The organism is Nitrospira sp. KM1, from assembly GCF_011405515.1.
Taxonomy (GTDB): Bacteria; Nitrospirota; Nitrospiria; order Nitrospirales; family Nitrospiraceae; genus Nitrospira_C.
On the sequence record NZ_AP022671.1, the window covers coordinates 1152034 to 1209704 of the forward strand.

A 57671-nucleotide genomic window follows, 5' to 3' on the forward strand; every position below is an offset into this window, starting at 1 on the left:
CCACACATCCAAACGAAAGAATTCCCCCGATTGGAACGGTTCGATGTGGAATTCGACCTCCCGGAATGCATCCTCCCGGAATTCCCTCCTCCCATTTTTCTCACGACCCATCCCGAACTGGGAGACGTATCTCAAGGAGAAGTGTTGACTGCTGATAACTTTGACCGTTTATTCAGAGGCCTGATCACACCGGCCCAACTGGATGGTTTGCGAATGCTCGTCACTCAGTTTCCGCAAGAAGAGTTCAACGCGACTTCCGACAGGAAGTCTGCCAAACCGAGCCTTGGCGTCAGTTGCTTGGATTGTCATGTGAATTTCCATACCACCGGTCAATTTCATTTGAACCCTGACACCAGACCGCAGCTGGATCGTTTGAGGTTGGATACGACCAGCCTTCGAGGCATGTTCAATCAACAAATTCACGGATCGAAACGTTCAATCCGTTCAGTTGAGGATTTTACGGAATTCGAGCAGCGCACTGCCTATTTCAACGGCGACCCTATTCGGGCCATGAAAAAAGGCATGAACATCATTGATCGTGTTCCAGTTGCGCATATGGGTCAAATACAGAACATGATCGATTTTCCTCCAGCCCCGCATCTCGATCCGATGACGGGACGTCTCGATCGGACCAAAGCGAATTCAAAAGAAATTCAGGGAGAGGATCTCTTTTTTGGGAAAGCCAAATGCGTCGCTTGTCACCTGCCGCCGGCCTATACGGACCATCAGATGCATGACTTTCATTTGGAGCGTTTCGGCGCCACCGCTGATGGACCGATTAAGACCTTCGTGCTCCGTGGCATCAAAGATTCACCGCCATATTTTCATGACGGACGACTTCCGACGCTTGAAGATACCGTTGAATTTTTTAATGTCGTGGGGAATCTCCGCCTGAACAAGGAAGAAAAGTCGGCACTGGTTGCGTTCATGCGGGCATTATAGACAGAGTCCTATTCTTATCCGCGGCCCCGGGCGCTGTTCCATACAGGCACTGGCGGCAGTCGATCCGGGTGGTTCGTCATGTGCTGGCAGATCCCACACCGCATTTATGGGCTGTCTATGCCGGTCGTCTGTTGAGCAACTTCACTGTCATGTGCATTTGGTTTCATATTCAAGAAGGAGGACATCGTCATGGATCATGATCAGGGACATTCGCTCGGTATTCTATTGGCATTTCTCAGTGGAGCGGCTCTCGGGTCGGTCGCCGCCCTGCTGCTCGCGCCGCAGTCCGGAGAAGACTCGCGCGAACAATTGACGGACTATGCGCGACGCATGGGAGATGATGTCGAAAGTGCCTCAGGACGGGCCCGCGAAACTTTTACAGATATGGTCAACCAGGGAAAAGAAACCCTACAGGAAACCGGCCAGAAACTGCGTGAAGGGTCTAAGGCATCCGCCACGTGAGCAGGCAACAGTTCCCCTCCTTCCCCAGTCGTGAGGCGATGACATGGATGCGTACGAAGCGGAATTCCATCTGACGTCCGAAGGACAAGTGATCGGATTGCCCCTATACAACACGCAGTTTATGAATTGAGATTTCCACTCCTACTCGCAACTGCTGGAGGCGTCAGCGTTCACCTGCGTCGAATGAGCATTGAGGATTCGGCGTGACAGTCATCAGGGCAAAGTCTGTTGACTATCTTACCTTAGAGGAGGCTCGATCATGTCAGACCAAGATTCTTCGGGAAGAGTCATGATGGCTTTTTTATGTGGGGCATTACTCGGCACGGTTGCCGCCATACTTCTTGCTCCGCAATCTGGAAGTGAATCGCGCGATCGGCTGCGAGGCTATGCGAAGCGGACGGAGGATGATTTGAGGAGCTATGCCGGCCGAGCGGGTGATGCGCTCGAAGAGATCGTCTCGGAAGGAAAAGAATTCGTCGATGCGAAGAAGTCAGTCTTGCGGGAAGCATTTGAAGCGGGGCGCGATGCCATGAAAGAGGAACGAGAGAAGTGGCGAGGTTAGACAATATCGTTCTATACGTACCCTAGCTCAATACACGATCAGACACAGTCAGCCGCGCGGGCCGGAAGAATGCAGTACGGGTATCGGTGGTTCTTCCGGCCATGGCTCTGGCACCTCACACGGAATTAAGCGATTTGACCAGGGGTTGGCCGTGCACTAGGATGGCAGGGTGAGACAACCCCAAAAATTTTCCGAGAGAACCGGCCGACCGGGCTGGATCTATGCGGGTCTTGTCGTCGGCCTGCTTCTGCTTGCGGCGCTCGTCGGCATCTTTTTCATTGATGAACCGCTACGGATCTACCTCGAAGAACGCGCCAATGCAGGACTCCCCGGATATCACGTCACCATCGGCGGACTCGAATTGCATCCGCTGGCGGTGTCGGCCGAACTGCGCGATGTCACTCTGCGGAGGCACGACTCCTCGCAAGCACCTCAGGTGGTGATTCCCCACATCACAACGACCTTACAGCTATCATCGATCTTCTCGGCCATGATGATCGGCGACATTCAAATCGACTCGCCGGTCGTCTCCGTATCCCAACAACAGATTGAACGGCTCCTCAACAAGGACCGAGAACTCGTCAAGGCTCACGTCGCAGCTTTTCAGAATCGCGCCAGACAGGCGATGCCGTTTCAAACTTCCCTCTCGATACGGAACGGGCACATCAACATCTATGGGACGGGAGCCACGGAACCGCTTCACCTTCAGTCGCTTTCGGTGACCGCAGCCAATCTCACAAACCGTCAGGAAGGCGGAGCCTCGCACCCCGTGACCTGGCAGGCAACTGCTGGCCTCAACGACCAGACAGGGCTGGAGTTCGACGGACAGGCGGACGTGTTTGCCTCTCCGCTTCCAAAAGTCGATTCCACCATCACGGCGCATCGGTTGCGGCTCACCGAGTTGATGCCGGTTATGCAACGATACAACGTCCAAATCCGAAGCGGAGAACTCGACTTGAGTGGAACGTTGTCGCAATCAGGTGAATGGACGACGGTCACGCTCGACACGCTGGCCGTCCAACAAGCCGCGATCGACGTGGTTCGTCCTCAGGGAGGCTGGCAGCCTGTCCAGAAGACCCCGTCCAGTAATGACAAATCCAAACCGGCCTCGCGCAATCCGTACCTCCGCATCACTGTAGAGCACGGACAGCTCTCGGACAGTGAATTTGGCTTTATCGATAAGGCGACCTCCAGGGAGTACCGCGTGTTCCTCTCCGATACGAATGTGCAATTGGAGCACGTCAGCAACCGCCAGGAGGACGGAACCGCAACGGTGGAGCTCAATGGAAAGTTCATGGGACACGGCCCAACGGTCATCCGAGGAGCCATTCGGCCAGGACAATCTGCTCCTGATTTCGATTTGAATGTGAGGATTATTCGAACAAAGGTCGTCAGTCTGAATAACGTCTTGCAGGCCTACGGCCATCTCGATGTGACCGACGGCACGTTTGCGTTTTTCAGTGAACTGTCAGTCAGAGGAGACAAGATCACTGGCTACGTCAAACCGTTCTTCAAGGATGTGGAAATATACGATCCTCAGCAGGACAAGGAGAAGGCGCTGGCCCAACGAGCCTATGAAGCGACGGTAGGCGGCATTGTCGACTTATTGAAAAGCGACTCACGGAAGGAAGTGGCAACCAAGACCACTGTATCCGGATCGATCCAAGACGCCCGTATCGATATCCCACATATCATCGGAAAGCTCATTCAAAACGCGTTTTTCAACGCGGTGCTGCCAGGTCTCGAAAAACACAAAGCCTGACCGTAACGGATTTCACTTCCACACCGTGCGATTTTGAGTGTCTGCCTCTATCTTTCGCTACCCCTTCCACTTCCAATTCCGGATTTCCGGCATGTCCTCCCCATAGGTGGCGATGTATTGTTTATGCTCGATCAGTTTGTTGCGAATCGACTGTTTGACATAGTCAGCTCGCGACCCTTGGAGGGCGGCCCGATGAATCACGTCGGCGACCAAGTGGAAGCGGTCAAGGTCGTTCAACACCGTCATGTCGAACGGTGTAGTCGTCGTCCCTTCCTCCTTGTAGCCTCTCACATGCAAATTGTGGTGATTGGCGCGCCGGTACGTCAGCCGGTGGATCAGCATGGGGTAGCCATGGAACGCGAAGATGATCGGCTTGTTGGTCGTGAATAACGAGTTGAAATCCGGATCGCTCAGCCCGTTCGGATGCTCACTGGTCGGCTGCAGCTTCATGAGATCCACCACGTTCACCACCCGGACTCTCAGATCAGGAAAATACTCGCGCAACAACGATACGGCCGCCAGCGTTTCCAGTGTCGGCACATCCCCGCAGCAGGCCATGACCACATCCGGCTCACCATCTTGGTCGTTGCTCGCCCACTTCCAAATCCCGACACCGCTGATGCAATGCTTGATCGCCGCATCCATATCCAGCCACTGCGGAGCGGGCTGCTTGCCGGCCACGATGACGTTGACATGCTGGCGGCTGCGCAGGCAATGGTCCGTGACCGACAGGAGGGTATTGGCATCCGGCGGGAGATATACACGAATGACCTCGGCCTTCTTATTGACGACGTGATCGATAAATCCAGGATCCTGATGACTGAAACCGTTGTGATCCTGTCTCCACACGTGGGAGGTCAGGAGATAATTCAGCGACGCAATAGGACGTCTCCAGTCCAGATGATTGGTGACCTTCAACCACTTCGCATGCTGATTGAACATGGAGTCCGCGATATGGATGAACGCTTCATAGCAATTGAAAAATCCGTGACGTCCTGTGAGCAGATAGCCTTCAAGCCATCCCTGGCACATGTGTTCACTGAGGACCTCCATCACACGGCCTGCAGCCGACACGTGATCGTCGGTCTTCAGCACTTCCGCCGTGGAACAACGCTCGTCCACCTCGAACACGGCCGTCCAGCGATTGGAAGCGGTCTCATCCGGACCGAAAATTCTGAACTTGCGCGCATTCATCTTCAGAACGTCTCGGATGAACCGGCCCTGTACCCTGGTCGCTTCGGCTTCCATCGATCCCGGCTTCGGAATTGAAACCGCATAGTCTCGGAAATCCGGCAGCCGGAGTTCCTTCAAGAGCAACCCGCCATTCGCATGAGGATTGGCGCTCATGCGCCTGGTTCCGACCGGCGCCAGTTCCGCCAGTTCGGCTATCAGTCTGCCCGATGTATCGAACAACTGTTGAGGTCTGTAGGATTTCATCCATCGTTCAAGGATACGAACATGCGACGTTTTTTCCATGTCACCCATCGGCACTTGATGCGCGCGAAAGGTGCCTTCGATCTTCTTCCCGTCGACTTCTTTCGGCCCCGTCCAGCCCTTGGGTGAGCGGAGGATAATCATGGGCCAGCGAGGACGTTGAGAAAATCCTTTGGTACGAGCGGTGGTCTGAATCGTCCGGATATCGGCTGTCGCGTCGTCCAGCGCAGCGGCCATGGCGCGATGCATCGGCATCGGGTCATCGCCTTCAACGAATATCGGCCGGTAGCCGTACCCGTTGAACAGCGCTGTCAATTCATCCTTCGGAACACGGGCAAGCACGGTCGGACCGGCGATCTTGTATCCGTTCAAATGCAGAATCGGCAGAACGGCGCCGTCGCGGACCGGATTGAGAAACTTATTGGAATGCCAACTCGCAGCCAGGGGGCCGGTCTCCGCCTCTCCATCCCCAACGACGGCGGCCACGATCAAATCAGGGTTGTCGAACACAGCGCCGAATGCATGGACAAGGGCATAGCCGAGTTCTCCCCCTTCGTGAATTGAGCCGGGCGTTTCCGGCGCCACATGGCTTGGTATGCCGCCGGGAAACGAAAATTGCTTGAAGAGCTTCTTCATCCCTTCTTCGTCCTGAGAGACATGCGGATACACTTCACTGTACGTCCCTTCCAGGTAGGTGTTTGCGACAACACCCGGACCACCGTGTCCGGGACCGGCGATATACATCATGTTGAGGTCCTGAGCTTTGATGACTCGGTTTAGATGGACGTAAATAAAATTGAGTCCGGGCGTGGTACCCCAATGGCCCAGCAGCCGAGGTTTGATGTGCGCGCGCGTGAGACGCTTCTTCAACAGGGGGTTGTCGAGCAGGTAGATCTGACCGACTGAAAGATAATTCGCGGCCCGCCAATAGGCGTCCATTCTGTCGAGCAAGCCGGCGCTCATGCGTCCATCATTCTTCTTTTTTGGTTTCATAGGTCTTCTTCGCTCCTGATTATGATCCGATCATTGCCCATACGGTCCTGGCGATCTCCTGTTCTTCATCAGTTGGAATGACCATGATGGTCACCCGGCACCCGTCTCGCGAAATCATGCGGGCGTTCGCTTCATTTCGGGCAGCATCGATCTCCACGCCCAGAAATCCGAGTCCCGCACAGATGCGGGCTCGAATAACCGGCGAATGCTCCCCGATGCCGGCGCTAAAAACCAGCGTATCAAGTCCTCCCAACGCGGCGGCCAAAGCGCCGATCCACTTTCTTGCCTGATAACAAAAGACCTCGACAGCCTCCGCCGCTCTGGAGTCGAGGGATTCGCGCTCGAGCAGATCACGCAGGTCAGAGCTGTATTCCGACATTCCCAATAACCCGGACTCCTTATTGACCATCGCGTGAAAGCGCTCCGCGTCCATGCGTTCCGTGCGGGCCAGATAGGCAACCAGGCCGGGATCCAAATCACCTGATCGTCTGCTCATGGGCAGTCCGGAGGTCGGCGTAAATCCCATCGTCGTTTCAACGCTCTGTCCCTTCGAGACGGCGGCCATACTCGCCCCGTTTCCCAGATGAGCGAGAATGACCCGGCCTTCGCCTTTGTCCGGCGCGATCCTGGTCAACTCGTTCATCAAAAACGCGTAGGACAACCCGTGAAACCCGTAGCGCTGGACGCCCATTTCGGCATACCGTCGGGGAATCGGGAGAATCTGGGCGATGCGCGGCATCGTACGATGGAAAGCCGTATCGAAACAGGCTACTTGAGGAGCCGAAGGAAAGCGTCGTCCGAATTCTTCTATCAGGTCGATTTCAACCGGAAGGTGCTCGGGGTCGTATGGGCCGATCCGACGCAGCTCAGTCAGCATGTCCATTGTCACGCGTGCATGGGTTCGATACGCCGGCCCACCATGGACGACTCGATGACCAACGGCAACAATGTCACCCAGATTGCCTTTGTCCTTAAGACTGTCCATAAGCGGCTCGACGCAGGCGCCGTGTGTCGGAGCATTGACGGCACGCTTTTCATTTTTCCCCGTGGTCCGGTCAGTCATGATCATGGTGCTGCCGGTGGTTCCAATCCTTTCGATCGATGCAGTTGCGAGACATTTGAGCTGTGACCCGCCCACATAAAGAGACGATTTGAGACTCGATGATCCGCCGTTCATGGTGAGAATCAAGGGTTCTTTCGTGTCCATGGTTAAGCTAAACCACCTGACATCGACTGTGCACTGACATCAAGTTCTGAACTTCAGACAGCATACCTCGATCGACATGTAACATCTTCAGTCGATAGATCACTCACGCTTTTCTTTGCACCATGAGCCACTATGGCAAAAACTCATGGGTATTCATAGTCACATTCCTCACAATCTTGCGGCGACATTTCCACTCAAAGGGCAGGCCTCCTGTCAGTCACTTCGACCATGGCAAGGCCTGCTCCACAGAGCACAGCGATCGATAATTGGTGCGAAGGATGGAGACCAGCGAAGCGTTCTTGTGTCGAGCCTAGATCCACTTGACGCGCTGACACAACCACATGGTCGGTCTGGTACGGGAGGCTAGGCAAATCGGGCTTTCGCACGTAGGACCCGTTGGCAGCCCTGCTCGACTCTATCGGCGAGAATGGGATTCGCGAGTGCATCTTCCGTAAGATATTGCGCATGAGTCAATGCTTCTTCATCTTCAGGCATCAAGTTGTTTCCAATGCACAGCAGATCAAGCCCTGCCCGCAGTCCCAATTCGACAGCCTCTCGGGTTGAGTATTTCTTCTGCAGTCCCTGCATCTGAAGATCATCTGAAATGAGTAATGCGTCGGGGATGCGTTGACGAAGCTTTCCTATCGCTATTGACGACATGGAAACGGGTCTATCTGCCTCCCACTGATGGACTATGCCGTGGCTCACCACAACACTGTCGCCCACCAGCGAGTGTCCCAAATCGTAAAAGAGACGCAGTTGCTCATCAGTGATCGTGCAGGAAACGTCCGTGAGATCGTGATGGCTGTTTTGAATTGCACCGCCGAGTCCTGGAAAATGCTTCAGGCTCAATCCGATTCCCGCATCGTGCGCGACATCATTGAGGATGCGGACATTCGCACGAACAGCATCCGGATCATTAGAATAGGACCGGCCGATTGCACCGATATCGGGGTTCATCGGGTTCAAGTTCAGGTCGATCACGGGAGCCAGATTGTAATGAAATCCAAGACGGCGTAGTTCGCAAAAACTGTCGGCGGCGAGGCGGCGCTTATCCGAGTCCGACAACTCGTTGAATACTTGCTGACTGGGCAGAGGAGCGAATCCTCGCGCCGACTTCAATCGGCAGACTCTTCCACCTTCCTGATCGACGAACACCAGAGGACGGGAAGGCAATGCCGTAATGTCAGCACAGAGTGCTCGTACCTGATCCGGAGAATCGATATTGTTCTGATACGTCCTAGTCTGGCAGTTGAAATCGAAGAGGATGACACCGCCCAGGCCATAACTGGCGGCAAAGGTTCTGAGCCAATCAGGGATATCGAGTCCCCGGAATCCAAGCAGGAAACATTGTCCGACGTCGATACGAACCATGAAATCCCCCCGGAGCTCGGATCTGCCTAGCACCAGCGGCCGAACAATAAAAAATATCTAGAAGCCGGTCAAATGGAGAAAGAAGGTCTTCAGATAAGTGGAACGGCCTCTATTATACCCATTTACGGATGTGGCTGCCGGAGGAAGAAGCAGGATATTCGTTGTTTGGCAGCATGAGTATACCTGACCAGATCGTCGCACCTTAGTGCGCAAGACCAGCACGGGCTGCCGTCAGCGGGCCGTCGAGATGTGTAGCCAGAAACTTTTCCATTTCATTAAACACTCTGATACGATCCTCCGCACGGCTCAGGTGATGGTCTCCATCAGGAAATTCCACATACCGAAAATTTGTATTGCCGGCCTTCTTCAAAGCGACCGCCATTTCACGTGATTGCTCAACCAATACGACGCGATCTTCCGCGCCATGCATCATTAAGAGCGGCGTCCGAATCTTCTCCACATGATTGATAGGAGAGGTGGCGTTTAAGCGGGCGCGGTCGGACCATGCCGATCCCAGTTGCCGTTCCCATCCTATTCTATAGTTTACGTTATGTATGTTCTGCTGCAGCAAAAACTGGAGATCGGATACGCCCGCAAAACTCACGGCACACCTGTAGGCGTCCGGTGTTTTGGCAATACCCATCAGCGCGGCGTATCCGCCATAACTTCCTCCTACGATGCATATTCGATTCGGATCCGCCAGACCCCGAGCAACGACCTGTTGCACGCTATCCGTCAGATCGTCCTGCATTTCAAGACCCCACCGCTTGAATCCCGCTTCCATAAATTCGCGTCCGTACCCGCTCGATCCCCTGAAATTGACCTGCAAAACGGACCAACCTCGACTGACGAAAAACTGCGTCCAGTAATCAAAGCTCCGATCATCTCTGTAGACCGGTCCGCCGTGAGGAAAGAGTATGAGCGGCCGACGCACGTTCCGGCCGGGTGGCTTGGTGAAGTACCCATGCAGAATCGTTCCATCCCTGGCTTTGACGGTGAGAGGAGCCGGCTCGGCCAGTACTTTCGGATTCAAGTCCGGGTAGGCGTCTGCAATCCAAATCAGTCGATTACTGGGTTCGTCCAGAAGATACCATTGCCGCGGCTGCGTGGCGTGTTCGGAGGTAACCAGATGGCGCAAGCCATCGTGACTGCTGCTATAGATAATATTGGCCCGTCCCGGAAGGGCCACATTCACTCTGGCGTGCAACGTTTCCACATCAGCGCTCCAATACGTGTTCTTCGATGTATCGGCGTCATACTGCAGACCGACCGCGCGTTTCAACCAGGGAGCATAGATGAGACTTCCATTCACGTCGTAAACAGCATGAGAAGCCAAGAGGGCCGGCGGTGATTCGAGATTGGACAGATCCATTCTGTAGACAGCAGATCGTCCGTCAAGATCCTGTTTGACATACAGTATGTTCGGATCTTCATCGAATCCCAACGGCGCCAATCCGGCTTCTCGTTCGACGTCGAATTTGCGCAGGGTTTGCCATGAATCTCTTCCCGGTATCTTGACGAGATAATGAATCGTCGTGCCCTCCACGGCCACTCCCAAGCGGACAACACCCTGACGGTCGGCAACCCAGGTGCGAATTCCATAGATGTTTCGTTCGACCAACTCCCGTTCACCGGTATACACGTCGAGTTTGTAGACATCCGGATAGGTGGGAGTCTTAAAATCCAAGGCGATCAGGATGGAACGTGAATCACCTGGTATTCTCCCGATCATTCCATCTTGAAGCTGCGGCAGATGATCGGGCTGGCCACGCAACGGATCCACCTCCGGCGTGACCAGGTCGGTCTTGAGATTCGAGCCATCGCGATTGATGGCGAAAAGACGGGTCTGCACCCATTTATGGTGAACAGCCGTATCACGCCTGACGTCCGCCACCATGACGCTGACCAGCAACCGTTCATCATCGAACCATTCAAACCATCGGACTGAGAACGTTTTGTTCTCGCTTTCCAGAATTCTTTTGAGATTCTTGCCATCGTGGGTGGACGTCACGACATAGGTCTTGGTTCCAATGTTTTGTATTGAAGCCAGATGGGTCCCCGAGGGAGACAACTTCATGGATTGAATTAATGGGAGCGAGGCAAAGGACTTGATGGGAAGACGGCCAGATATCGAGTTTCCTGTTTCGAGCGGCAACGGTTCCGAAATAATCTGCTCGTAGGAAGAACAGCCTTCCAAGAGAGAACCGAGCATGAGGACGCGGATGATCAGTATGAATAGCGGATGTGAAATAGTATGTGTAGCACTTGGGTTCAGCGGTCGCTTGAAACGCCGCCCGAGAGACGATTCTAAGCACATCGCACCCCCACGCATAAGTTGATCGCGAGCGGTCGCTTCACGATATGGAAAGGATTCCAAACGTGATTGATCTTACATCGAAGGGAGAGATTGTCCAGCAATAGTCGGAAGGCGCCCAAAATAGTGAAGTGCGATCGCTACACTTGCAGACACGTTGAGAGATTCCATACTGGAACGTATGGGGATGGAGAATCGCACTACGGCCGCTCTCCTCGTATGCTCGCTCACGCCTTGCCCTTCATTTCCGAAGACGAGGATGAGACGATCCGGAATCGAATGAATGCTCTCGATTTCCACGGCTTCGCGCAAAGACGCATCCGACGCATAGACCGCGCACCCTTTGGAGGATAAGCCGGCCACGTCCGGTCTAATGAACATCGGAAGGCACAGCAAGGCTCCGCCGGTCGCCCGAACAACTTTGGGATTGAACCGATCAACCGAGTCCGAGGTCAGCCACAGTGCAGTGGAATTCAGCGCGGCGGCCGTCCGAATAATCGCTCCAAGATTCAGAGGATCCTGAATCCTCTCTCCGAACAACCCCAGCACACGGTCTTGGCTCAAGACCTCAGACTCGCTCCAGACCGGTTGCTTGACGACGGCAAGTATTTCTTGAGGAGTCCGGACATTCGACAGCGTCGCGAAGACTTGGCTGGAGCATGTATAGGAGAAAACCCCTGATGTCTCTCTCAGGTGTCGGTCGGTCGGAAGTTCCCGTCGGCAATATGCCGGCGTAGTCACGACCGTTTGAACGAGAGAGGGATATTCGGCGAGCACGTCCCGCACAGCCTTGGCACCTTCGACGACGAAGGTGCCGTCGGCTTCGCGAGTCCGCTTTTCATGAAGGAGTTTTCTGATGTGCGCCGCTGAGGCGCGCGTCAACGGGCGAGTGAGAGCAGGCACGCTTAACGGTTCACCCTACCAACCGGAAATCAACGGCGCTTGCGACCTGATGCGGCTTCTGCAGCCCGAATCCGTTGCGCCCGGGCCTTTGCTCGTTTCAGGGCGGTTAACTTTCCTTTCGTGCGGTCATCTTCATGCTGCAATTGCTCGAGCTGTGACTTGAGATGCGCCCTTTCTTGCCGATGCAATGTCGCGCACTCTTCTTTGGACAAAGAGACCCAGTCCCCACCAGTTCTGGCCCGCTTAATGCGTTGGTCCAGCGATTCACGCAATTGTTTGGTTCGCATGGACAAGAGGGATTTCAAAGCCTGCCTCCGGCGTTGAACTTCCTCTTCTTCCGCCATAATTCCACGAATATCCGTCCCTAACATGCTTGCCTCCTCACCCCCTGAGGGGATAATCATCAAAGGCATTCTACATGATTTGATCATTCATCTTCCACTGTGAGAATTTCTGCATAAGCCATTGAATTAAAAAGACATGACCAGAAAATCCGTTCAAGTTCGTATTGCAGCTCAGGTACCATTTTCAGTAATATCTCCAAATGCCAATTGGTCCGCAGATCCAAGCTTGGAGACTCTCAAAAGGCTTATCGCTCGAAGGTTTGGCATCGGAATCGCATCTTGAATCTCGTGTTCTTGAAGACATCGAAACCGGGACGATAGACCCGCCGGCATCTTTGCTCGAATCGATAGCCGCCTCGCTGAAAATTCCTGTGGCGTGGATGTTCAGTCATCCCACCGCATTTCAACAACTATTTCACGAATCGGATGATGAGGATGGTGACAAGCCGGAAGAACCCGATCCGGTCACCGCGCGCATTTTGTCCGCGTCTCGGATGGACCACTCTCTCTATGTGCTCCTGACAGTACTCATGCAACATGCCGATCCCAAATTATTACGAGCTGCGGAGGCGAGCCTGCGGAGTCTCGTCAAGCAGTCAAAACAGTCGAGCATCCCGTGGCAAAATAGGCCCTCGGGCCATTTCGAACCACCGAGCGATTGAATGTATTTACGCGACATGGAATAGGAGGCATTTCAGATACCGGGTCTCAGGCATTTCTGGAAGAATCGGGTGGTCGCGTCCCTGTCCTCTCAGCTCAAGCAATTTGAGCTGGCGTTTGGCATCGTAAGCGGCCTTGTAGATCGCATTTTTGAAGGCCTCCTCAGACACATGGTGCGAACAAGAACTGGTCACCAATATCCCATCAGGCTTTGTCAGACGAATTCCAAGTAGATTCACGTCTTTATAGCCAGCCAAGGCCTTTGGCACCGCCTGTTTGCTTCTGGCAAATGCCGGAGGATCCAGAAACACCACATCATACCGCTCCCCTTCTCGATTCATGCGCCGCATCTCTTCAAACGCATCGCCCTGATGGTACGAGCAACGGGTTTCGACGCCGTTCATGGCAGCGTGGCGGCGAGCGAGAGACAGCGCCTCTGCACTCACATCTATCCCGGTCACAGAGCTGGCCCCTTCAAGCGCCGCATGGATGCCAAATGCGCCCGTGTGACAGAATCCCTCCAGCACATGGGCGCCGGCAACGATCCGCGCTGCGACCATGCGGTTTTCGCGCTGATCGCAGAACCATCCCGTCTTCTGTCCTTCGGATACATTGACAACGAATCTCGCCGGCCCTTCGTGAACTTCGACGGTCGTAGAACCGCTTCCTCGTACAAATCCGGTCTCGAGAGGAAGCCCTTCCAGCATCCTGCTCTTCGCATCATTTCTCATATATATCCGTGTGACGCCGCACACGTCGCACAGCATGCCCGCTAAGAGGTCTTTTCTGCGATCCATGCCGGCCGATAGCGTTTGCATGACCAGGACATCGTCGTACCGGTCCACGATCAGGCCAGGCAAGAGATCGGCTTCGCCGTAGATGACCCGATAGGCATTGGTACCAGACACGATGCGGCGGCGTAGCCGGTCTGCTTGTGCGATCCGTTCTCTCCAGAACCCAGGTGTGACCGGCGTGTCATTGAATGAGAGAATCCGTACGCGGATTTTTGAGTCGGGGTTGAAAAAGCCTCTCGCATAAAAGCGTCCGTTTTGAAGATGAAGATCGATGAGATCGCCGGCTTTCGGGTCGCCTGAGACCCGTTGGACGAATCCGGCATAGATCCACGGATGCCTGGTTCCGACGATTTCCTTCTCGCGCGTCAGGATCGCCCGTCCAACAGGCTTCTCTTCGATCAAACTCATACGGTGATCTCACTTCCGATGTATGGCGCAGCGCGCCGGTGTCACGCTTTCGGCTTGACGGCGACACCACGCTGTGGTTTGCTGCACCATATAACTCCGGATAGTGAGTCGGCAACAGGCAATCGATACAGAACACATGAGCGATACGGCTTCGATCGGATCAGCGGTCATCGAGCGATTGCACCAATTGGGTGTCCGTCACATTTTCGGCATTCCGGGTGACTACGTGCTCACCCTCTATCAGCTGATTGAGCGCTCGCCGATCCAGCACGTCGGAACCACTCGGGAGGATTGCGCCGGCTTCGCTGCTGATGCCTATGCGCGCATCAACGGAATAGGCGCCGCCTGCGTCACGTACTGCGTCGGTGGCTTGAATACCGTCAATGCCATTGCGTGCGCGTACGCGGAACGCTCTCCTGTCGTATTGCTCACCGGTTCGCCGGGTCTGTCCGAACGCACCAAGATGCCTTATATGCATCACATGGTTCGGGAGTTTTCCACGCAGCGCGATGTCTTTGAGCGGATGACCGTGGCCGCCGTCTCGCTTGATGATCCGCTGACGGCCGAGCGTGAAATGGACCGTGCGTTTGCCGCATTGCTTCGTTATCGACGCCCCATCTATATAGAAATTCCGCGAGACCTGGTCCATACGCCGCTGGGCACTCCGTTGCGGCCGTTGTGTCTCAACGACGAACCCAGCGATCCGGCTGCGCTCGACGAGGCGATCGAAGAAGTCCGCATGATGCTTGCCTCTGCCAAACGACCCGCAATTCTCGCCGGCGCTGAGATCGGCCGGTTCGGCCTGCAGGATCATCTCGCCCGTCTCGTCGAACAGTTGAACGTCCCCATCGCGTCAACCCTGCTGGGAAAATCAATCATCCGGGAGGACCATCCGCTCTATGTCGGCGTGTACGGCGGATTGATCGCACGCGATGAAATTCAACAGTTCATCAATGACTCCGATTGTCTTCTGATCTTGGGGTCCATTCTCTCCGACATGGAAGGATTGGATGCACGTTCGCCATTGATCTTAGAAGGACGCACCGTTCATGCCACTGCCGACCGGGTCGCGATCAAGCATCATCGGTACGACACGATCCGTTTCGAAGATTTCGTCCGTGCCCTCAGCACGTATCCGTTTACCCGGTTTTCTTCGAGACCGCTCCCCGATCCGTTCCCAATCGAGCACAAACCGGTTGAACAGGAGGGGAACGTGACCCTCTACGGATTGTTCCGTCACCTGGACGGCGTGCTGGATGCGCGGACACGCATCGTGGCCGATGTGGGCGAATCACTTTTCGCCGCGGCCGATCTTCATGTGCACAGGCGCTTTGAATTTCTTTCCCCGGCCTACTACACATCCATGGGTTTTGCCGTCCCGGCGGCCGTCGGAGCCGCCTTTGCCGATCCTTCCGTGCGATCGATCGTGCTGGTCGGTGACGGCGCGTTTCAAATGACGGGCACCGAACTCGCGACCGCCGTCCGGTACCGACAATTTCCAATCGTCATCGTATTGAACAATCGCGGATATTCAACCGAACGGGAAATTTTAGAGGGTCCGTTCAATGATATCCACGACTGGCACTACGACCGAATTTGCGACGTGATCGGAGGCGGATGCGGGATGCGGATCCGCACTCAAGATGAATTTGAGCGTGGTCTGGCAGCCGCGCTCGCGGACCAAAACAGTCTTTACGTGTTGAACGTGCTCTTGGATCCCGCCGACCGTTCCCCCGGTATGGTCAGACTGGCTCATCGGTTAGCCAAGCGGCTGGCAACGGACCGTCCCTAGCCCATCATCCCCCCCGGCTGAAGACACGCTCCCTCACATCCTTCGGCTACTTGCTTAGCCTCTTTCCGCGAAGGTATCATCTTAACTACGAAATCTCTGCAAGTGGCACGTCGCCTGCACTGAAAGGTAATCGCAAGACATGCGATGGCAGTGCCTTTTTTGCGTCACGTGATCATGCACTGCAGTCGTGGCAAGAGGGAGAGAATGACTCCCCTGCAAATCCCTCTTCGGAGGTTGCGATGTCCGATTTTTATCAGAACGGCGTAGTCACGGTCTTACATCGTCTCGGCAGGCCCAATGTCGAGCAATTGGAACAAGAGCTCGTCAGATACGGTCATGATCATCCTATCGCGCTCGTACTCCCGTCTTTGTATGCAGAATTGAGCAGACCCGCGCTCAAACACATCGTCGAAACGCTCAAGAAAGTCTCGTATCTCAATGAAATCGTCATCTCGCTGGACCGAGCGTCGGCGCTGGAGTTTCGCTTGGCGAAGCAATATTTCTCAGAGCTCCCCCACCGCGTCCGGGTCATCTGGAACGATGGCGCCAGGATACAGAATATTCTGAGCCGCCTGGTCACGAACAACATCGACATCGGGCTGCCGGGAAAGGGTCGGGGTTGTTGGATGGCGTTCGGCTATATCCTCGCACGCAATCAGAGCCAGGTGATCGCCTTGCACGATTGCGACATCACCAGTTACAATCGCGAGTATCTAGCCCGCCTCTGTTATCCCGTGGCCAATCCGAATCTGGGTTACGAGTTCTGCAAAGGTTATTACAGTCGAGTCACTGACCGGCTGCATGGCCGCGTGACGCGGCTCTTTATCACGCCACTGATCCGTAGCCTTCAGCAACTCGTCGGTCCGCATCCTCTGCTGACCTTTCTCGACAGTTTCCGCTACCCGTTGGCCGGAGAATTTGCCATGGTCAAGGATTTGGCATGGACGAACCGAATACCAGGCGATTGGGGGCTGGAGATCGGCGTCTTGGCGGAGGTGTACCGTAATTGCGCGCTTCGCCGCATCTGCCAGGCCGATATCGCGGATGCCTATGAACACAAGCATCAGGACCTTTCGAACGACAATCCCAATGCCGGGCTGCTGAAAATGTGCGTTGATATCACGAAGTCATTGTTCCGTAATCTCGCCAGCGAGGGAGTCATCTTGTCGGACGGAGTGTTGAAGACATTGCGGGCGACATACCTTCAGAGTGCGCAAGAAGCCATCAGCCGCTATGAAAACGATGCGGCGATCAACAGCCTCGCATTCGATCGCCATGAGGAACGCACGGCCGTGGAGGTATTCCTTCAGGGCATGAAAATCGCGACCGACGGGTTCCGCGAGGACGCTCTCGGCGTGCCGATGATTTCGAATTGGAGCCGGGTCGCACACGCCGTCCCGGACATATTTGAACGGATCATCGAATCCGTCGAAGAGGATCATGCGTGGAATCCCACCGCCGAATCCGTGGCGGCACCACTATGAGCACCACCTCCACACCGTTGGCGGCCGCGACAGAGACCGCTCTTAAGGAAATCGGGGCTGCCGATATCTTGGTCGGCATTCCCAGCTACAACAATGCGGCCACGGTCGGTCATGTGGTCCGTGCCGTCGGCGCCGGCCTTGCCAAATATTATCCAAAGGAACGGACCGTGCTGGTCAACTCCGACGGCGGATCATCTGACGACACGACCCGCATCGTGGCCCAAACCGCAGTCGACCATCAGCACTTTCTGATTGCCGACCGGCAAAGCGTGCTTCACCGGATCGTGACTCCGTATCACGGCATCCCCGGGAAGGGAAGTGCGTTCAGGACCATTTTTGAAATCGCCAGACGTCTGAAAGCCAAGGCCTGCGCCGTCGTCGATGCCGATCTCCGCAGTATCTCTCCGGAATGGATCGAGATGCTGCTACGGCCCATGATCGACCAGGGCTATGACTATGTGGCGCCCTTCTATCTCAGGCACAAATATGACGGCACCATTACCAACAGTCTGGCCTATCCGCTGACGAGAGCGCTCTACGGGAAACAAATCCGTCAGCCCATCGGCGGAGAGTTCGGCTTTTCCGGCGCCTTGGCCACACATTATGTCGATCAGCACGTCTGGGATTCCGAGGTGGCGAGGTTCGGCATCGACATTTGGATGACGACCGAGGCCATCGCGAGCGGAGCGCGAGTGTGCCAAAGTTTCCTTGGCGCAAAAATTCACAATCCCAAGGATCCTGCATCCGATTTGTCGGCCATGCTTCGGCAGGTCGTGGGTTCCCTATTCGCTTCGATGGAACAGCACGTCGACGTATGGTCCAAAGTGGAAGGATCGCAGCCCGTCCCTCTCTTTGGTTTTCCCTACGAGGTCGGCGTGGAACCCGTCCGTGTCGACGTGGATACCATGGTCGCTCATTTCAAACAGGGATTGTCCGATCTTGAGCCGATTTGGAAACAGATATTGACCCCCGGAAGCCTCGAGGAACTGATCGATCTCAACCCACAAGCACAGGCAGACTGCCGTATTCCCGACGAACTGTGGGCGCGTATTGTGTTCGATGCCGCGACGGCCTATCACCGCCAGAGCTTGCCGCGCGAACATCTCCTCAAATCGCTGACGCCGCTGTATCTGGGACGAACCGCCTCTTTCGTACGTGCGACCCAAGGCCTGACCTCCGCCGAGGCTGAACACACGATTGACAACCTCTGCATGACGTTTGAGCGCAGCAAGCCCTATTTGCTCGCACGCTGGTCGGAACGGGAATCGCAGCCTGGCGAACGTACACTCGGGTCACGGCCGACAACGGACACTGGGAGGTCGTCATGAATGACTTTGTTGACCGGGCCATATTGGAACCGCTCGAACTGTTGGGTCGTTATGCGCTGGCCGTTCTCCCGAACCTCTTTGCCATGGGCATCTTGCTGCTCGGCGGGCTGTTCGCTGCGTGGCTCTCGAGCACCCTGTTGGAGCGCGTCTTGCGGGTCCTCGGTTTCGATCATCTGTGCAATCGATTGGGAATGACGACGGCATTGCTGCGGGCCGGTATCAAGACCGATCCGTCACGAATCGTGGGGAGTGTGTTGTACTGGTCCATCGTCCTGCTGGCCAGCGTCGCCGCACTCAGCGTGCTCAATCTGGCGCCGATCAATCAGTTCGCACAATCCTTGCTGGCGTATGTCCCACATATGATTACAGCCGGGGTGATTCTTCTGGCCGGGTATGTGTGCTCGAACTTCGCCTCGCAGGCGATCCTGATTGCCGCGGTCAATGCCGGCCTGCCTCCCGCGCGACTGATTGCCAACTGCTCCCGGTGGGGCTTGCAACTGCTTGCCGCAGCCATGGCCCTCGAACAATTGGGGATCGCGCAGCACATCGTCGTCGTGGGGTTCGGTATTACCTGGGGCGGCCTTGTGCTGGCCACGGCAATTGCGTTCGGACTCGGAGCCACCGACATGGCGAAAGATTTTCTGGAACGGCGCATTGTGCGCAACAAACCCGGCTCGTCCGATGATCTGCGCCATTGGTAATACGCCCGGACTAACGATACGGAGCCGGCATTGAGAATTGGACATGAATCGTCTCCCGAGGTATTGGACAAACCGTTGACACACCTCGTGGTGTTTACAGACTTGGATGGGTCTCTGCTGGACAGCACGACCTACTCATTTGACTCGGCAAGGGAGGCACTCCAGCTGTTGCGGGAACGAGAAGTCCCCCTCGTGCTGGTTTCCAGCAAAACCAGAGCCGAGATGGAACCCCTGCGGATGCGGCTCAATCATCAGGGACCGTTTATCGTCGAGAACGGAGCCGCAGTGTTCGTCCCACAGGGCCTCTTCAATTTTCCCCTGGAACGCGGACGAACCAGATCGCCATACGAAGTCATTGAACTGGGGCTGCCCTATTACATGCTTCGGGACGTCTTGAAGCAGGTCGAAGAAGCTGTGGAGACGCCGTTGCTCGGCTTCGGTGACCTGACGGTCGAAGAGATCATGCAGACCACGGCACTCCCGCGCACGGACGCCATACTGGCCCAACAAAGGGAATACGACGAGCCGTTCATGCTGGAGGGGCCGCCTGCGCTCGTGGCAGAGGTCTGCCGGCAGATCGTCACGCGGGGATTACGATGGACCAAAGGAAGCCGATTCTTCCATCTGACCGGAGACAACGATAAGGGGCAGGCCGCCGCACTATTGCTCCGCTGCTACCAACGCCAGATACGTCTGCAGGAGGTGGCGGGCCGCATCGAGACCGTGGGGATCGGCGATAGCATCAACGATGCGCCGTTATTGGCGATGGTCGATCATCCGATCCTGGTTCAAAAACCGGATGGCTCGTACGATCCAGATATCCATGTGCCCGGAATGATACGGGCGGGCGGGATCGGACCTGCCGGCTGGAACCGGGCGGTGCTGGAATTATTCGAGCGCGTCGACCAGGGCCGGTGATGCTCAATTACGAAGTCTTCTTCGTGGCAAACACCGTGGCATCGCAAGCCAGATACTTGATTTGTTTCATGGGAATGATGAACACTTCCTTCGCAGAGTCGACTTCCAATACCTCCATGTCGTCGCTGATGGTATGACGGATCGCATCCTTCACCAGCAGCTCCTGATTGTCGACAAAAACCACTTTCACCCAATATTGCACGATCCCCTCCTAAGACTGTGAACCCAATTCCATTGATCGCCTAGAAGCCGCCTCCACTGCCGACACGAGCATCGCTCGAAACCCTCCGCCTTCCAAAACATGAAGCCCCGCTATCGTGGTTCCGCCGGGGGAAGCCACACGGTCTTTGAGCACTCCGGGATGCTCTCCCGAGTCGATGACAAGTTGGGCAGCGCCGGCAACCGTCTGCGCGGCTAAAATCTGCGCAGCCTGACGCGACAGCCCCATCATGACTCCGCCATCGGCAAGGGCTTCGATCATGAGATAGACATACGCGGGCCCGCTTCCGCTCAACCCCGTTACCGCATCCATCAACTGTTCATTCACGCGCACCACCTGTCCGATTTGTTCGAACATCAGCCGCGCCGTCCGTTCGTCGTCCTCCGACAGCACGCCATCGGCATATGCCAGAGCCGTCACCCCCTGCCGGATACACGACGGAGTGTTAGGCATGGCTCGCACCATCCGTTCGGCTCCGTGAAGATGCGCCGCCAAACGTGACAGCGGATACCCGGCGGCAACGGAAATGATGAACTTAGATGAAGCTCCGAGGGGAAATGTCTCTGCCAACACCTCATCGAGGATTTGAGGCTCGACGGCCAGGACGATCACGTCCGCCCAATCGGCCGCTTGACGATTATTCCCCGTCGTCTCAATTGTATATCTCATGCGAACGGCATCGCGCCGACTGCTGTCGATGTCAGAGGCGATGAGCTGGGAATTCGCCAGTCCGGAGTGTAGAAGACCCGCAATGATGGCTTCCGCCATATTCCCTGCGCCGATAAACGCGATCCGACGACTTCCAAACATGCGGCGATTATACTGACGCCGTCTTTGACCTTGCAACTTGGAGGCAGTGAGCAGCAACCCGCTGCACCGGGACAGTGCCCCTTAGACAATTCGAGAAAAACGTTGAGCCTCCTCACATCGTTTTGTATCCTTCCTCATGCGCAATTCCTTCGGTATCCCTCTCATAATCCAAGCCGGGATTCTCTGATGTTTTTCATCCTCTGCGCTGCGGAAGTCGGTATATTTGTCGCCGTACTCGCTCTCTATCGGGTAGCGGGAAAGCCGGACGTATGGTCCTTCCTCTCGAGCCTCCCAGGCATCGCCTTTCTCTGTTCGTCTGTTGTCGTAATGGTCTGTTTGGCATGGACGTTCCGTGCTTTATGCATCAACGACAGGCAGGCCCGACGACGTGCGCTGGTGGGAGCAATCATCAACCTGGTCACGCTCCCGTTATTTGTTGGCAGCCTGGAAACGGCTTCACGGCTTCTATCCAGATCAGCTGGACCGACTGAGAGGATCTTCGGAGTCGTCCTGTATCCCAAACATTGGCTCGATGTCGTCAGTTCGACGAGGGCGGTCATCAATGAGATGACCACCAGACCTTCTTATCTCGTGCACGACCCGATCCTCGGCTGGACGGTGGCGCCCTCAAGAAGAGATGCCACCGGACGAAACATGAGTAGCGAAGAGGGGCTCCGAAGTCCACGATCCGGCATCTCGTTTCGTGATCCGCGGACCAGGCATTCCGGCATCTCGACTCATCCCTTCACCGTGCGCGTTGCGCTGCTCGGTGACTCCATGACGTTTGGAGAAGAGGTCAGATGTGAGGAGTCTTGGGGGCACCTACTGGAAACGCTGTTACAACCCGACACACAGGTCTTGAACTTTGGCGTCTCGGCCCATGGGCTCAATCAGACGTTCCTGCGCTATGAGAAAGATGTCCGTTCATGGAAACCGCACATTGTGGTGATTGGGGTCTCATCGGCCATGGTCCTGCGAATCAACAGCGTGTACCCCTTTATCATGAATCCGGAATGGATTGGTTTTCCCTTCGTCCGTCCAAGGTTGATCGAGAAAAATGCCCGTCCGGTCGCCGTCAATTCTCCTGTACCAAACACGATAGATGTATCCGTGCACTCGATCGAAAACTTACCCTATCTTGAACTCGACGACTATTTCCGACCGCTGCAATGGGAACGCCAAGGGTTCTGGCGCCCCCTCGAACAATCGTACTTTTTTCGTCTGGTGAACTCTCTTAGACCTCCCCCCCAGTATGGGCAAAGAGATATATCTCTGGAATCCATTCGCGACAGTCAATTCGTGATTCGATCCATGGTTCAGAAAGTGAGGGAGGGAGGTGCGGTACCGCTCATCGTCACGCTGCCCTACGAATCCGAACTCGAAGCACGCGATGACCACCGTCCGACGGTTCGCATGCTGTCCGGCGCCGGGCTGCCGTATCACGACATGGCGGGCTGCCTGCGTGACGAAGAAGGCTCTGAGAAATTCATTGCGTCCGGGCCGCACTATTCGGCACAGTCCAACGTGCATATCGCGGACTGTCTTCAACCGATACTGGCCTCCGAAATAGGCCGGCTCAAGAGTGCTCCATCGTCGATGGCGGTGGGGCAGCCTCAGAAGATCGAATACATGGCTGGAGCCATGACGCTGCCTTCGAGAAAGAACGCCAGCGTTGCGAGCATCAAGATGGCGAAAATCAGCGGCGCCAGCCAGTAGGATCTCCGCTCACTGAAGTAGATGCGCACCTCATGGATTAACTGAGAGTACTCTCGAACTCCTGACGCAAAATTCATAGACCCTCCCTTCTCCTCACCGTAGTCGTCAAAAACGTGGAATAGACTTACACCGCCTGCTTGCCGTGCCATTTGGCGATCTGTCGCGTGCTGCATACGACCGCTTCACGAAACAGGATAAAGGCGAAGATGGCTCCCGGATAAAACCAGAACCCGCCGAACCGCGAGGTCACCCCGCCCGCCACCAACGCGACCAGGATCGAGAGGAAATCGGGCACCGGCCCCAGCGGCTCATAGACCTGCATATGCCGGGCATTGGTCAGATAGCCGTCCTTGCGCAGGACTTCCTGTTGCCAGGGCCGCTTCTCGTACGGCTTCAGCCGATCCGTCTGCGCCACCGCAGGGGCCGACGTGTCCTTGAGCACCTGATCATCACAGGCATCGATACACGCATAGCATTTGATGCATTCCCGGTTGAGGACCTTGCCATTGAAATGGAAGATTTTCCGGCTCACGTCGATGCCTTGCGGACAGGCGGTGCTGCAGTCGCGGCAACCGGTACATTGCGCCACGCGGGTGATCTTGGACTGGACAGGGGAGAGATTCATCAAGGGCGCCATCATGGGCGCGTACGGACATAAGATCCGACAGAAGGCTCCATGCCCATAGCGCAGATTCAGCACGACGCTCATTGTAAATTGGATAAAGACGGCCAATCCGAAGACGCGGCCCGCGGCGAATCGATCGTGATTAACTGAAGGGGGGAAGAAGACGGCGGGTTGATCATATTGCCCATCTCGTTGAGTCGGATTCCTGATGACCTGCGGAGCGTACCATTGATGGAATTGCCTAACAATCCGGCCAAAAGGTGTACGTGCTACTGCGAATTGGCTGAGCTTGAAACCATTGCATTCCTTCGGTAAAGTGCCTTGAATCATGCGCTCTATTACTTTCTGGTTACTCGGCCTGATCCTCATGATCGCCACGCCGGTACAGGCTCGGCAGGAATCCCTCACGCCCGAACAAAAACTCAAGCTTGAGCAGATCAATCGCGTCCGCGTTGAAGTCATCGCCCTGACCGACAATGGAGCTGCCGATCCCGCGCCGCTGACGGACGTGGTGACGAAACGCCTGCTGGAATTCGGTTACACGGTGATACCCGACCCCGGCCAACCGCACGATGCGACATTCGTCGTCAAGTGTGAGCAACGAAAAACGTGGGAAGGAACCACCAACATGGGCAGCGATGCGGATCTTCCCGACTCGCCCTCCCGTCTCTGGAAAGGACCGGCCTGCCAGATGTCCTATCTCCTCGACGGGAAACGAATGGGCTGGCGGAAAGAAGTGCGGACCGATTTTCAGGATGCGCAACAGGCGGCGGCTGCGGCGCAAATCAAGGACGCGTCGGCGTTCGCCATGGAACAGCTGAAGACGCGTTTGGAAGATTACGATTTCCCGGCTCTCATCAGTACCGAATGGGGGCAGGAAGCGCGTCTGTTCAAAGTCTATGACGATCCTGCCACGACACAGGCGCGGAAGGTACGGCTGATCACGTTATTCGGCCATCTGTTCTCGACCAATGCTGTTCCCCGCCTTCTCGAAGCTTTGAAAGGCGAAAACATCGAACTCGCAAAGGCCGCTGCGCTGGCTTTGGGCAATATCGGCCAAAAGGACACGTTGCCGATCCTGGTGCAGACGATGAAAGACGGAAAGCCTGAATTACGTCCGTCTGCTGCCAAAGCGCTGGGCGTCCTGGGTGCCTTGCACGGAGATTTTACGATCGTCGATCCTCTCCTTGACACCCTCAAGACGACCGACGATGTCGCACTCAAAACCGAGGTGGCTTGGGCGTTGGGAAAACTCCCGGATCGACGAGCCTACGAGCCCCTGTTCGCCCTCCAAAAATCGCTCTACCAGGTTCGGGAAAACGATGCCGACCCCAAACTGGTCAAACTCAAGGAGGCCGTCAACTGGAGTATTAAACAGATCGATACCTGGGAATATCTTCAATAGGGTCTGCATGCCATGCGGAACCGTCTCTCCTCCCTCCTCTACCGAATTCTTCTTGGAATAGCCGTCCTTATCACCGTGATCCAAAGTGACCGATCCAGTTGGGGACAAGTCATTGGTGACGTAGCAGAGTTGGACCGCCTGCGAGCCAAAGCGGAAGAATCCATCGGGAATGATGACCCTGACGGAGCGGCGTTGAACATGGGACGCGCAGCGCTGATGGCCAAACAGCTCAGCAAGAAATTTCGGGACGACGCGGCGAAAAGCCAGCTCTATCAAGCTGCTGAACCGCTCTTTCGATCTCAGGAGCACGGATACCGGGCAATGGCGTTGTTCAGACGGGCCGGGGACCAGTTACCGGCATCTTCGGGCGTCTGCGGAAGCCTCTCGCTGGCTCAGACCAGTGTCCAACAGGCGCTCTCGCTTTTAGAGCCGATGTCGGACAACGCGAGCCCGCTCGTCGAGCCCGTCAAGCAACTTCATGCGACAGCTGACGATTGGGTGATCGTGCTCGCTTCCATGATCACCGACTACCAGTGTCCGTAGAATACGGCCGGGGCGGTATTTCGATAGACCCACGCTCCTTTGCGGTTGCTGAATCGTTCAGGCGACTCAGTCACCGTCACGTGCTCAATCCTCCTCAGGATTAATGATATGCAGACCGGCTGTTTTGCTCGCAGCCAAGAGTTGCGTGTCGGCGCTGACCATCGTCAGCCTCAACGGCTTGAGTTCCAACCCTAACGCCAGGTGCATGACCTGTTGCGCCCGGAGAAACGGATACTCCATGCAGAGCTCCTTCGTGGAGAGATACGTCTGCATTGTGGGAACGATGAATTGAAACAGGCCCTCGGCGGACTCCCTCTCGAACTTATGGATAACCGAATAGCAGTCGTCCCGGGTGATTTCGCCCTGCTGTGCACGATTGGAAAATGACGAATACAACTCGGTCACTGTCCAAGTCGGGATGATCGCCACCTTCCCTCGTTTGACCATGAGCTTATTCACGATGCGCGTACCGCGTTCCATGCTGTAGCGCTTTACGAGAGCGGTCGAATCAAAATAGTAATAGGGCATACGCTCATATCCTCCCCTTGAGAATAACCGCCGCCAACGGACCGGACATTTTCGACAATCGGTCTTGAAGCTCATCGAGCGGCACTTCTTCATAGCCTTCCCGGCGAAGCTTGTCGGCAAGATTTCCGGTGTTGAACGATGTCGTATCGTCGCGCAATCGGTCGCCCAGTCGCCGTTTAGCAAGCCGGCTGGGTACGCGTTTCTGGGTCGCTGTCAGTCCACGGCCGCGGCTACGCGGCGCCCGCCCGCCAATTGCTTTGCTCATAGGTTCGTCTCTCCTCCATCTTAGTGAGTTGCACCTGGTTTCAACCCTTCACTTGGACACCCGGCGGGACGGATGGCCTGAGCCGGAAGCTCAGATTCTCCGTACACGTGAGCCGCGATCGCCCTTGCCACGTCGCTGGAGAATTCCTGTTGCATCACTCTCACAACCTTGGCATTCGCTTCGCGCTCTGATAAGTGTCCTTCCTTTCCTCCCTTGGAAATCGCCCCCACGACACGCTGCCCGTCGACATCCAGCACTTCGAAGTCGCTGCACCATCTGACATACACGAATTGGGGATCCCTCACATCGATAGGCCACACGCGGACGAGTCCGCGGACCAGGACGTCCACCGGATGATCAGCGGCGGAGGCGTCGAGAATGGAACCCGAGCTCGCACGACCCATCACATGCAGCCCCTCCTTGATCAATCCTTCACTCAACGCTCGCTGCACCGGCTCAGCTTGATCCCCGGAAACCAAGACGCCGACGGCAAGATGCGCGTCAAGAAATTGATCGAGTTCCTGAGTCAATTCGTTGACTCGATAGGGAGGGGCAATGCCCTGTCCGCTCATCCGAATGACACGCAAATCGGTATTATATGTTTCGCGCAAGACGAGATTACGGATGGCCCTCCTCATTCCCCTGACTTTGACGAGCTTATCCGAGGCATGCCGTGACTCGGCGACATCATCCTGTATCGAATGGTCCAAGTCTGCTATCTTTTCCTTGAAGGCGGTCTCGGCCTGAGACCGCTGCATGACCGCGAGCGCATAGGACAATCCCTTTTTCGGGTCGAGCCAGCGATCGGCGATCCGAACGTTCTCCAGGACTTTATCCGTCGACACCTGAGTCAGGTTGTCGAGCGTCAATCTCCGCTCGTCACGCGCCCGACCACTCTGCTCGACAACCAGATAGGATTCCCAGTCCTTGGACTGAGCGGAAATTTCACTTTTGAAGATGCGTGCCAATGCCGCGTAGGCCTGATCCTCCGCTGCGTGCCGATTATCGGCCTGGCCCACTCCGACGAGATACTGAGAGGAGGGATACTCCGGGCTGGTTCCATCGATCCATGCCGGTTTGGACGGTCCTCCAAACGATGTACATCCTGTGATCAGCCAGCCGAAAACTCCCAGAGCGATGATGATCTGCCGCGTCACGGCAACACCCGTTGAATGAGGAAACCCGTCTCTCCGGCTCCGAGAGAGATGGTGCGCCCTCCTGCTGCCTTGTTGCCGGCCAAGGCCCCACCCTGCACCTGATACGTACCGGGCGTTACCCATGTCCGTGCGATATGGATTTCATCAGGCAATGTCCGCCAACTGCGTTTGTCGGCTTCCTCCGACGCAACGGCATACCCTTTCGTCAATAAGCTCACGATGAGACCGACCCATGGCCCGGCGTCTTTCCCGGCGGCCTGCTGAGCACCCCTTGTCGCTCCTTCCGCGAGACTGAACTTTACAGCTGCTCGCGCCAACGCCTTTACGGTAATGCCCGGCATCCGTTCAGACAGCGCCTTCTCGGCCTGCGCCGTCACGCTCTCGGTCAGTTCGGCCCGCGCGGCAACCGGGGTTCCGGTGGTCGGGTTCAAGTACACCGCATCGCTGTGGAACGCCGTTTTCTGAATCACCAGACGCGGTAACGCGACTCGCACAACACGGCCGTTCAGACCATACAGCGTGCTGTCAACCGCCCGGTTCTGACGTCCACTGGCCTGAGAAAATCCGCGATTCAGGAGAACCAGTTGCAACGCATCCAGGCTGATCGGCAAGTCCAGAAACAAATCTTCCTTGCGCGGCGCGCGGCCATTATAGCTGATCACAACAACTTGAGCGAGTTGCTGGTGCGCGCGAACCGATTGCCAGGTCACCTCTGGAAATTCGCGTTGGTAATCTGCGAGCTCTTGAGTGAGCTGCAATGCTTCAGCCGTGCGAAGAAGATCCCGCTGCAGTTGAACCGGCGCTGCCGTGCGTGACCAACCTTTGGTCGCGTCGAAAATCTCGTAGGCCTTGCGATACGAGATAAACGCGTTATTGATGTCGCCGGTGCTTTCGTACAGAATGCCCGCCACATACCGTGCAGATGCGTCTTCGCGATAGGCCTCTTTATCCTTGATCCTGTCGGACAATAAATTCAGGCGGCGATCGATTTTCCGAGCCTCGACGAGGGCATCTTCCCACTGGCCCAACATCGCGTAGTTGATACCTCTCAACACATTGATCAGCACCTGTTCGTAGGGATCGCCCTCATAGGGCAATGAGGTATCGTTCGTCATGAAGGCGAGCGTTTCAGTCCGAACTTTACGCGTATAGAGGCGATCGATCTCGTCCTCGGCCTGTTCGAGCATCTGATTACTCTGCTGAAAATCACCGGCCAGCTGGAGCGTCATCCCGCGGTCCATCCCGTACAACACGCGGCTTTTCTCTCCATATTCTTTCTCCGCCTGCTGGATCGCGGCATCAGCACGCTTGAAGTCGTGTGCCATCAGACTGTTGTCGACAAGGAGGTATCGATCGACGGAAGGTCCGCAACCCGAGACGAGAACCGCGAGGGAGATGATGAACAACGGCCACGGTAAAACACGAAGGTCCCACCGTGGGGAATCTGAAGCGCCAAGGCGTAAGACCGGGAGGTTCAACGGACGAGGAGGAGTCTAAAAAACCGTGCGTTTCTTTTCAATGACTTTCTTGATCTTCTTCTGGCCGAACCAGACCTTCGCGTTGCTCTCCAGGTCAACCATCTGGAGATCGATCTGATAGAACATGGCGGTGGTCCCGTCGACTTCATCCGGTATGGTCGCAATCGCGCCCTTCATCATATAGTCGGCGCCAATCTCCTTGCCGGGCGCCTTCTGCGTATCTTCACGGGCATACATGGCCTGCTCTTTGCGCTCGCTCCTGACTTCCTCGCGCTCGTTCTTACCCGCGACGAACGTGACCTTCTGGGAGTTCGTGAGTTCACGTTCGAGATCCGTTACGAACGTCTGCACATTGATGTGTTCGTGACTGCTGTTGACAACAGTCCCCACCACCACAACCGGAGGTCGGTGCTTCAATTGCGTGAAATTATTCAACCAGGAATATTCCAAGGCATCCTTGACCATCGACTCGGCCACCATGCGCGAATCGGTGTCGTTCCAACGCCCGCTCAAATCCGTGACCAGTCCGGAATCAACACGCGTGACTCTCGTTTCGTGTCCGCATCCTCCGAGCATCAGCACGCCGATCGCACACATGGCCATTCCCATTCTGCGCACATAGGGTCGTACCATCACTTTCCTCATGATTGTTGGGTGCACGGAGCCGGCGCGTGCCAGTGGTGTCCGTTTATTGTCGGTTGGAGCGCTTGTCTTCTTCCTTCTCGAGCCGCTCAAAGAGGCGATCGGCATTCTTCCGAACGAAATCCCGGACTTGCCCGTTCAGTTCCTTGGCCTGCTCGAGATTGTTCTTCATATCTTCGAGGTTCAATTTCGTCAGCACGTAGTAGGTGCCGGTCTTCTCATCTTTAAAGCGGTCGATCGAACGAACTCCGCTGAGACTGGTGGTGGTGATGGTTTTGATCGCTCGTTCGACATTCTGCTCTTCCGTGTTTCGCGAAAAGTCTCCGGCAGTAGTGGAAGCTGCATAGTCACGCATCAAGTAACCTGTATAGGTGTCGAATGTCTTCGCAATCTCTGCCCGGCCTCTGTTTTCGGCTGTGTCCCACGCCAACGGTTCATTTCGCACTCCGGTGACCGATCCCACTCCGTAAAACGCCTTCGTGTCCTTATCGTTGAACGCTCCGGACCCCTGTTTCACCCACTTTGGAGGACCTCCGCAGGCGGTAAGCCCGACGATCAACATGAGTGCGACTCCGCTACCGGCCAATCGTAAGAGCCCCTGTGGCTGGTTCATCTGCGTCCTCCTTCGTGTAGTGGCGATCCTGGCTTGGTTGAGCGTCGTGGCGTGCCTCAGAATTCGAGAAAAACGACGAAATCATGCTAACATGCACCTCCAATCGAGTCAACGAAACCGCGGCGCAACGTGTCATCTCGCAAGACCATGAAGGAGGGCTTCCGTGGCCGACGTACAAATAGACGACGGTATCATCAAGATCCTCAACCTCGACATCCAAGACCCCAAGGCGGCGGCAGTATTGGCTGAATATCCCCAAGTTCGATGGGCCGAGATCACCAGACGTGCCTTGAAAATCGGCCTGGGTTATCTGAAGGGAGGGGCAAAAGATTAGGGTTTGTCAGGAGGAGTTGGGGCATTCGATTGCGCGACCGCTTCTCGCGCGCGCGAATGAGTTCCCCCAAGTTCGAGATAGCGGGTAAAGGCCTCGACGGCCTTATGCTGATCATGCATGCTGTCGGCATACAGAAGACCGAGCGAAAAGTAGACATCGACATAGTTCGGATTCACCCGTAGCGCTTCCTGCATCGCCTGTTCGGCCTCCAAAAACTGTTCACGCTTCTGATAGATGAGTCCGAGTGTATAGTGAGAATCGGCGTTCTTGGGCGCATACTGCACCGCCGCTTTCGCCGCGGATAAGGCATCGTCAAGGTCTGGAAGCACCTCCAACCGGACATAGCTCTTCAACACATAGGCATCTCCGAAGGTCGGATCGTAATCCAATGCCTTGTTCAGACGTTCCAGGGCCTCCTCCTGTCCTTTTCCAGTCTGAAGAAGCGAGAACGCCTGTTCATATTGCATTTTTGCAGCCTGAAGTCGCTCAGCGGGAGTCTGCGGTTCTCCGCCCAGCCTGAATGCGGCCTTTCGGCCCTCGATGAGAACCGTATCTCCGTCTCCCTCGATCTGAGAGAACAACGGATGTTGACTTCCGTGAGATTGCTCTTGGATTTTGGTCGTCACGTATCGTCCCAGTTCGCTGGCCATCAGCCAACCGTTCTTGTCCGAGTCCGCCCCTCCCGATAGGCCGGCAACGATGGTTTGCGCGAACAAACTCCGTTCGTTCGTCCGAGCGAGGCTCTCCCCTTTGTCTGCCGCAGCCAGGACCTGAACGGCACGCTTCTCCATGTCGTCTTCCGGAGCTAGCCGCCCTTCCAGCGAAAGCGGCTGAGCGGCGCTCACTTCCCACCCCCGCACCGCCGCGTCGAATACAAGCAACGTATGCTTGGAGGCAATGCGGCGGCTGAATTCCTTGATATTCTCGAACGTGATCGATTTGGCCACATTTCCAACCTGTGCATCCCACGGCACCAGGTAGCCGATCTCAATCCCGGAAGAATCCTGCATGACGCCCGCATGTCCGATGTAATAGATCACCAAACGATCCTGCCGTCCGACCTTCCGAGGCAGAAAATCTGACAGCGTCTGCTGCAAGCGACGGAAGCTCGCATCTTTGTCGTACAGCTCGACCACATTATCGAATCCGAGTTGCCGCAGTGCGTTCGCCACCGACTTTCCGTCTTCGATCGCGCCGGAAATTTTGGGAGCCAGAAGATAATTCTCTATGCCGATCACAACCGCCCACGATTTGTAGTAGAGGGCCTCGGGCTTTCCCAACTGCGCATGCCCAGCCTGCAGCTGAGCCAGAGTCAGGAAAATCACAATTGATAGGAAGGGGATGATGCGGGAGAAATGTGGAGCGCGTCGAAGCATAGCCAACATGGAGTGCATGAATCACTGGTGAGATTTCAGCCTACTCTGGCATTTGAACACCTGTCAAGAAACCAGGGGGGAAACGGTGCGACGGCTAACCGAGCCTCGGTTATTGCATCATCGACCGTAATGACGGTATGTTGCAGCTCCTGCCCATTGCACCGGCGCACCGGCATGAGCCGCGAAGCCAGTCTTCTGGTCATCGTGCATCGAAGAACGAAGGAGTCCGTTCGTCATGGCAGACAACATCGATACCCTCTTAAAGGAAAGCCGCGTCTACCGACCGACCGACAAGACGAAATCTGCCGCCCATATCAAAGATTACGAAAGTGACTACCGGAAATCGATCGCGGACCCGGAAGGATTCTGGAGCGGCATGGCCAAGGAACTGGAATGGTTTACGCCCTGGAAGACCGTCCTCGAGTGGAACTATCCCTGGGCGAAATGGTTTGTCGGTGCAACCTGCAACATTGCGTATAACTGCCTGGATCGCCATGTGCGAACCTGGCGCAGGAACAAAGTCGCGCTGATCTGGGTGGGAGAACAAGACGAAGAACGAGTGTTCACATACGCTGAGCTGTATCGACAGGTCAATCGTTGTGCCAACGCGCTGAAGAAGCTGGGCTTGAGAAAGGGCGACCGCGTCACCATTTATTTGCCGAAAATCCCCGAGCAGGTCATTGCCATGCTGGCTTGCGCCCGGCTGGGCATAATTCACAGCGTCGTGTACTCAGGATTCAGCGCCCCCGCCTTGGCCAGTCGAGTGAATGATGCCGAAGCCAGGCTCATCATTACCGCCGATGTCGGTTTCGACCGGGGCAAGGTCATCAACCTGAAATCGGTCGTCGACGACGCGATGAAAGCGTGCTCGACGGTCGAACACGTGATTGTCGTGCGGCGCCAGCATGTCGATCCCCCGCCGGTCGGTTCCAAAGAGCTCGACTGGCACGCCTGGGTCAAGGACGAGAAACCTGTCTGCGACGCGGAACCGTTGGACTCCGAATCTCCCCTGTACATCCTCTACACCTCCGGCACCACCGGAAAGCCCAAAGGAGTCGTTCACGTCCATGGTGGATACATGGTGGGAACCTATGCGACGACGAAATATGTGTTCGATCTCAAAGACGAAGATGTCTATTTTTGCGTCGCGGATCCCGGCTGGGTCACCGGACACAGCTATATCGTCTACGGGCCGCTGCTCAACGGCGCGACGATTCTCACCGCCGAAGGAAAACCGGACTATCCGAATCCCGGGCGCTGGTGGGATTTGATCGAGCGGTACGGGGTGTCGATCTTTTATACGACGCCCACCGCGATTCGTCTTCTCATGCGGTATGGCGAGGACTGGCCGAAGAAATATGACCTGTCGACTCTCCGCATTCTTGGCAGTGTCGGCGAGCCCATTAACCCTGAGGCCTGGGAGTGGTTCCATCGCGCGGCCGGCGGGGATAAACCCATCATGGACACGTGGTGGCAGACGGAAACGGGCGCGATTCTCATCACGCCGCTGCCGACCGTTCCACTGAAACCCGGCTCGGCCACACGACCGTTTTTCGGCATCGAAGCCGATGTGGTCGATCGCGAAGGCAAAAGCCTCCCGCCGAACGCCGGAGGGTTCGCGGTCATCAAGAAACCTTGGCCTTCGATGATGCGAACCATCTACAAGGATCCGGAGCGGTACAAGGCGTACTGGCAGACCATTCCGAACTGTTACACGGCCGGCGATGTGTGCCATAAGGATGCCGATGGATACATGTGGTTCATGGGCCGGGCCGACGACGTCATCAAGGTCGCAGGCAACCGTCTTGGGACCGCTGAGGTAGAAAGCGCTCTGGTGAGCCATCCCGCCGTGGCAGAAGCGGCGGTAATCGGGAAACCGCACAAGACCGTAGGAGAATCCATCAAGGCGTTTATCATTCTCAAGCAGGGCGAGCATGAGACTCCGGAGTTGATCCATTCGATCAAAGAACAGGTCAAACAGGAACTGGGGAAAATCGCTGTCCCGGCGGAAGTCGATATCGTGGCTTCGCTGCCGAAAACCCGATCGGGGAAAATCATGCGAAGGGTGCTCAAGGCCAAGGAACTCGGCCAGGACCCCGGCGACATTTCGACTATCGAAGAATAGCAACCATGCATCGGCATGCATCAGGAGGGAATCGTATGAAACGGCAGCTCGGCATCACAGCGGCATCGATCAGCGCGGCGGTTTTCCTTTTGTGCGCCGGTTTGTCCTGGCCGGCATTGGGCGCCGAGAATGCGCCGCCGGCCAAAAAGAAAGCGAAGGCGCCGCCGGAAGCCAAGACGCCTCAATCCAAGTCGCAAAAGCCGGCCTATCAGACAGCCGAGCTGGCGGGAAAAGCCAAGGCCTGCTTCGGAGCAGCGCCCAAGATCGAAAAACTCGTACCGGACGAAGGGAAGGCCGGAGACAAGATCACCATCAAAGGATCACAATTCGGATCAGCCAACTGCTTGCGGGATGTTTCGTTCGGCCCCGGGCGTCCGGCCAAATTCACCATGCAGGATGAGAGGACGATCACGACGACTGTCCCGTCCGGCGGACGCAAAGGGATGGCCATTGTGAGCATCACCACTGCGTCTGGAGGAGACTCAAAGGCGTTCTTGCTGAAATGACAGCCGAGGGTGTCCTCCCGCGCTGCCCGAGCGGCCTGACCTGTTATGAATGGAAAGCGAAAACCGGGGGAACCTATTTATCTTCGGCGGCATATGTTGGCCCTTACCATAGCCGTGGGCCTGCCGATCGTACTGCTACAATTCTATAAAGCATTCGTCGGGCCAATCAGCTTTGGTATTCAGCTGGTGGTCGTGCTGATCATTTCTGTCCTAGCCGGGATCGTTCTCTATATTGCCTATCGCTCGTCGGCCAGAAATCAGCCATAAAGACCCCTCTCAGCCATTCAGTACCCGGCGCAAGCCTCAACAGCTTCCTCCTCAAGGTCCCCGCGTCACCAACCGGTACGAACATCGCTCCGTCGATCGGCACGGGCACGACTAGTCGCCCTCACACTCCAGATGGCACGAAAGGCGACCTGGCAATCTCAATAGCTCGGCACCCGGCCGGTGGCAGGGACCGACGATATGGGTCGATGTGTCAGCGAACCAGGATCATCGAGGCAGCCCGAGCTTTACACCCGCCACATACGCGCGGCAACTAGATCAGGCCCCGTTTCTTGAGATATTCAGCATCGACTACCGGCGTCGGCTTCGAAAGAAGGCCTCGCCCCTGAAGCAGCCGCTCGACATATTTTCCGATCAGATCCGATTCCAGGTTGACGTGATCATGCACCTGCCTGAGCCCCAAGGTCGTGACTGCCGCTGTGTGCGGGATGATCGAGACTTGAAACGACCGGTCCGACACACCATTGATCGTCAAGCTGATCCCGTCTACGGTAATCGATCCTTTCTCCACGCAGTACTTCAATATGTCCGACGGTGCCTCGATCACAAAAAGAACCGCATTGCCGTCCTGCTGTCGGCTTCGGATGAGTCCCACGCCCTCTACGTGCCCGGCCACCAGGTGACCGCCAATCCTCTGGTTCAGTTTCATGGCACGCTCTAGATTGACCGGCGCACCGGCCGTCAGGCTTCCAAGGGTCGTCACGGACAAGGTTTCGGGTGACGCCTCGACTCTGAAGTCACGATCTCCTCGATCGACCACCGTCAGACAGATGCCGTTCACACTAACGCTATCGCCAACCGCCAGCTCATTCATGATGTGCGAGGCCAGGATCGTAATGGTGGTGCCGTTGAGCGTCCGGTTCAACACCGCAACGGCGCCCATTTCCTCGATGACTCCCGTAAACATCAATCTTTCCTCGACATCACCTGTTTAACGACATAGACAAAAACCACGATTAAGACGAGAACGCCAAGCGACGCGACAATTCCGATGACCGTGTCTCCTGCCGTAAACTCACGCATGACCGCTCCATTATATAGAAGCCGGCCCCCTATTGCCTCCTCATGGTAAGCCAGAAGCCGGCTGCTGCAGCCAATTGCACGCCGCCGATGACGGCGAAAGCGCTTCCATAACTCATGTTTGCGATCAGCAACCCGGCCAGAAGTGGCCCACTGGCATGGCCGATATCCATAATCGTTCCCTGCATGCCCATGCCGGCCCCCAGCGTCTTAAACTCCGAGCTATCGGCGACCAATGCGGAGGACGAAGAAGACACAACCGCCTCGCCAAATCCAAACCCCGCCGAGAGGAGCAGCAGGACGGCGAATGTCGAGACGTGAGGCATGGATACAAACGTCACGGAGCAGATCACGAGCCCCATCACGATCAGCGGTTGACGGCCGACTCGATCAGACACGCGGCCCATGATCGGCTTGGAGAAAAATGATGTGATCGCCTGCACCGTAAAGAGCAATCCGACCTCTCCGGGATTCAGTCCGACTGAGAGGCCGTACAGCGGCAGGAATGCCATCAGCGCCCCATTGGCAATCATCTTGGCCGCATCGGTGGAGCTGGTAATCAATACCTTGCGATTTCGCAAGATGATGACGACGCCTTTCCACATGTCTGCTCCCACGGCAGCCAACCCTCTTTCTTTGACCGTCGGCACGGCCACATCGAGATGCAAGCTATAGAACAGGATCACGGCGATGCAGCCAAATATGCCCGCCGCGATGAAAGCGGTGGAAAATCCAGCGCCGTAGATGAGGTAGCCGCCGATGAAAGGACCGAGCAGCGATCCGGACTGCGTGCACGCCGTGTAGGTACCGAGCGCCGCTCCTCGCCGCTCACGATAGAGTTCCGCCACGGTTGCGAGCGCGCTCGGAGCAAACATCGCCGTAGCCAGACCATGAAAGAATCTGAGACCCGCCAATGTATTGAGGTCCGAGACAAACGGATAGATAAATGGCGGCAAGCCGAACGCCACGACGCCGATCCGCAAGAGGAATCGGCGGCCGTAGATGTCCGATAGCGCTCCCGACGGCAGCTTCAGCAACACGCCCGTCAAGGTGGAAATGGACACAATGAGTCCGATTCGCTCGGGTCCGGCTCCAAGCGATTCGGCAAATAATGCGAGCACCGGCATCCGCACCATGTTGTAGCTGATGAAGCAGAATATGCCGACGGTGCAGATGAGCAGAAAACTTCGTGAAGAGGTCATCGCGAGATTGAATCGCCCAGACTGTCCATGCCGGACGGTGCCGGCAAGCTCGTCAGAGCCCGCGTGAGAAACACGATATCTCCTTCAGGCAGCGGAGGCGGATCGGCCGCCTCACGGAGTACCCGTCCCGGATCCCGGCGCATTTCCAGTCCGAGGCGATTCACCGCCTCCACTCCCTTGCCCAGTTTCTTCGTCACGGTCCATCCGACAATGGGGCGAAGCATGGAGACGATGCCGGAAAGCAGCCGATCGTTCAAACGCGTGTACGAGACGAAGATCGTGTCCATGGCCTGGGTCCCACCGGAGCCCTTCACGGGCGTCGTTCTCAACAGCACAACCGCCTTTCCCATGATATTCGGCAACAGCGTACTGTGATGCGTTCCTTCAAGATAGTAGATCCGCGATTCACGATCCCGATAGACAAGATGCACCAATCCCTCGGTGCCCTCCCCGTCGTTCCCCCAGTACAGTCCGTCACCTCGCGTTTCTGCTTTATAAATTCCAAGATCGAGCCTATTGATCAATGCTGCGGCGGTTGGAGGATGATCCAAGAGGTATTGAAAGATACTTTCGGACATTGCCGTGCGAAACGGCCCGATACGGTTGGCTGTCGTATAGTCCTCAATAATCGGCTGCAGACGGCAGGTCCATTCCCGATCCAGTTTCTCTACTGGAAACGTGAGACCGACGTGCTGGGCTTTCAACACACAGGTATTTGACCAGGCCGGCAAAGGCAACCACATCAGCATTGTGGCAATAAGAGAGACCGCCCCAAGTGTTGTGAGCGGCAATCTGAATCCGACGATAACCAAACTCATGGCGTTGCAGCCTCCACGACTATGGGGAGCTGAACGGAAAACAGCTGGCGCGGATCCTGTCTCAAGCGCGCCTGCCGAAGCAGTACGACGAGAGAAGGCACGACGGGGCCTTCATAGGCAATCCTCCCATTGGTCGTGACCCGCACCGGCTTGGAGAAATCGACGAGCTGATCGTTCAAGAAGAGACTGAACCGTTGCACCCGCTCGGCCGCAACCACGATCGTATTATCTGTCCCCACGGTGGCTTCCAGCCTGGCATATTCGCGGTTCTTGATACGATCGTCCCGTTTATCGACGAGATTGTCGGAAAAGACGGCGATCGGATCCGTCGCTTCCACCCTGATCCAATTGAAAGGCTGAAACCCGCTGCCTTCGCGTACGACGGTCAGCGTCCCGGGTAACGGATCTCTTCTCCGGAGATTCAACCATGCCACCAGATCGGGCAATTCTTCCCGGGGGAAATAATGGCCTCCGGCCATCGGATGTTCCCTCGTATGCTCACGATAGACATGCGGATAACCGAGCCTGGTCAGTTCGGCGGCAATCGAGCGGCTCAATTCGACCGGCATCACCTGATCCTTCGAACCATGAATCATATAGACAGGGGTATTGCGCAGATTGGCCAGAAACGGCATCAGCACATGATCCAGACCGCCGGCCATGGGGGCCAATCCTGCAAACATCGGCGCATAGTGCATGCCGATCAGCCACGTGCCGATAGCTCCGTTTGACATACCGGTCAGGAAAATACGATCCGGATCGATGTGATACCGGCTCTGCACGTTCCGAATTGTCGCCAAAACCAGTTCCTCGGCCCGTTTCGTGAACCATGCGCCGTCCGCATAGGTGGGACAAGCCAGCACATAGTCATCTCCCAACCTGGACTGCCAGCGTTCGAGATAGGCTTCGCCGGTAAATCCTGCACCGTGCAGGCAGACGACCAATCCGTACCCTTTCGAAGGCTGATAGGTGAGAGGAACAGACAGCGAGAACCGGTAGGTGCGCCCCCGCACGACAACCCCTTCGTCAGGCAGCGTGCCGATCGGTTGATTCGAATAGGAGCGCTCGGTCTGAATGACCCGTACGAGGCGTTCAATCGATGCGTCCGGGTGCCGTGTAATCTTCTCTAACAGGGACTCGGCCTCGGTGCCATCTCCGGTATCGAGGTAGCGAAACACGAGAGCGGCAAGACCGGAATCCGTTGGAGGTGCTTGCGCCCAGCCTATCGGACAGCTCCAAAGATCGGTCAAACACAGAACCGCACAGCATAGCCACGCCTTCACAGATCTCCTTCGATCAGAATATCGGCGCCCACGGCGCGACAGCGGAACCGTCGAAGCCGGATCGCGTCGATCAGGCGAACGGGAGCTTTCCCTCCGATGACGCCCCTGGCGTCATCCCCACCCAAGAGCGCCGGCGCCACATACATCATGACGTGATCGACCAATTTCGCCCTCAGCATGGCGGCATTGAGTTCGCTTCCCCCTTCGATAAGCAACGAGGTGACTCCTCGGCGTCCGAGCTCGGCAAGCAATTTCGGGAGGAGCACGCGGCCTCCAGCCGCCGGGATCACAATCGTTTCGACCTTCTTGTTCCGCAAGGCCGACAATCGAGCCGCCGGAACCGACGCCGTCACAGCGACGAGCGTTCTGGCGCACCACTGATCTGAGAGTATCTTGGCACTCAGCGGTATGCGCCCTCTGCCGTCCACAACGACCCGCAGCGGCTGGCGGCGATTCAACCGCATGAACCCGCGGCCCATCCGGGCCGTCAGGGAGGGATTATCGGCGATGACCGTGCCCGCGCCGACGAGTACCGCATCGACTTGTGAACGCAGACGATGCACCTCGCGGCGGGATTGCCGGCCGGTGATCCATCGTGACTCACCCGTGGACGTCGCGATCTGACCGTCGAGCGTCATACCGGCCTTCAACGTCACATGCGGACGCTTCGTCATCATCCAATGCCGATAGGTCCTATTCAATGCCTCCGCCTGCGCCCGTCCCACACCTGTCGTGATCGCCAACTTCGCCCGGCGGATCGCAGCCGTCCCACGGCCTTTCACCATGGGATTCGGGTCGGTCATGGCGATGACGACCCGCCGAATTCCCGCTCGTATGATGTCGGGAACGCAGGGAGGCGTCCGTTTTTGAGTGTGACAGCACGGTTCCAACGTCACGTAGAGAGTGGCGCCCCGGGCGCGGATCCCCGCCTGCCGAATGGCGAGCACTTCGGCATGCGGACGGCCGGCCCGGTGATGATAGGCCTGCCCGACGATCCGGCCGCCTTTGACGACGAGAGCGCCGACCATTGGATTGGGGCTCGCCGTTCCCCGGCCCTTCTCCGCAAGGCGAAGAGCCAGGGTCATGTACGCGAGGTCCTGAGTGCGGGTGGTCACCGCTTCTTACGAGAGACCCGGACTTGGCGGCGTCCGGTTCGAGTGGGCGTCTGCGCCTTCGCGCGCGGAGGAGTGGCAGTCCGTGCCGACCGCTTCGCCTCGGCCTCTGCCAGCGCACCATGAGCGGCAGCCAGCCGTGCGATCGCCACACGATAGGGCGAACAGCTGACATAGTCGAGCCCAAGCTGGTGGCAAAATTCGACCGAACTTGGATCGCCTCCATGTTCGCCGCAAATACCGAGTTTGATCCCGAACCGCGTCTTACGCCCGGCGGTGATGGCCTGTTTCATCAGCGAGCCGACGCCTTCACGGTCAAGAACGGCAAACGGATCGGTTTCCATGATGCCGACGGTCTTGTAATAATCGATGAACTTGGCCGCATCATCGCGTGAAAAACCGAACGTCGTCTGCGTGAGATCGTTCGTGCCGAAGGAAAAAAACTCGGCTTCTTCGGCAATCCGGTCTGCTGTGACTGCGGCGCGCGGCAATTCGATCATCGTGCCGACGAGATAGGAGAGTTTCACGTTGTAGCGTTTCATCGTCTCCTGAGCCACTTCGCGCACGAGATCTTTTTGCGACTTCATTTCCGAGACCATCCCCACCAGCGGAATCATGATCTCGGGCACGATTTTCTTTCCTTCTTTCGCGAGTTCGCAGGCCGCTTCCATGATCGCCCGCGCCTGCATCCGTGTGATCTCGGGCATGGTGATGCCCAGTCGGCAGCCGCGAAGCCCCAGCATCGGATTGAATTCATGCAACTCCTCGACACGCGCGAGCAGTCTGCGTTTTTCTTCCAGCCTGGCGCCATCGCGGCCCGTCAATTCGAGCTGCGCAATCTCGACCATCAGCTCTTCGCGCTTGGGCAGGAACTCGTGGAGCGGCGGATCGAGCAATCGGATGGTGACCGGAAACCCTTCCATTTCACGGTACAGGCCGATGAAATCTTGCTTCTGAAGCGGCAGGAGTTGATCCAGGGACTTCTCGCGTTCTTCCTTCGTCCTCGCCAGAATCATTTTCTGCATGATCGGGATTCGATCATCGGAGAAAAACATGTGTTCGGTTCGGCAGAGTCCGATACCTTCCGCGCCGAACCCTCTGGCAATCTTCGCCTGCTCCGGCACATCGGCATTGGCCCGAACGCGGAGTCTGCGAATGTTGTCGGCCCAGGACAGGATCGTCGCAAACCGTTGGTATTTGTCCGATTGTTTTGGGTCCAGTTTCCCCTGGATGACCTGGATAATCTCCGATTCGACGACCGGAATATCCCCTTCGTACACGTTCCCGGTGGATCCGTTGACGGAGAGGAAATCGCCTTCACGGAACGTCTTGGCGCCGATCTTGACCGTCTGACTGTCGAGCACATCCACCGATTCACAGCCCGCAACGCACACCTTGCCCATCTGGCGTGCCACCACGGCCGCATGGGACGTCATGCCGCCTCGCGCCGTGAGAAATCCCGCCGCCGCATTCATCCCGTGAATATCATCGGGGCTCGTTTCCTGCCGGACCAGGACAACGCGGTTGCCGGAAGCTTTCATTTCGACCGCCCGATCCGGCGTCAGGGCGATCTTTCCCGCCGCCGCGCCAGGTCCGGCCGGCAGCCCCTTTCCGAGCGGATTGGCCTTGGACTCTTCTTTCGTATCGAATATCGGATAGAGATACTGGGCAAGCTGATCGGGGCCGATGCGCTGGACGGCTTCCTGTTTTGAAATCGCGCCTTCCTTCACCATATCGACGGCAATCTTCACCGCCGCAATCCCGGTCCGCTTGCCGACGCGGGTCTGCAGCATGTACAGCTTGCCTTCCTGGATGGTGAACTCCAGGTCGAGCATGTCGCGATAATGCTTTTCGAGCTTCTTATAGGTGTGCTCCAATTCTTTGTACGCGTCGGGAACGTTCTTCGCGAGGGCATTGACCGGCAGCGGAGTCCTGATCCCCGCCACGACGTCCTCGCCTTGGGCGTTCATGAGACATTCGCCGAAGAAGGCCTTATCACCCGAACTCGGACTGCGCGTGAATGCGACCCCGGTACCGCTCGTTTCCCCCATGTTCCCGAAGACCATCGCGACCACATTGACCGCCGTGCCCCACGAATCCGGAATTCCATAGAGTCTCCGATAGGTGATCGCCCGCGCGCCGAACCAAGAAGAAAATACCGCGTTGATCGCCATGCGCAGTTGATCGAGCGGTTCATCGGGGAAGTCCTTCTTCGTCTCTTCCTTGACCAGCGCCTTGAAGCTGGCAACGAGCTCGCGAAGATGCCGGGCGTCCAGATGCGTCTCGTGCGTGACGCCGACCTCTGTTTTTTTGTGTTTGAGAATGGCTTCGAAATGCTCGCGCGGCACGCCCATGACGATGCTGCCGAACATGGAGACGAATCGGCGGTAACTGTCCTGGGCGAACCGATCGTTACGGGTCTTGGCGGCCAGCCCTTCGACGGTCTTGGTCGTAAGGCCGACGTTCAGGACCGTGTCCATCATGCCGGGCATCGATGCCCGTGCGCCGGAACGGACCGACACCAAGAGCGGACGCTCAGGATTGCCGAACCCCATCCCCATCGACCGCTCGACGCGTTTGAGAGATTGCAACGCCGCGTCCCACATGCCTGAAGGATATTTCTTTCCAAGATTGTAGTATTCGACACAGGCTTCCGTCGAGATCGTGAAGCCGGGGGGGACCGAGATGCCCAGGTTCGTCATTTCGGCCAATCCCGCTCCCTTGCCGCCAAGCAGCTCCTTCATGTTGGAAGTACCCTCGGCCTTTCCATCGCCGAAATAGAACACATATTTCTTTGCCACGCGTACTCTCTCCTTCCGCTCCACGGTCAATGAAGAAATTTAGGAAATGCGGGATGCCACCGCGCTGAGGTGTAGCCGATAGCGAGCCACAAGATATCGCCTTGCCCACATGCCAGACAAGAGGACGGCCCCGACGAACAGGACGAGGCCCAACAGCCGGAAATCCGGACGGACGCCCTGATCGAAATAGTAGTGGCCGTCCGGTCCCTGCCGGACTCTAATGTCCTTCGCGAGTTGATGCGGTTTGCCTGACGGATCGGCGAGATTGATCCATTCGGAGCAGAGACGCACCGGTTCAGCCGCGCCGGCGACCCGTTCCCATGTCAGCCGAAGACACACGTCCTGTTTGGCGTTGAAAAGATCGGGAGCGGTGACAAGCTCATCCAGATTGACGCCGCTGACCCACACGCCGAACAACAACACCAGATTGCAAAACACGATCAGCCCGAGGGTCACGGCTATCGAGTACCGGCGGACTTGCTTGGACCGGCGGTCCTCTTCAAGAGCGGATCGAGTCGGAGCGAAGGAAGAGTCCATCACTCACCTCACTGCACACACCGAACGTCCACGAAACGCTAACTTCCTTGTACCACAATACGGGAAAAGTCCGCGAACGACTTGAACAATTCTTCAACGTCCTTGAGCAACGACAGCCGGTTGCTCCTGAGCTGCTGATCCTCTGCGTTCACCATCACTTCTGCAAAAAACGCGTCGATGCCAGGCTTGAGCCCAACAAGGCGATTGAGAGCCTGATCGTATTGCCTATTTTTCATATGAATTGGTAAGTCCACGGAGACTTTCAAAACCTGACTATGCAATTCCTGCTCAGATGAATCCACAAATAAACTTGGCTCGACCGGTTGCCGGGACCATTTTTCTTTCTCGACAATACGGGATGCACGCTTAAATCCAATCATCAGAGGATCGAATTCGGGTCTAGAAGACACCCTTTGCAAATCCTTCATTTTCTCAAGAATATCCAATAAATCGATTGGCCTTCGAGAATAAGCGTTGTCGCATACTGCTGACATAACATCGTCGCGTTTCACGTACTTTATTCCAGCATAAAATTTGAACCGTTCAAAAATAAAACTCAGCGGACTATTTAGCAGTGATGGTTGAGAAGTAATACTTTCTCCTACGATTTCTTCAGCAGCACGGACAAGCTCAACCAAGTCTACTCTCAGATTTCCTTCGATTATTATGCGGACAATAGAAAGAGCATGACGTCTCAGTGCATAAGGATCCTCTGATCCGCGAGGAACAATTCCAGCGTGAAAAAAAGCAACGATCGTATCGAGCTTATCAGCAAGCGAGAGTGCCAGTCCCTCTAAAGTTTCTGGCAATTCCCCTTCCATACCACGGGGGAGATATTGATCCCTTATGGCTTTCCACACATTTTCTGACTCCCCATCATGCTTGGCATACTCTCCCCCCATAATTCCTTGCAGCTCAGGGAACTCTCCAACAACATTCGTGATTAAGTCCGCCTTGCACAACCTGGCCGCTCTGCGACACGGGATAGTGAAATCAAACATCGACGGATCGTCATTAAATTTTGATACCACGTAAGTGACCAGCTTGCCTATGCGCTCTTGCTTCTCTGCCATCGTGCCTAGTTTTTGATGGAACGTCACTCCTCCAAGTTTCCTCGCCCGTTCTTCGAGGCTGGTCTTGCGGTCCTCGTCAAAAAAGAATTTTGCGTCCGCCAGTCTGGCCGCCAACACCCGCTCATTACCAGCCCGAATTACTGAGATATACTTCGGTTGATTGTTCACCACGGCAATAAAATGAGGGGCCAGTTTTTCTGTGTTCTTCTCCCGGACAGAGAAGAACCCTTGATGCTCCTTCATAGAAGTCATGAGAATTTCTGACGGTACAGCCAGATAGTCGGCCTTGAAGTTTCCCATTACTGCATGAGGCCATTCCGTTGTGAACACGGCTTGGTCGATTAGTGCCTCGTCCGGGTTTAAACTGACTCGACCCTGGGTACAGAGCTTATCAAGTTGGTCTTGTATAATAACCCGGCGCCTGGCTGGATCGACCATCACACCTGCTCGTTTAAGACTCTTATTGTAACTGTCATAGTCACGCACAACGATCGATTTTCCGCCGCCCATGACACGATGGCCAAATGTCCGATTGCTGGCCTTGACTCCCGCAATCTCTATCTTCTGTAGTAGCTTGCCGTCTAATAGGGCCACCAACCATCGAATAGGCCTGGCGAAGCGCATACCACCCTCGGTCCACTTCATCGCCTTAGGAAATGACAGTTCAGCGACAATTTGTGGCAGTATTTCGGGCAGGACTATTTCGGTCGAGCGTCCTGGCTTAACTGCATAGACATATTGGCCTTTTGGTGTTTGCCCGACTTGCAAACTCTCGACCTCCACGCCTTGGCCTTTAGCGAAACCAATTGCTGCTTTGGTCGGTAATCCAGCTTGATCGAAAGCTACGGACTTCGATGGCCCCTGAATATTGCTGGGATCCGTGAAAGTTGATAGGCGCTCAACAACCAATACAAGCCGCCTTGGAGTTGCGTAGGTTTTGATAGAATCGTTGTCTTGAATCTTGTGAAAACTAAAAAAGAAAGCAGCCTGCTTTTCCAGCTCGGACAGCGCCGGCGCAATGAACTGATACGGCAATTCCTCGACCCCGATCTCAAGCAGCAACTCAGCCGTTCCTGACGACTGGCCCTCACGCTGAGCCATCTTCTTTTTCGACTTCTTGTTCGAGTTCATCTTCGACTTTTTGTTCATGACCGGCTTGCCACAGTTCCGGAGTTGGTTCTCGGCCGAGTCCGTCCGGCAGATTTCTCGCGCTCAATCAGCGGGTGTCCCATGGCCGCCCGTTCTTCGATGTAGCGCTCGGCGCAGCGCCTTGCCAATGCCCGCACGCGGGCGATATATCCGGTCCGTTCCGCCACGCTGATCGCGCCACGTGCATCCAGGAGATTGAAGGCGTGTGAAGATTTGATGCAGTAATCGTAGGCGGGCAACGTGAGTCGTCGATCGGACTGGTCGAGGAGCCGTTTGCATTCGGCCTCGCAGGCCTGAAAGGCATTCATCAACATATCCACGCCGGCTTCTTCGAAATTGTATCGTGAGAACTGCACTTCAGTCTCATGATGGATATCGCCGTACGTCGCCCAGTCGTTCCAGGCGAGGTCATAGACCTTGTTCACCTGTTGCAGATACATCGCGATACGTTCGGTGCCATAGGTGATCTCACCGGTGATGGGGGCCAATTCGATGCCCCCGATTTCCTGGAAATAGGTGAACTGCGTGATTTCCATGCCGTCGAGGCGCACTTCCCATCCCAGTCCCCAGGCACCAAGCGTCGGCGACTCCCAGTCATCCTGAATAAACCGAATGTCGTGCCGTTTCGGATCAATGCCCAGGGTCGCCAGGCTTTCGAGATACATATCCTGGATATTGTCCGGAGCAGGCTTCAACACGACTTGATATTGATAGTAGTGCTGCATCCGGTTGGGATTTTCTCCGTACCGTCCGTCCGCGGGCCTCCGGCAGGCCTGCGGGTAGGCCGCCCGCCACGGTTCCGGGCCGAGCGATCGCAGAAATGTGGCGGGATGAAACGTTCCGGCACCCATCTCAAGATCATAGGGTTGATGAATGACGCAGCCGCGGTCGGCCCAAAAACGGTTGAGGGTCAGGATGAGGTCCTGGAAGGTCACGATGCGATGTCCACCTTGATTTGGAATTTTCAGCGTAGAACGTGGAAAAGGAACCAAAAATTAGCAGGAATTACTTGAGACTGTCAATAAACTTCCTCACAGATCAAGGAGTTGCACATCATCTCGCATTTCATCCAAAGACCGGCCCCAGCTGCACTTAATAGCGGAATGGTGGAGCAATTCCCGTCTCTCGCTTGACGAATATCAAGGCCTCCTCTATTGTCCGCATTCTTGATTAACTCACTTTCCTAATTACATTTCATGAAGCTGTCGAAAAAAAGCGAGTATGGGCTGAGGGCCTTGCTCGAACTCACGACCGTACAAGGAAAATCGCTGCAGCGTCACGAAATTGCTTCTCGACAGCATATTCCTGTTGAATTTCTCGAACAAATCCTGCTGGCCCTGAAACGGGCCGGGCTGCTCTCCAGCCGCCGGGGTATGAACGGCGGATACCAGTTGATCAAATCGCCCGACGACATAACCCTCGGACAAGTCATCCGCATTCTCGACGGGCCGCTGGCGCCGATCGGATGCGTGAGTAAGACGGCGTACCAGAAATGCTCGGACTGTCCCTACACCGACAAACCACAATGTCCGGTGCAGCGGGTGATGGGAACCGTTCGCGATGCGATTGCCGACATTCTCGATAACTACTCGCTCAATGATTTCGCCGCCGGCCATCGACCCATCTGACATGAATCATCTCGTTCTCATCCTCGCTACGTTCGTGCGCTCCTTCTTTCATTGACTCCCTCCCATCCGGTTTGTTAGCCTCGAATTTCGCCGTATCGCCATCGATGGCGGGAGTGCATGCTCAACGGCAACCTTGTTCAAGCCCGAAAGGAGTTCCGATGGCCAGCCCAGCGACTTCACCAGCAATGCTTACCGAGCTGCACAATAAGGCCACGCACCTGCGGATCGAGAGCGTGAAGGCGACCAGTGAAGCCGGCAGTGGCCATCCGTCAAGCTGCTGTTCCGCCGCCGACATCGTCGCCGTCCTCTTCTTTTCCGTCATGCGATATGACCCGAAAAATCCCAAGACCCCGAACAGCGATCGATTCGTTCTTTCCAAAGGTCACGCCGCCCCGCTTCTCTATGCCGCATGGGCTGAGGCCGGCTTGTTCCCCAAAAGCGAATTGCTCAAGCTCCGCACGCTGCATTCGGACCTGGAGGGGCATCCGACTCCCCGTCTGTCTTTTGTCGATATGGCGACCGGCTCTCTGGGGCAAGGATTGCCCGTTGGAATCGGCATCGCGCTCAACGCCAAATACGTCGATGCGCTCGATCACCGAACCTACGTGCTGATGGGCGACGGAGAATCCGTCGAGGGATCCGTCTGGGAGGCGGCCGATCTCGCCCGCCAACACAAACTCGACAATCTCTGCGCGATCATCGACGTGAACCGGCTCGGACAGAGCGACCCGACCATGTTGCAGCACGACATGGCCATGTATCAGGCACGATGGTCCGGATTCGGATGGCATGCGATCGTCGTCGATGGTCACGACATCTCCGCATTGGTGGCCGCCTTTGACGAGGCTTCCCGCACCAAGGGCAAACCCACGATCCTCCTGGCCAAAACCTATAAGGGCAAAGGCATTTCGTTTATCGAAGATCATCCAAATTGGCATGGCAAGCCGATTCCCAAAGGGGAAGACACGCAGAAGGCGCTCGCGGAACTCAACGGACAATTGAAGCCCAACGGCACGCCGGTTTCGATCGCAAAACCGTCCGCACCGGCCCCGCATCCGACTGCCGCCACGGCGCTGCCTCCTCCGCCATACAAGATCGGCGAAGCGGCGGCCACTCGGGAAGCGTTTGGGATCGCGCTCGAAGCTCTCGGAGGCGCCAATCCCTCCGTCGTTGCCCTCGACGCCGACGTCAAGAATTCGACCTACACCGACAAATTCGGCAAGAAATTCCCGAACCGGTTCTTCGAGAATTTCATCGCCGAACAGAACATGCTCGGTGCGGCCGCCGGCCTCGCCGCCTGCGGAAAGATTCCGTTCGTCGCCACCTTTGCGGCCTTTTTCTCCCGGGCCTACGATTTCGTCCGCATGGCGGCGATCAGCCAATCCAACATCAAGCTCGTGGGGACGCACGTCGGGGTGAGTATCGGAGAAGACGGCCCGTCTCAGATGGGGCTGGAAGACATCGCCATGATGGCCGCCCAGCCTGGAGTGACCGTCTTGTACCCCTCCGACGGCACCTGCACGTATCGGCTGGTCGAATTGGCCGCGCAGCATAAAGGCATGGTGTACATTCGAGCCGGACGTCCGAAATCTCCGGTCCTCTACGGCGCCCAGGAATCTTTTCAGATCGGCGGATCAAAAGTCCTCAGGCAGAGCGCGTCGGACGCCCTGACGATCGTAGGAGCCGGCGTAACGTTGTTCGAGGCCTTGAAGGCGTACGACCAATTGAAGGCGGCCGGCATCATGGTGCGCGTGATTGATCTGTATAGCATCGTGCCGATCGACCAGACCACGCTGCTGGATAGCGCCAGGGCGACGCACGGGCGGTTGCTCACCGTGGAAGACCATTACGCCCACGGTGGATTGGGTGATGCGGTCTTGAGCGCCGTCGGACCGGAAGGCATCAAAGTCCATAAGCTCGCGGTCCGTTCGATTCCACACAGCGGAAAACCGGAAGAGCTGGTCAACCACTTTGGCATCGGAGCGGGATCCATTGTCGAAGCGGCAAAACAAATCATCAAGTAACCAGTCGATCACGGCCCCCACCCACGGACTGTCTCACATTCCTCTCCTGAATATTTTGTCCGGATCGGATCGCCAGCGGATGCTCAAGGAATTGAGCGAAACGCACTACGGAAAGAATGACTTCATCTTCCGCGAGGGCGATCCGACCGAATACTTCCACATCGTCAAGGAAGGAACCGTGAAGTGTGTCAAGTCTTCGTCCGAAGGCCGTGAATGTACGTTGAAGATGCTCATGCCGGGAGATCTCTTCTGTTGCGATGCGGCCGCATTCGACGGAGGACGCCATCCAGGCACCGCCAGACCCATGGGGAATGTGAGCGTCCTTCGCATGAAGAAGAAATCCTATTTCGACATGTTGCGGCGCAATCCCGATGCGGCGATGGAAGTGATCAAGTATTTGGGAACTCGTCTGCACGAAGCCCAGGAAAAAGCCAAGGTGTTGGCGCTCGATCGAGCCGATCAGCGTCTTGCCGCACTCCTCGTGGATTTCGGCCTCCGCAGCGGGGTCAAGGACCCGCTCGGGGTTCGCCTGACGGTCCGCCTCACCCGTGAGGATATGGCCAACATGGTCGGCACCACCACGGAAACCGCCATACGCATTATGGGACGTTTCAAACGAGACCGCCTGGTCTCCGGCACCGCGAACCGCTTGGTGATCCGCGATATCGAGCGGCTCAAATCCCTCGTTTCGACCTGAATTCGCTGATAATCGTCATTTCCGCTCGATTTCACGGCGCGGACTCAAAAACATGACCGGTGTCATGTTTTTATCGGCCCGCGTCCGATATCCTCCTACCCCGGATACAGGACACCCACGCTCTCACATGTGAAGGAGGATTGCGCCGATGGATACAATACGCACGACCCGCCGAAGACGATTCGCCGCGGGACTTTGGATTCTCACGTTTGGATGTCTTGCCGCCATGCCGGCGCCGGCCTCCTCCAAGACGCACGACGTGTCCATGACGGCGGTCGAAACCGACGTCGTCGTCGAAGGTTCCGGAGAAAAATACGCGGCGTGGACCTTCAACGGCACCATGCCGGGGCCGGTCGTCCGCGTGACCGAGGGAGACACGATCAAGTTCACCCTGACGAATCCGGCGACCAACAAATATCCGCATGCGATGGATTTCCATGCAGCCGAGATTGATTTCCTCAAGAACTATCGGGCGATCAACGCCGGTGAAACGATCACCTATACCTTCGTCGCCAAAAAGCCGGGTGTCTTTTTCTATCATTGCGGCGCACCGCCGATGATCCAGCACATTGCCCGCGGCATGTTCGGTGCGATTATCGTCGATCCCAAGAATCCCAAAGCCTGGCCGAAAGCGGACCGGGAATACGTGCTCGTTCAATCGGAGCTATTCAAAAATCCCGACGACGTGCAAGCCATGTTCGATCGAAAGTTCGACCACGTCATTTTCAACGGCGGCGTTTTTAAGTATCACCCGTTCGTCACCGGAGGAGGCAAACTGGACGCCAAACCGGGCGAGCGAGTACGGATTTACTTCGTCAACGCGGGTCCGAATGAATTTTCGGCTTTCCATCCCATCGGTGAAATTTGGGATCAGGTGTATGAAAGCGGCAATCCTCAAAATAAGCTGACGGGCGTGCAGACCTACGTCGTCGGACCCGGCGGCGCCGCAACCTTCGATGTCATCACGGAATCGGCGGGAGCGTATCCGCTGGTGACCCATTCGTTGACCGGCGCATTGCGTGGCGGCATCGCCGTACTCGTGGCCTCGCCGGATGCCAAACCGGCCCCGCTGATGCCCATGGTTCCATGGAAGGTTGCCACGCCACAGACTGAGATCACACCGGTTCCGGTACCATAGCCGCACATCGGGAGGTCCTTCTCCGTAATAAGAAGGACCTCCCATTTCCATCATGAATCGTAGCGGCGGCATCTCATGAATCGACGATCACCAACCCGTTTGGCAGCTCTGGTGCTTGTCTCCATCATCTGTCCGGCTCAGCACTCCGTCTCGGCCGGATCACTCGAGCGTGTCACGGTCCAACTCGATGGTCCTTCGTGCCTTCCCAGGCACGACATCATCTCCGCACTCTCGACGCTGCCGGGCATTCACCTGACGGATATTTCGGTCCCCGATCACCTGCTCATCGACATCGATCCGAGTCTGCTCGACCGGCATCAGGCGCTCGCGAACATTACCGGCGCGATCGGCTCGCCCGGATGCAGAATCCAACCGATGCAGTCGTGCATTTCCGCCTCATTTGCCGCGTCCGTTCGGCCGGCCACAAAAGAATGATCGCCGGCTGTATCGAAGCGGCCGATAGGCCCAACGGTCCTAGGTCTTTCGGTCAGCCGCATCGCGACATATCGCGAACCTTGCACGCCATCCCGGGAACGGGAATTTTCCCCATAACCGCCGACCGATCGATTGGAATGACACGTAGGTAATTGTTTGAGCGTATCTGCACGTGCCGCTCACCACATTTTTCACACAGCCGGTGAGAAATCTCTCATTCACAACGTTCGCCATCACAGTTCGACTCTCTTGACTGCACGCTTGTCCCTGGCATCACTGTTGCTGTGTGGATACGGACCGTGAAGGATGTGTGCCAAGCCTTGCACCGATTGGAGCCACACGATGGACTATGTGAAACCTCATGACGTCGTCACGGAAATGGTGAGCGCCGGAGCGTTGAAGCTGGACGTACCGGTCCGACACCTCTTGATACGCGGAGCGCTTGCCGGAGCCTATTTGGGTGTCGCCACCAGCATGGCCGTGACCGCCGCGGTTGAAACCGGCAGCTGGCTGGTGGGTTCTCTGCTGTTCCCGTTCGGGCTCTGTCTCGCCATCCTCTTGAAGACTGAAATCATTACCGGCAGTTTTGCCCTGCTGCCTTGTGCCGCCGTGGACGGCAAACCCAATGCGTCCATCGGCCGGGTACTCAAGAATTGGGGATGGGTCTTTCTCGGCAATCTCCTCGGCAGCACAGCCTATGCAATTTTGCTGGCCATCGTACTGACCACGGGGGGCGACGCCGCGATATCGACCACGGGCGCCAAATTGGTCACGATCGCCGAAGCCAAGACCACGTACTACGCGTCTCATGAATCAGCCGGGCTGGTGACCGTGTTTACGAAGGGAATGCTGTGCAACTGGATGGTCGGTCTCGCCGTGGTCTTCGCCTTCGCGACGACGTCGCTGACCGGAAAAATCGTCGCGATCTGGGGACCTACGCTCATGTTCTTTTCCCAAGGATTCGAACACGCGGTCGTGAACATGTTTGTCATTCCTGTCGGAATGTTGCTGGGAGCGCACGTCACGCTGTCTGATTGGTGGCTCTGGAACCAAATCCCGGTCACGCTGGGCAATTTGGTCGGGGGCATGCTGTTCACGGGCCTGGCCATTTACATCACCCATCGGCCGGCGTCTGCGGATGCGCCGGCGCCGGCTGATCGATCGCACAGCGTAGCGGATGAGCATCCCCGATATTCCCCGACCTATTGAGGAGCATGGACAACGGATCTCATGGCAGAGATTGAACACCCGCGGCTTCAAGGATGGCACTTCGTTCTTCTGAACATCATCCTGGGTCTGGCACACATGCTCGTCCTCTTCAATGCCGGCAGCTACGTCGCACTCCTGCCTCATGCAGCGGGCGACCTGGGCGGTGTGCTCCCGAGCTTCGGAACATGGGCGCAGACCGACTTCTTGATTGCGCTGGCTCTCGCGTTTCCTCTGGCGCGATGGTGTGCGTCGAGATTTGGTGAAAGGCGGGTCTTCACGGTTGCCTTCATCGTGTACGCGGCCGCCTCCGCCCTCTGCGTCATCGGTGGCGGCATCGCGACATTCGTTCCGGCCCGCATCCTGCTCGGTCTTGCGGGGGGCGTGACCTTACCCTTGGGGCAGACGCTCCTGCTCGAAGAATATCCCGATCGGCTCAAGTCCGTGGGCTTGTCGATCTGGGGTCTCTTCACGCTGATGCCGTTTACATTGGGATTGGCCACGGGAGGCTGGCTCGCCGATACCTGGTCGTGGCGCGCGCTGTTCATCCTCAACATTCCGTTGGCCCTGTTGGTCGCCGCGTCGACAGCCGCGCTGCTCCACGGGAGGGCCGTCGAAATCCGCCGCGAGCGATTCGATCTGGCGGGCTTTCTCCTGCTCGCGGTGATCTTCGGAGGCCTGCAAACCATGTTGAACGAGGGAAACGACGTCGATTGGTTCGATGATCCGGTTCTTCGGATCGTGCTCGTGATCGTGGCCCTCGCCATCCCCGCCTGGATTATCTGGGAACTGGGCGAACCCCGGCCGGCTGTCGATATCCGTCTGTTCGGCCGGCGCAATTTCTTCGTCGGACTCGGATGCCTCGGCATCGGCTTCCTCGCCGTTCAGGGCCTGTCGGCTCTGTTCGTCGTTCAACTGCAGACGCTGATGGGATATTCGTCAACCCTCGCCGGACTGGTCTTCCTTCCGATGATGCTCCTCGGCATTCCGGTCATCGCCGTCATGCATGAACTGGCGAAACACGTGGACGTTCGGCTGTTGGCCTGCCTCAACGCGCTGGGGTTTGCCGCAACTTTCTACTGGATCGGCCTGTACGACGATCCTCAATCGTACGATCATTTCTTCTGGCCGATGGTCCTCGAAGGGGTGTTTCTGGGATCGTTCTTCACACCCCTCACCGTGCTTACCTTGCATGGATTGACCGGCGAACGGATCATGCGCGCCGCCGAAGCCGCAAATCTGTTTCGCATCGCCGCCGGCGCACTGGGTATCACGTGGCAGGGCATCATCGTGTTTCGGCGGAAACCGTTCCATCAGCTTCAGCTCAGCGATCATTTCGGTGGACGGATGTCCGCCTCCTACGATCCTCTTCAGCAGATCACCCTCAAATTTCAGGAGGCAGGATTCGATCCGGCCGTGATCCCGTACAAATTGCAGCTCCTCGTGAAGCAACAGGCGGGAATTCTGGCCTTGAACGATGCGTTTTTCGTTTCAAGCTTTCTCTGCATGGGCCTCGCCGTGGCCGTCTGGTTCGCCCAATCCACGCGCGTCCCGACCCGGTCGCCGGTCCGGGCCGTCAAGGAACTTCGCGCCGAAGAACTGATGGAGCAGCCGTGACACAGAGGGCACGTCACTTGATTGGGGTCATGCAGGCTGGAATGCTCTTGGTCCTGGCCGGTTGTGCATGGATTCCCAAAGGCGATCCGCCGGCCGTCTATATCGAATCGCCGGAGCTGAGGGAAACGATCGAGGAAGTCACCAGCCGGCTGCACAAATGGCCGGACGACCGATGGTGGGAACAGTTTCAGAATCCGGAGCTCAATGCCCTGATGGAGTCGGCATTACGCGACAACCCCGGTCTCAAGGTGGCGTCGGCCCGCCTCAAGGAAGCCATGGGATTGGTGCGGGTGGAGGGAGCGCGCCTATTGCCGTTTCTCGAGGCAGATGCATCGCTCACGTACGAGCGCATTTCCCAGCACGGAGTGTTTGCGGCGTTGAATCCGGAGGTCGCAGGCGCGCGCATTCTGCTCGGCGTGATCAATCCCCTCAGCTTCCGTTACGAATTCGATTTCTGGGGAAAGAATCGTGCGACATTGGAAGCGGCGTTGGGACAGGCGGCCGCCGAGGAGGCCGAAACCGCGGAAGTGAAGTTGCGGCTGACCACCGGCATCGCCCGCGCGTATTTCCGGGGACAGGCCCTGCATCGCCAGTTGGAGCTGGTCAGAGCCATTGTCGCGATCCGCCGGCAGCTTCGCCGACTCGCCGAAACCCGGTTCCGTCTCGGATTGGATAACGACCTGGCGGTCAAGCAATCCATTGCCGACTACGAAACGGCCGTGAAACGTGAGGCCGGAGTTCGCGACCAGCTCGCCGTTCAACGGCATCTCCTCGCCAGGTTGGCAGGCAAAGGTCCCGACGATACCGCCGGCCTGTTCAGCCGGGCGACCGTCATACCCCGCCATGTGCCGGTCCCGGAGCACCTGTCGATGGGACTGTTGATTCACCGGCCGGACCTGGCCTCGGCGCTGTATCGGGCGGATTCCGCAGCCCGTCTGGTCAAGGTGGCCAAGACGCAGTTCTATCCCACGATCGATTTGACCGCCTTCGTCGGGTTCAACGCCTTGACCCTGACGAAGGGCGCCGACAAGCTCGCCAACTTTCTCTTTTCTGGTCAAAGTTTTTCCTACGGGTTCGCGCCCGGCCTCCGATTGCCCTGGTTCGAAGGCGGACGGTTGCGCGGAGAACTGGCCGTCCACCGGGCGGAATATGATTCCGCGGTCGAGCTGTACAACGATACGCTGCTTGGCGCGCTGCGGGAAGTCGCGGACAGCTTGAGCGCATGGCAATCCACTCGTGAAATGCTGGAATCGCACGAGCGCCTGGTCGCCGCGGTGGGTGAAGACCTGCGCCTGGCGAAGGTGCGCCTGGTCTCGGGGCTGGACGACGACCGCGAGGTCTTGCGCCACCGGTACCCGCTGCTTGAACAGGAATACGCGTTACGGGCGTTGGAAGGCGATCAACTCGTCGCCGCCGTCGATCTGATCGAAGCGCTGGGCGGTGGATACCATAACGCGGATATCGAGAAACGACCGTCTCAGGGAGCGAATTGAATCGATGAACACGGTCGATCCCCCCTCTCCCCACCTCAACGAAGAGGCTGTCCACCGGCAACGGACCGGCCGGTTGCTGTGCGTGGCGGTGCTGGCCGCCATTGCGCTGGCTGTATATGCCACCTACTGGTGGACGTATTCGCGATACTGGGTGGAGACCGACAACGCGTATGTGACGGGCAACCTGGTTCCCGTGGCGGCCCAGGCCACAGGCATCGTGACGCAGGTGCTCTTCGAAGAGACACAATTCGTCAATCGCGGAGACGTCATGTTGCGCCTTGACGAACACGAAGCCTATGCCGCCTTGGGGAGGGCACGGGGGCGCCTCGGTGATACAGTGCGCCGGATCAACGCGCTGTTCTTCACCCAGCGCCAACTGGCCGAGAAACTGTCCGCACGCCGGGCGAGACTGGCAGTCGTGAGCCATGACGTGACACGGTACCGCCAGGCCTCTCCGAGCGGGGCGGTCTCGAAACAGATTCTGCAAAATGCGCTCGATCAGCTGGAAGGACTCCGGGCGGAGGTCCGCGAAACGCAGGCCGAGTATGACGCGCTGGATGCGCAGATCGGCGGGACGACCGTCATGGACCATCCGGCCGTCGAACTGGCGAAACATGAGTTTATCGAAGCGCACCTGGAATATGCGCGCCAGCAGATCCGTGCTCCCGTATCGGGCTACATCGCCAAACGCAAGGCGCAGGTGGGAGACCGCGTGAAGCCCGGCACGAATCTCATGACGATCGTCCCGCTGGATCACTTGTGGGTGGAGGCCAACCTGCGTGAAACGGAGATGGGCGACATCCGTCCCGGGCAGCCGGCGGAGGTCCGCGTCGATCTCTACGGAGGGAAACACACCTTTCATGGAACCGTCGAGGGCCTCGTTCCCGGCACGGGCAGCCCGTTCGCGCTGCTTCCGCCGGACAATTCGACGGGGAACTTCATCCATATCACCGAACGGGTTCCGGTGCGCATCGCGTTGCCGGCGGACGAGATCCGCGAATATCCGATCAGGCCGGGCCTGTCCACCGTCACCAAGATTCATGTCAGCGAATCAGGCCAATCCGTCTGGTCGTCACTGGCCAAGGCCGATACGGACGAATACCAAACAGACGTCTATGGAGACGAATTGACGAGCGCCGAATCTCTGGCCAAGACCGTGATCGCCGGGAATGTGCGACGCACCGATCAAGACATCGAGTTGGCTCAGAATCTTTCCGGCTATCCCTCTCCCCGGACCAGCCATCGAAGCCCATCGACGCTTTCGGATCTCGATCGGCCGAACGACGATCTCACCAGCGGTCCGGCCAGACGGCAACATGAGCCGCTGCCGGAATTCTATGTTCCGCCGAGAAGTCCCGATCTCGGCTCGACATTCTTTCCCCTCGCTCCTGCCGCGGGACCAAACTCCAAGTTGGGACCTGCGACAGG

At 56.8% G+C, this 57671-nt stretch carries 53 protein-coding genes (2 of these 53 only partly in view); 26 read left to right on the forward strand and 27 right to left on the reverse strand.

All coding sequences use genetic code 11. The features are described 5' to 3' along the window. From W02_RS05295 to W02_RS05310, 4 genes are all read left to right on the forward strand, one after another. On the forward strand, positions 1 to 942 hold the 3' portion of the coding sequence (locus W02_RS05295; RefSeq protein WP_173045490.1) for a cytochrome B6. Its footprint begins 543 nt before the window's first position; 942 of the gene's 1485 nt are visible here — the last part of the coding sequence; its start codon lies beyond the left edge, outside the window; the stop codon is at positions 940 to 942. Positions 943 to 1131: 189 nt separating this feature from the next. Then, positions 1132 to 1404 carry a YtxH domain-containing protein gene (locus tag W02_RS05300; RefSeq protein ID WP_173045492.1) on the forward strand — a complete coding sequence of 91 codons (273 nt, stop codon included), beginning with the start codon at positions 1132 to 1134 and terminating at the stop codon, positions 1402 to 1404. A gap of 259 nt (positions 1405 to 1663) precedes the next feature. Then, complete coding sequence (locus W02_RS05305) at positions 1664 to 1966, forward strand: YtxH domain-containing protein (protein WP_173045494.1); 303 nt, start codon at positions 1664 to 1666, stop codon at positions 1964 to 1966. A 169-nt stretch (positions 1967 to 2135) separates the two neighbouring features. Then, positions 2136 to 3728 carry a DUF748 domain-containing protein gene (locus W02_RS05310; protein ID WP_173045496.1) on the forward strand — a complete coding sequence of 531 codons (1593 nt, stop codon included), beginning with the start codon at positions 2136 to 2138 and terminating at the stop codon, positions 3726 to 3728. A 57-nt stretch (positions 3729 to 3785) separates the two neighbouring features. Here W02_RS05310 and W02_RS05315 read toward each other — a convergent pair whose 3' ends face one another. The 6 genes from W02_RS05315 to W02_RS05340 all read right to left on the reverse strand — a co-directional run bounded on the left by W02_RS05315 (position 3786) and on the right by W02_RS05340 (position 12324). Next, entirely contained in the window at positions 3786 to 6155 is a 2370-nt protein-coding gene (locus W02_RS05315) for a phosphoketolase (RefSeq protein ID WP_173045498.1), read from the reverse strand. Between the two features lie 19 nt (positions 6156 to 6174). Further along, positions 6175 to 7362: an acetate/propionate family kinase gene (locus tag W02_RS05320; RefSeq protein WP_173045500.1), complete on the reverse strand. Its 1188-nt coding sequence runs from the start codon at positions 7360 to 7362 to the stop codon at positions 6175 to 6177. A 363-nt stretch (positions 7363 to 7725) separates the two neighbouring features. Further along, the gene (locus tag W02_RS05325; protein WP_173045502.1) at positions 7726 to 8736 is read right to left on the reverse strand and encodes a glycoside hydrolase family 3 protein; all 1011 of its coding nucleotides are present in this window, start codon (positions 8734 to 8736) and stop codon (positions 7726 to 7728) included. Between the two features lie 202 nt (positions 8737 to 8938). Then, a complete protein-coding gene (locus W02_RS05330) occupies positions 8939 to 10948 on the reverse strand; it encodes a S9 family peptidase (protein ID WP_173045504.1) in 2010 nt (669 codons plus the stop codon). A gap of 177 nt (positions 10949 to 11125) precedes the next feature. Then, entirely contained in the window at positions 11126 to 11953 is an 828-nt protein-coding gene (locus W02_RS05335) for an RNA methyltransferase (protein WP_173045506.1), read from the reverse strand. Positions 11954 to 11982: 29 nt separating this feature from the next. Continuing rightward, positions 11983 to 12324, reverse strand: a complete 342-nt coding sequence (locus W02_RS05340; protein WP_173045508.1) for a hypothetical protein — start codon at positions 12322 to 12324, stop codon at positions 11983 to 11985. Positions 12325 to 12557: 233 nt separating this feature from the next. Between W02_RS05340 and W02_RS05345 the strand changes: the two genes are divergently transcribed. Continuing rightward, positions 12558 to 12959 (forward strand): XRE family transcriptional regulator, encoded by a 402-nt coding sequence (locus W02_RS05345; protein WP_232068655.1) that lies wholly within the window; start codon positions 12558 to 12560, stop codon positions 12957 to 12959. Between the two features lie 6 nt (positions 12960 to 12965). On the opposite strand, the gene W02_RS05350 is transcribed toward W02_RS05345, so the two are convergent. Further along, positions 12966 to 14159: a class I SAM-dependent rRNA methyltransferase gene (locus W02_RS05350; RefSeq protein WP_173045513.1), complete on the reverse strand. Its 1194-nt coding sequence runs from the start codon at positions 14157 to 14159 to the stop codon at positions 12966 to 12968. A gap of 136 nt (positions 14160 to 14295) precedes the next feature. On the opposite strand from W02_RS05350, the gene W02_RS05355 reads away from it, so the two are divergent. From W02_RS05355 to W02_RS05375, 5 genes are all read left to right on the forward strand, one after another. After that, entirely contained in the window at positions 14296 to 15951 is a 1656-nt protein-coding gene (locus W02_RS05355) for an alpha-keto acid decarboxylase family protein (protein WP_173045515.1), read from the forward strand. A gap of 239 nt (positions 15952 to 16190) precedes the next feature. After that, entirely contained in the window at positions 16191 to 17435 is a 1245-nt protein-coding gene (locus W02_RS05360; RefSeq protein ID WP_173045517.1) for a glycosyl transferase, read from the forward strand. Continuing rightward, positions 17396 to 18763, forward strand: coding sequence for a glycosyltransferase (locus W02_RS05365; RefSeq protein ID WP_232068656.1), 1368 nt, complete (start codon positions 17396 to 17398; stop codon positions 18761 to 18763). The genes W02_RS05360 and W02_RS05365 overlap by 40 nt, the downstream gene beginning before the upstream one ends. After that, complete coding sequence (locus tag W02_RS05370; protein ID WP_173045519.1) at positions 18760 to 19464, forward strand: hypothetical protein; 705 nt, start codon at positions 18760 to 18762, stop codon at positions 19462 to 19464. The genes W02_RS05365 and W02_RS05370 overlap by 4 nt, the downstream gene beginning before the upstream one ends. Positions 19465 to 19494: 30 nt before the next feature. Continuing rightward, positions 19495 to 20382 carry a mannosyl-3-phosphoglycerate phosphatase gene (locus tag W02_RS05375; RefSeq protein WP_173045521.1) on the forward strand — a complete coding sequence of 296 codons (888 nt, stop codon included), beginning with the start codon at positions 19495 to 19497 and terminating at the stop codon, positions 20380 to 20382. Between the two features lie 7 nt (positions 20383 to 20389). On the opposite strand, the gene W02_RS05380 is transcribed toward W02_RS05375, so the two are convergent. Further along, positions 20390 to 20584, reverse strand: coding sequence for a hypothetical protein (locus tag W02_RS05380; protein WP_173043557.1), 195 nt, complete (start codon positions 20582 to 20584; stop codon positions 20390 to 20392). Positions 20585 to 20593: 9 nt separating this feature from the next. Beyond that, positions 20594 to 21412: a pyrroline-5-carboxylate reductase gene (gene proC, locus W02_RS05385; protein WP_173045523.1), complete on the reverse strand. Its 819-nt coding sequence runs from the start codon at positions 21410 to 21412 to the stop codon at positions 20594 to 20596. A gap of 186 nt (positions 21413 to 21598) precedes the next feature. Here proC and W02_RS05390 point away from each other — a divergent pair, with 186 nt between their 5' ends. After that, positions 21599 to 23128 (forward strand): hypothetical protein, encoded by a 1530-nt coding sequence (locus W02_RS05390; protein WP_173045525.1) that lies wholly within the window; start codon positions 21599 to 21601, stop codon positions 23126 to 23128. Here the strand turns inward: W02_RS05390 and W02_RS22035 are convergent. Continuing rightward, positions 23026 to 23301, reverse strand: a complete 276-nt coding sequence (locus W02_RS22035; protein ID WP_370467963.1) for a DUF5989 family protein — start codon at positions 23299 to 23301, stop codon at positions 23026 to 23028. The genes W02_RS05390 and W02_RS22035 overlap by 103 nt on opposite strands. Beyond that, entirely contained in the window at positions 23253 to 23753 is a 501-nt protein-coding gene (locus W02_RS05395) for a 4Fe-4S dicluster domain-containing protein (protein ID WP_173045527.1), read from the reverse strand. The genes W02_RS22035 and W02_RS05395 overlap by 49 nt, the downstream gene beginning before the upstream one ends. 328 nt (positions 23754 to 24081) lie before the next feature. Here W02_RS05395 and W02_RS05400 point away from each other — a divergent pair, with 328 nt between their 5' ends. After that, positions 24082 to 25158: a HEAT repeat domain-containing protein gene (locus tag W02_RS05400; protein ID WP_173045529.1), complete on the forward strand. Its 1077-nt coding sequence runs from the start codon at positions 24082 to 24084 to the stop codon at positions 25156 to 25158. A gap of 12 nt (positions 25159 to 25170) precedes the next feature. Then, positions 25171 to 25701: a hypothetical protein gene (locus W02_RS05405; RefSeq protein ID WP_173045531.1), complete on the forward strand. Its 531-nt coding sequence runs from the start codon at positions 25171 to 25173 to the stop codon at positions 25699 to 25701. 84 nt (positions 25702 to 25785) lie between these two features. Here W02_RS05405 and W02_RS05410 read toward each other — a convergent pair whose 3' ends face one another. From W02_RS05410 to W02_RS05435, 6 genes are all read right to left on the reverse strand, one after another. Beyond that, positions 25786 to 26229, reverse strand: coding sequence for a type II toxin-antitoxin system VapC family toxin (locus W02_RS05410; RefSeq protein WP_173045533.1), 444 nt, complete (start codon positions 26227 to 26229; stop codon positions 25786 to 25788). 4 nt (positions 26230 to 26233) lie between these two features. Continuing rightward, positions 26234 to 26494, reverse strand: coding sequence for a hypothetical protein (locus W02_RS05415; protein WP_173045535.1), 261 nt, complete (start codon positions 26492 to 26494; stop codon positions 26234 to 26236). A 20-nt stretch (positions 26495 to 26514) separates the two neighbouring features. Further along, on the reverse strand, positions 26515 to 27651 hold the full coding sequence (locus W02_RS05420) for an LPP20 family lipoprotein (RefSeq protein ID WP_173045537.1): 1137 nt from the start codon (positions 27649 to 27651) through the stop codon (positions 26515 to 26517). Then, entirely contained in the window at positions 27648 to 28976 is a 1329-nt protein-coding gene (locus W02_RS05425; RefSeq protein WP_173045539.1) for a COG3014 family protein, read from the reverse strand. Before W02_RS05425 ends, W02_RS05420 begins: the two co-directional genes overlap by 4 nt. 168 nt (positions 28977 to 29144) lie before the next feature. Further along, positions 29145 to 29762 carry a penicillin-binding protein activator LpoB gene (locus tag W02_RS05430; protein WP_173045541.1) on the reverse strand — a complete coding sequence of 206 codons (618 nt, stop codon included), beginning with the start codon at positions 29760 to 29762 and terminating at the stop codon, positions 29145 to 29147. A gap of 55 nt (positions 29763 to 29817) precedes the next feature. Beyond that, complete coding sequence (locus tag W02_RS05435; protein ID WP_173045543.1) at positions 29818 to 30384, reverse strand: LPP20 family lipoprotein; 567 nt, start codon at positions 30382 to 30384, stop codon at positions 29818 to 29820. Between the two features lie 163 nt (positions 30385 to 30547). On the opposite strand from W02_RS05435, the gene W02_RS05440 reads away from it, so the two are divergent. Next, positions 30548 to 30718 carry a hypothetical protein gene (locus tag W02_RS05440; protein ID WP_173045545.1) on the forward strand — a complete coding sequence of 57 codons (171 nt, stop codon included), beginning with the start codon at positions 30548 to 30550 and terminating at the stop codon, positions 30716 to 30718. Here W02_RS05440 and W02_RS05445 read toward each other — a convergent pair. Beyond that, positions 30715 to 32112, reverse strand: a complete 1398-nt coding sequence (locus W02_RS05445) for a caspase family protein (protein ID WP_173045547.1) — start codon at positions 32110 to 32112, stop codon at positions 30715 to 30717. The two genes, W02_RS05440 and W02_RS05445, sit on opposite strands and share 4 nt — an antisense overlap. A gap of 217 nt (positions 32113 to 32329) precedes the next feature. Between W02_RS05445 and acs the strand changes: the two genes are divergently transcribed. The 3 genes from acs to W02_RS05460 are packed head-to-tail and all read left to right on the forward strand — an operon-like array spanning position 32330 to position 34992. Next, on the forward strand, positions 32330 to 34219 hold the full coding sequence (gene acs / locus W02_RS05450) for an acetate--CoA ligase (RefSeq protein WP_173045549.1): 1890 nt from the start codon (positions 32330 to 32332) through the stop codon (positions 34217 to 34219). Positions 34220 to 34254: 35 nt separating this feature from the next. Further along, a complete protein-coding gene (locus W02_RS05455; RefSeq protein WP_173045551.1) occupies positions 34255 to 34725 on the forward strand; it encodes an IPT/TIG domain-containing protein in 471 nt (156 codons plus the stop codon). A 45-nt stretch (positions 34726 to 34770) separates the two neighbouring features. Further along, complete coding sequence (locus W02_RS05460; protein WP_173045553.1) at positions 34771 to 34992, forward strand: hypothetical protein; 222 nt, start codon at positions 34771 to 34773, stop codon at positions 34990 to 34992. A gap of 271 nt (positions 34993 to 35263) precedes the next feature. Here W02_RS05460 and W02_RS05465 read toward each other — a convergent pair whose 3' ends face one another. From W02_RS05465 to W02_RS05505, 9 genes are all read right to left on the reverse strand, one after another. After that, a complete protein-coding gene (locus tag W02_RS05465) occupies positions 35264 to 35917 on the reverse strand; it encodes a riboflavin synthase (RefSeq protein ID WP_173045555.1) in 654 nt (217 codons plus the stop codon). A gap of 145 nt (positions 35918 to 36062) precedes the next feature. After that, positions 36063 to 37232, reverse strand: a complete 1170-nt coding sequence (locus tag W02_RS05470; RefSeq protein ID WP_173045557.1) for an MFS transporter — start codon at positions 37230 to 37232, stop codon at positions 36063 to 36065. After that, positions 37229 to 38050: a hypothetical protein gene (locus W02_RS05475; RefSeq protein WP_173045559.1), complete on the reverse strand. Its 822-nt coding sequence runs from the start codon at positions 38048 to 38050 to the stop codon at positions 37229 to 37231. The genes W02_RS05470 and W02_RS05475 overlap by 4 nt, the downstream gene beginning before the upstream one ends. After that, positions 38047 to 39333 carry a hypothetical protein gene (locus W02_RS05480; protein WP_173045562.1) on the reverse strand — a complete coding sequence of 429 codons (1287 nt, stop codon included), beginning with the start codon at positions 39331 to 39333 and terminating at the stop codon, positions 38047 to 38049. Before W02_RS05480 ends, W02_RS05475 begins: the two co-directional genes overlap by 4 nt. After that, positions 39330 to 40448, reverse strand: coding sequence for a bifunctional diaminohydroxyphosphoribosylaminopyrimidine deaminase/5-amino-6-(5-phosphoribosylamino)uracil reductase RibD (gene ribD / locus W02_RS05485; RefSeq protein ID WP_232068657.1), 1119 nt, complete (start codon positions 40446 to 40448; stop codon positions 39330 to 39332). Before ribD ends, W02_RS05480 begins: the two co-directional genes overlap by 4 nt. Beyond that, the gene (gene ppdK, locus W02_RS05490; protein WP_173045564.1) at positions 40445 to 43246 is read right to left on the reverse strand and encodes a pyruvate, phosphate dikinase; all 2802 of its coding nucleotides are present in this window, start codon (positions 43244 to 43246) and stop codon (positions 40445 to 40447) included. The genes ribD and ppdK overlap by 4 nt, the downstream gene beginning before the upstream one ends. A gap of 39 nt (positions 43247 to 43285) precedes the next feature. After that, positions 43286 to 43783, reverse strand: coding sequence for a hypothetical protein (locus tag W02_RS05495; protein WP_173045566.1), 498 nt, complete (start codon positions 43781 to 43783; stop codon positions 43286 to 43288). Between the two features lie 38 nt (positions 43784 to 43821). Next, entirely contained in the window at positions 43822 to 46005 is a 2184-nt protein-coding gene (gene glyS / locus W02_RS05500) for a glycine--tRNA ligase subunit beta (protein ID WP_173045568.1), read from the reverse strand. Next, positions 46002 to 46940, reverse strand: a complete 939-nt coding sequence (locus W02_RS05505; RefSeq protein WP_173045570.1) for a glycine--tRNA ligase subunit alpha — start codon at positions 46938 to 46940, stop codon at positions 46002 to 46004. The genes glyS and W02_RS05505 overlap by 4 nt, the downstream gene beginning before the upstream one ends. 261 nt (positions 46941 to 47201) lie before the next feature. Between W02_RS05505 and W02_RS05510 the strand changes: the two genes are divergently transcribed. The 9 genes from W02_RS05510 to W02_RS05550 form a co-directional block, all read left to right on the forward strand. Beyond that, complete coding sequence (locus tag W02_RS05510; RefSeq protein WP_173045572.1) at positions 47202 to 47633, forward strand: Rrf2 family transcriptional regulator; 432 nt, start codon at positions 47202 to 47204, stop codon at positions 47631 to 47633. Between the two features lie 158 nt (positions 47634 to 47791). Then, positions 47792 to 49657 carry a transketolase gene (locus tag W02_RS05515; RefSeq protein WP_197742147.1) on the forward strand — a complete coding sequence of 622 codons (1866 nt, stop codon included), beginning with the start codon at positions 47792 to 47794 and terminating at the stop codon, positions 49655 to 49657. Continuing rightward, positions 49626 to 50354 (forward strand): Crp/Fnr family transcriptional regulator, encoded by a 729-nt coding sequence (locus W02_RS05520; RefSeq protein WP_173045574.1) that lies wholly within the window; start codon positions 49626 to 49628, stop codon positions 50352 to 50354. Before W02_RS05515 ends, W02_RS05520 begins: the two co-directional genes overlap by 32 nt. 148 nt (positions 50355 to 50502) lie before the next feature. Further along, complete coding sequence (locus tag W02_RS05525; protein ID WP_173045576.1) at positions 50503 to 51492, forward strand: multicopper oxidase domain-containing protein; 990 nt, start codon at positions 50503 to 50505, stop codon at positions 51490 to 51492. A gap of 75 nt (positions 51493 to 51567) precedes the next feature. Further along, a complete protein-coding gene (locus W02_RS05530; protein ID WP_173045579.1) occupies positions 51568 to 51927 on the forward strand; it encodes a hypothetical protein in 360 nt (119 codons plus the stop codon). Positions 51928 to 52269: 342 nt separating this feature from the next. Further along, on the forward strand, positions 52270 to 53136 hold the full coding sequence (locus W02_RS05535) for a formate/nitrite transporter family protein (RefSeq protein WP_173045581.1): 867 nt from the start codon (positions 52270 to 52272) through the stop codon (positions 53134 to 53136). Between the two features lie 21 nt (positions 53137 to 53157). Next, positions 53158 to 54750 carry a DHA2 family efflux MFS transporter permease subunit gene (locus W02_RS05540; protein WP_173045583.1) on the forward strand — a complete coding sequence of 531 codons (1593 nt, stop codon included), beginning with the start codon at positions 53158 to 53160 and terminating at the stop codon, positions 54748 to 54750. Continuing rightward, positions 54747 to 56243: an efflux transporter outer membrane subunit gene (locus tag W02_RS05545; RefSeq protein ID WP_232068658.1), complete on the forward strand. Its 1497-nt coding sequence runs from the start codon at positions 54747 to 54749 to the stop codon at positions 56241 to 56243. The genes W02_RS05540 and W02_RS05545 overlap by 4 nt, the downstream gene beginning before the upstream one ends. Before the next feature lie 4 nt (positions 56244 to 56247). Next, a protein-coding gene (locus tag W02_RS05550) for an HlyD family efflux transporter periplasmic adaptor subunit (protein WP_173045585.1) crosses the window boundary here: on the forward strand, positions 56248 to 57671 show its 5' portion. Its footprint extends 70 nt past the window's final position; the window shows 1424 of its 1494 coding nt (coding positions 1-1424); the start codon lies at positions 56248 to 56250; its stop codon lies off the right edge, out of view.

Excerpts from the sequence above, each read along its gene's own strand:
- W02_RS05300 (WP_173045492.1), top strand. The coding sequence starts at position 1,132 with ATGGATCATGATCAGGGACATTCGCTCGGTATTCTATTGGCATTTCTC.
- W02_RS05305 (WP_173045494.1), top strand. The coding sequence starts at position 1,664 with ATGTCAGACCAAGATTCTTCGGGAAGAGTCATGATGGCTTTTTTATGT.
- W02_RS05315 (WP_173045498.1), bottom strand. The coding sequence starts at position 6,155 with ATGAAACCAAAAAAGAAGAATGATGGACGCATGAGCGCCGGCTTGCTC.
- W02_RS05320 (WP_173045500.1), bottom strand. The coding sequence starts at position 7,362 with ATGGACACGAAAGAACCCTTGATTCTCACCATGAACGGCGGATCATCG.
- W02_RS05325 (WP_173045502.1), bottom strand. The coding sequence starts at position 8,736 with ATGGTTCGTATCGACGTCGGACAATGTTTCCTGCTTGGATTCCGGGGA.
- W02_RS05330 (WP_173045504.1), bottom strand. The coding sequence starts at position 10,948 with ATGCTCGGTTCTCTCTTGGAAGGCTGTTCTTCCTACGAGCAGATTATT.
- W02_RS05340 (WP_173045508.1), bottom strand. The coding sequence starts at position 12,324 with ATGTTAGGGACGGATATTCGTGGAATTATGGCGGAAGAAGAGGAAGTT.
- W02_RS05350 (WP_173045513.1), bottom strand. The coding sequence starts at position 14,159 with ATGAGTTTGATCGAAGAGAAGCCTGTTGGACGGGCGATCCTGACGCGC.
- W02_RS05355 (WP_173045515.1), top strand. The coding sequence starts at position 14,296 with ATGAGCGATACGGCTTCGATCGGATCAGCGGTCATCGAGCGATTGCAC.
- W02_RS05360 (WP_173045517.1), top strand. The coding sequence starts at position 16,191 with ATGTCCGATTTTTATCAGAACGGCGTAGTCACGGTCTTACATCGTCTC.
- W02_RS05370 (WP_173045519.1), top strand. The coding sequence starts at position 18,760 with ATGAATGACTTTGTTGACCGGGCCATATTGGAACCGCTCGAACTGTTG.
- proC (WP_173045523.1), bottom strand. The coding sequence starts at position 21,412 with ATGTTTGGAAGTCGTCGGATCGCGTTTATCGGCGCAGGGAATATGGCG.
- W02_RS05390 (WP_173045525.1), top strand. The coding sequence starts at position 21,599 with ATGTTTTTCATCCTCTGCGCTGCGGAAGTCGGTATATTTGTCGCCGTA.
- W02_RS22035 (WP_370467963.1), bottom strand. The coding sequence starts at position 23,301 with ATGCAGCACGCGACAGATCGCCAAATGGCACGGCAAGCAGGCGGTGTA.
- W02_RS05395 (WP_173045527.1), bottom strand. The coding sequence starts at position 23,753 with ATGAATCTCTCCCCTGTCCAGTCCAAGATCACCCGCGTGGCGCAATGT.
- W02_RS05400 (WP_173045529.1), top strand. The coding sequence starts at position 24,082 with ATGCGCTCTATTACTTTCTGGTTACTCGGCCTGATCCTCATGATCGCC.
- W02_RS05405 (WP_173045531.1), top strand. The coding sequence starts at position 25,171 with ATGCGGAACCGTCTCTCCTCCCTCCTCTACCGAATTCTTCTTGGAATA.
- W02_RS05410 (WP_173045533.1), bottom strand. The coding sequence starts at position 26,229 with ATGCCCTATTACTATTTTGATTCGACCGCTCTCGTAAAGCGCTACAGC.
- W02_RS05415 (WP_173045535.1), bottom strand. The coding sequence starts at position 26,494 with ATGAGCAAAGCAATTGGCGGGCGGGCGCCGCGTAGCCGCGGCCGTGGA.
- W02_RS05425 (WP_173045539.1), bottom strand. The coding sequence starts at position 28,976 with ATGGCACACGACTTCAAGCGTGCTGATGCCGCGATCCAGCAGGCGGAG.
- W02_RS05430 (WP_173045541.1), bottom strand. The coding sequence starts at position 29,762 with ATGGTACGACCCTATGTGCGCAGAATGGGAATGGCCATGTGTGCGATC.
- W02_RS05435 (WP_173045543.1), bottom strand. The coding sequence starts at position 30,384 with ATGAACCAGCCACAGGGGCTCTTACGATTGGCCGGTAGCGGAGTCGCA.
- W02_RS05445 (WP_173045547.1), bottom strand. The coding sequence starts at position 32,112 with ATGCACTCCATGTTGGCTATGCTTCGACGCGCTCCACATTTCTCCCGC.
- acs (WP_173045549.1), top strand. The coding sequence starts at position 32,330 with ATGGCAGACAACATCGATACCCTCTTAAAGGAAAGCCGCGTCTACCGA.
- W02_RS05455 (WP_173045551.1), top strand. The coding sequence starts at position 34,255 with ATGAAACGGCAGCTCGGCATCACAGCGGCATCGATCAGCGCGGCGGTT.
- W02_RS05460 (WP_173045553.1), top strand. The coding sequence starts at position 34,771 with ATGAATGGAAAGCGAAAACCGGGGGAACCTATTTATCTTCGGCGGCAT.
- W02_RS05465 (WP_173045555.1), bottom strand. The coding sequence starts at position 35,917 with ATGTTTACGGGAGTCATCGAGGAAATGGGCGCCGTTGCGGTGTTGAAC.
- W02_RS05470 (WP_173045557.1), bottom strand. The coding sequence starts at position 37,232 with ATGACCTCTTCACGAAGTTTTCTGCTCATCTGCACCGTCGGCATATTC.
- W02_RS05475 (WP_173045559.1), bottom strand. The coding sequence starts at position 38,050 with ATGAGTTTGGTTATCGTCGGATTCAGATTGCCGCTCACAACACTTGGG.
- W02_RS05495 (WP_173045566.1), bottom strand. The coding sequence starts at position 43,783 with ATGGACTCTTCCTTCGCTCCGACTCGATCCGCTCTTGAAGAGGACCGC.
- glyS (WP_173045568.1), bottom strand. The coding sequence starts at position 46,005 with ATGAACAAAAAGTCGAAGATGAACTCGAACAAGAAGTCGAAAAAGAAG.
- W02_RS05510 (WP_173045572.1), top strand. The coding sequence starts at position 47,202 with ATGAAGCTGTCGAAAAAAAGCGAGTATGGGCTGAGGGCCTTGCTCGAA.
- W02_RS05515 (WP_197742147.1), top strand. The coding sequence starts at position 47,792 with ATGGCCAGCCCAGCGACTTCACCAGCAATGCTTACCGAGCTGCACAAT.
- W02_RS05525 (WP_173045576.1), top strand. The coding sequence starts at position 50,503 with ATGGATACAATACGCACGACCCGCCGAAGACGATTCGCCGCGGGACTT.
- W02_RS05530 (WP_173045579.1), top strand. The coding sequence starts at position 51,568 with ATGAATCGACGATCACCAACCCGTTTGGCAGCTCTGGTGCTTGTCTCC.
- W02_RS05535 (WP_173045581.1), top strand. The coding sequence starts at position 52,270 with ATGGACTATGTGAAACCTCATGACGTCGTCACGGAAATGGTGAGCGCC.
- W02_RS05540 (WP_173045583.1), top strand. The coding sequence starts at position 53,158 with ATGGCAGAGATTGAACACCCGCGGCTTCAAGGATGGCACTTCGTTCTT.